A 56,617-nucleotide genomic window follows, 5' to 3' on the forward strand; every position below is an offset into this window, starting at 1 on the left:
ACCGTTTTTGGTGGTAGTGCTTGTAAGCATCGAAGGATGCCTCTTCTTGGCAAGTGAAGCACTCGTTTGCGTACGATTCAGCCTGTTCGTTGATGGTTTGGCCGCAAGCAGCGCAGCATTTTGCTTCGAGATTTCGGTAAAAAGAAGTGATTGGCGTCATAATTTTTAACCCCCTGTGTGTTGTTATCTGTATTGTATTACAACAGCACCTGTTTTATAAAAGTTTGTTATAATACATTATGACGCTTTATCTTCATCTCTCGCGCAAATGCTCCCGCTTGCTTCATTTTTCGCTGTATTCATACATTTTTGCAAATTCAGCTTCTGTTGTAACACAACCGCCTTAGATCAACAGATTGAACAAATACGGATCGTTGGTAATCTCCACATAGCGGATGCCGTGTTGTTTCATCCGGCTGATCAGAGGCTGGTAGTCCTCCTGGCACTTCATTTCAATCCCGACGAGCGCCGGAGCGTTATCCTTGTTGTTCTTCTTCGTGTACTCAAAGCGCGTGATGTCATCGTGCGGGCCGAGCACCTTTTCCATGAACTCGCGCAAAGCTCCGGCGCGCTGCGGGAAATTAATGACGAAATAATGCTTCAGCCCCTCATGCAGCAAAGAACGCTCTTTGATCTCCTGCATCCGGTCGATGTCGTTGTTTCCTCCGCTAATGATACAGACCACATTTTTCCCCCTGATTTGGTCCCGGTAGTAATCAAGGGCGGCAATCGACAAGGCACCGGCAGGCTCTACCACGATCGCACTGCTGTTATACAACTCCAAAATCGTCGTGCATACTTTGCCCTCCGGCACCAGCACAACATCATTCAACACATCGCGGCAAATGCTCATAGTCAGTTGTCCCACCTGCTTGACTGCGGCTCCATCCACGAACTTGTCGATTTCATCGAGCGTCACGACGTCATCTCGCTCCAACGCCGCTTTCATCGACGCCGCTCCCGCAGGCTCCACTCCGATGATTTGCGTATTCGGGCTGATTCCTTTTACATATGTGCCTACCCCGGCAGCCAGACCACCGCCACCGATGCTCATGAACACAAAATCCGCAGGCTCTTCCAAATCGTTCATGATCTCCAGCCCCACTGTTCCTTGTCCAGCCACTACCAGCGGATCGTCAAACGGATGGACAAACGTCCGGTCTTCCTGAATGCAATATTTCATCGCTTCTGCGAACGAGTCGTCAAATGTATCCCCGATCAGCACAACCTCCACGTAGGAGCCGCCGAACCGTTTGACCTGGGACACTTTTTGCCGCGGCGTTGTCGTCGGCATAAAAATCGTGCCGAGGATTTGCAGATGCTGGCAAGAGTAGGCTACCCCTTGCGCGTGGTTGCCCGCACTCGCGCATACAACGCCGCGCTCCCGCTCCTGCAAAGACAAGCTCCGCATAAAATGATAGGCTCCGCGAATTTTAAAAGAACGGACGACCTGCAAATCCTCCCGCTTCAAATACACGTTGCAGCCATAGCGCTCAGACAGGACATTATTTTTTTGCAGCGGCGTCTTCTCGACAACATCTTTTAACCCGTGGTTGGCAACCACAATCTCTTCCACTCTCACTATAGACATATCTCTCTTGCTCCTCCCAAACGTTGGTTGTCTCTTTTTTCACTTGCCCAGTCAAAAGAAAAGCCTTCACCTCGCCAGCGTCGCTTAAATGCGCACGGCTGGCTGAGGCGAAGGCATCGCGGTACCACTCAGCTTCTCTGTCTTCCTCACGAAAAACAGACTTAATAGAAGTTCCACGATGGGAACCCCCGTCCGGGTAACGGAGACGAATCCGTTGTCCTCTACTTGCAGCTTTTTGCGACTGCGTTCTAGGGCACTGCTCCAAGGTGATTTTCAAAACAGGCTGGGCGTCCGTTCTTTCAGCACGGGGAACGGCTCTCTGCACGCTGCTCTCTGCTCCTACTCTTCCTTTTCTACGCAACTGATAACAAACTATTCAAATTATTAGTTACAAATTATAATGCGAGTCTGTTTTCTTGTCAAACAAAACCGATATTCCATTTGGTCTGGTTGCATGCAAAAAGAAGGAGAAAGCCCGCTTGCGAGTGGCTCTCTCCTTCTTTTTGGTGCGTCGCAAATTTATACCGCTTCGTAAATCGCTTCGTAGCGCTTGCCGATTTCTTCATCAGTCAAGCCAGCTTCACGCAGGCGTCCAATCAGTGCATTTGCCCAGATTTCTGTGCGTTGCGCCATTTTTGCGTATTTTTTCGCTTCCTTCACTTTGCGCTTGGAGCGATCTTCACCGTTCGATTTGAGATTGTCCAAGATAAACAGCATGCGCATGCTATCTTCCTCGTTCAACTCTTTCCAGTTGTCGTTCAAAAACGCGACTACTTGTTTGTAGTACCCGTCAAACTCATCAAAGGAAATCTCGGTATCCATGTTGAGATACTCTTTCATTTTGTCGAATAGCTCTTGCATCTAGCGTCACAACTCCCTCAGTATTCTCCGCCCCATTATAACAAAAACAAGCCTGCACAGGAAGTTGCCATTATTTGTGAACATATCGGCAGATCCGATCTGCGCCCTCCCCATGCAACAAGTCCGGGAATGGACTATAATGAGGAGATACTGAAATGCTCTGAGGAGAACAAAATGACTACATCGAAAAAGGAACAAGAAACAAGCATACGCGTCGGTCAGCAAATGACGCTCACCATAAAAAGCCTGGGGATCAACGGCGAAGGAATCGGTTATTTCAAACGAAAGATCGTATTCGTAGAAGGAGCGCTCCCAGGAGAGGTCGTGCACGCAGAAGTGACGGAAGCGCGGGAAAAATTCGCGACAGCCCGGCTGCTTCGCGTGGTGGAAAAATCAAAAGATCGCGCCACTCCTCCCTGTCCGGTGTACAAGGAATGCGGCGGATGCAGCTTGCAGCATCTGGACTACGCGGCACAGCTTGCAAGCAAGCAGGAAATCGTCATCGAGTCGCTGCGCAAGTACGCCCGCCTGCCTGAGCCGCCTGTCGCCCCGACTATCGGGATGGACAATCCGTGGTCGTACCGCAACAAGGCACAATTCCAGGTCGGCAAGCAAAACGGGAAGCTCATCGCCGGACTGTACCAGACAGGCAGCCACAAGCTCGTCGATCTGGAAGGCTGTCAGGTGCAACATGAGGCGACGACGAAGATCGTGCAAGTCGCTAAAAAAATCATCGAAGAGCTGGGCATCCCTGTGTACGACGAAAGAAAGCGGACAGGCGTCATCCGCACGCTCGTGGCGAGGGTCGCTTTTGCCACAGGCGAGACGCAGTTGACGCTCGTAACGGCCACAAAAGAAATTCCCCGCGTCAAAGAGCTGCTCCTGGAGCTGCGCACCCGCCTGCCCGAGCTGGTCAGCATCGCGCAAAACGTGAACGCGCAAAAAACATCGCTTGTCTTCGGCGACCAGACGCTCTCCCTGTGGGGCAGACCTTCTATCGCGGAAAAGCTCGGGGAACTGTCGTTTGATTTGTCCGCCCGCGCCTTTTTCCAACTGAATCCGGAGCAGACGCAAAAGCTGTACGATCAGGTCAAAAAGGCGGCTGCCTTGACGGGCAAGGAACTGGTGCTCGATCTGTACTGCGGCACCGGAACGATCGGCCTCTGGCTCGCCCCGCACGCGCGCGAGGTGCGCGGCATCGAGCTGATCCCGGAAGCCGTAGAAGACGCCAACCGCAACGCCGTGCGCAACCAGGCCACGAACGCAAGCTTCCACGTAGGCCGCGCCGAGGTGCTCATGCCGAAATGGGCCAAGCAAGGCACGCGCCCGGACGTCGTCGTAGTCGACCCGCCCCGTACCGGGCTGGATGACGCGCTGATCCGCTCTTTGCTGGACGTGCGGCCGAAGAAGATCGTGTACGTGTCCTGCAACCCATCGACGCTGGCGAAGGACATTGCGAAGCTGATGCAGCGGTATGAGCTGAAAAGCGTGCAGCCGGTGGATATGTTTCCGCATACGGCGCATGTGGAGTCGGTGTCGCTGTTGACAATCAAAATGCAATGAAACCGGGCAAATCCGCTGCAGAAAGGGAGCGTCAGACAATGAATGCCGATATGGTGATGCAGGAGCTTGAGGCTCTCGGTAAAGAACGACTCAAGAAGATGTACATTTCCAACGGCGCGCATGAACCGCTTTTTGGCGTAGCGACAGGCGCGATGAAGCCCATCTTCAAGAAAACAAAAATCAATCAGCCTCTGGCCGAGGAGCTTTACGCAACAGGGAACTACGACGCTATGTACTTTGCCGGCATCATTGCAGACCCCCATGCGATGACGGAAGCAGATTATGAACGTTGGATGGATGCGGCTTATTTTTACATGCTGTCCGATTATGTGGTTGCCGTAACTTTAGCGGAATCAGATATTGCCCAAAAGGTTGCCGATAAATGGATCGCAAGCGGTGAAGAGTTGCGAATGTCGGCGGGTTGGAGCTGCTACTGCTGGCTGTTGGGGAATCGTCCGGATCGTGAGTTCTCCGTGGACAAAATTTCCAGTATGCTTGATCTGGTGCAACGCACGATTCACGCTGCTCCCGAACGAGCAAAATACGCGATGAACAACTTTATGTACACGGTGGCTGTATCTTATGTGCCGCTCCATGACAAGGCTGTCGAGACTGCCAAGGCAGTAGGCCCGGTAGAAGTCAAACGGGACAAAAACAAAAGCAAGCTCATACACGCTTTCGAAAATATTCAAAAAGCAGTAGATAAAGGACAGCTTGGTTTCAAGCGCAAGCATGTAAGGTGTTAAATGCTAGACTTGTCATGCGATACACGTGGAAGCTGCATGTTTGCAGGTTTGGAGTGGGGCAGGGATGAAATGATTTGATTTCATAAAGTGGTAATACGGTACAGTTTCTTTGAATTGGCTATAACAAAGGTCTGTTCGGCGGGTTCTCGTAATGTGTCGTAAAACTACAAGAAAAAGATTTTTTGCTCAGTGAAGATTAAGAATTTTGGTATCAATATCCTTCTATGAAGACATGGGCACGATGACTTTATAACGGTTCTCGTGCCCATGTTGATTTCAAGGAATAGTCCGAAGAACTTGTACCATTTCAGTTGTTGTTTTGAAACGCATTGATTTATCTGGATGCAGCCCCTTATTTACAAAATCCCGTAACTTCGAATTGGGTATTGCCTCGGTATTGGTTTTTCCTGTCATCACAAAATACACAATTCTTGTTAAAGCATATGTTTCATGAAGAATACTATAAGTATCAAATCCATCAACAACTAGAGAAGGGTCATTGAAGTAACCCTTAAATTCAGTACTAACAGTTGTAAGTGAGCTGTTTGGGACTTTGACTAAGCCGAAATCAGCGATTTTCACAACATGAATATCGTGGTATTTTTTTATCAAAATATTTTTCGGACTAATATCTCTGTGTAATCTATTCTTTGAGTGGATATATTCAAAAGCACGCAAAATTTGATTTACAATACTCTTTCGTAACCCTATTGCCATAGATGAATTGTTTTTTTTGGATGAAATTGTCAAGAGTATAGTCCATGTACTCCATTATATATTCATTTTTTGCTTTATTGTACTGATAGACTTCAAGGATATAGGGTGACGAAAATTCTTTCATCTCGTTAAATTCACGTCTAAATCTTTCAAGTTCTTTTTGTGTTAAGTCCTTTTTTGCCCGCTTTAGCGCAAAATTTTTATTGTAAAATGTATCCCGATACTTGTAAACATTGGCATATGAGCCGTTTCCAATAAGGTTTAATGGAAAGGAACTTGTTGTTTGAGGATGATCTATTGTTACAATACTGTTCGGATTAAAAAGCGGTATTGTATAGTATAAGTCTATTTTCTGCATATGCACAGGTAGAGTGCTTCCACCGCTTGAACTTAAAAAGTTGCGGCACTTATTTATTAGCTCAAAATAATAGCCAGTTATCTCAAAAGCAAACTTTGTGTTTTTGAGAGCAGTATATAAGCCTAATGTTATTTCGATAGTTTTTATTAGCTTCCGGCTTGGCTCTGCCCAAAAGTGTGCACCATTATCATTTGTAGGAAGTCGCTCGTTCATAGTTCTAAATAAAGAAATAAAATCATAATGAAGTGTTGCCAATAATTCACGTAATCGTGCATGCTCTACACTGGTGTACAATCCAGAAAATTCTGCGTTTGGCGTACTACTAGAAAGCAATTCTCTATATTGAGCTTCAATATAATTTTCTATGTTCATATTATTCTCTCTCCTCCCCTAATAATAAATGGATATACTCAAATAGCCACCATGTAAAACGTGAACTATCCTGTTAATCGCTTTACTAAACAAAAATATATCTATGCAATCATTCCTTAATCATATACAGAAAATTGTAGCAGATGGATAACGTTAGTGCCACAGAACAAGATAAAAGTATGCAGCAATTCCCCCCTGCTGAATGAGTTAAAATCCAGAGGAGGATTACAGATTCACATGCAGGCAGAAGTTATAATTGGAACCTTTAAACGTGAGACGACTTCATGGAAACTCTAGATGTTACAAAACTTAGGGTATTTTTTCGGGTTTGTACGTAACTAATGAAAGATAAGAAGGCTGCGATATTAAGCTATTATATAGATACCACAGCAGAGCGTTCACTTTGCCAAGCAGCGCATGTAGAGAGTGTGACGTTGTTGGCTTTGAAATAGTTGTAGGAAAAAGGGCTAGAACTCCTTGATTTCATAGGAGTCTAGTCTTCTACATTAACGGAAGAATAATGTTGTTTTAGGAAGATAGCAGATGTTGATGCTGTCAACATTTAAATGTCATAATGTACATTCTAAAATTGACGATTTTGCTGCAGCTATTTCCAACACAACATTCACCATTCTTTCATTTGTTTGGCAGATTTCAACATGATTTAATGTAGGTAATCAGCAATGAAAGAGGGTGGCCATTTTGTCATCGGTCTTGCTCGTAATCTTCTCCATCAATTTCTCTCTCCTGCTCTTGCACGAAATGGATGCAATCAGAGCCAAAGAGTGGAAAATGTTCGCCATCCTGAAAGATATGGACGATGGCCGCGCCTTCAAAGTATTTACCATCCTCCATCTTCCCCTGTATGCCATCTTATTGTATTCGTTTATCAGTCAACAAATCGTTTCCTTCATCATCATAGATGTGTTTCTCATTTTTCACTCGATCATCCACTATTTCTTTGAGAAGCATCCGAACAATAACTTTACGAACACGTATTCAAGATTGCTCATTTATCCAATGGGCGTATTGGGAGTCTTGCATCTGCTCGGGTTCATGCTGTTTTGACCTTACCGCGCCATCCGTCACGTCAAGTCGCGCATACGCCCTCAACACCTGCAGAGTCTGTCAGTTTGCGGTGAAAAATACAAAACAGAAAGGTGGCTAAACCTCTTGAAGCTTCTCGGGTTTAACCACCTTTTTCGTTACTTCATGAACATTCGCCAGCGCAGCAACATGATTTATTGCATCGGATTGGCAAGGTTATTCACGAGAATCTGAGCCTGGTCCCCCAGCTTGATCGTGCCGGGACATTCGACGGCACAAACAATCCCTCTACGCTTGAATGCCGCTTTTACAAAGCGTCCGGCCAATTTTGGGTGTGCCTCTGCATCGTAATTTTTTTGAATTTCTTCTCCGGGATGGACACAAGGAAGATTTTCTCCCATACAAATAAGACCCGCTCCACTCGGCAGCAGGATTCGCGAGCCCATCGTCAGGCTTGTCAAATCAGGAAATCCGCTTATCAAAAGATTAGCCCCCAGCCACTCGGGCAAAACAAACGGAACTTTCAAGTTTTCGGCGATGATGGCGCAATCTTCTTGGGACACCACCGTGATTTGGCGACGGTTCAAGATTTCGGTTCCGCGCGGATACATCGTCTGACGGGAGTCTGCTCCGAAAGTCACGCCAAAATGTCGGTCACCCGGTATGCCTCCGAACTCCAGTTTTGTCTCGGGGATACGGCGTGTGACGAAAGTCTCGGGATTGTCAGCGATAAGTATAGCTTCAACTGATGCTGCGTATGTTTTCATACAATTCTCCTCTCAGTGATCGGCGATTATGCTCCGAATGCTTGCCGCAAATGTTTGAATATTTCACCCACAGTCTTCTTGCTAACCCCTGCTTCGCCCCATTCCTCACAGTGTATCATGAATGGCTCCTTTTTTAGGAAGAAAAAGCATAATCGTGAAACGATACTCCTCCCTAAGACTGATACAAAATTACATCGGGTGCAGGATGTCCCTCCAACAAATTGGTATATTATGGATTCATATGCATTATTCATGGAGGGCACTCAATGAAACAGCTAATCCAATTCAAAGCCGTCACAAAAGAATACAAAATCGGCGAAGTCCCGATCAAGGCGCTAAACGGAGTTGATTTTTCCATCGCGGAAGGCGAATTTGTCGTGGTTCTGGGGGCAAGTGGCGCAGGAAAAAGCACGATTTTGAACATACTTGGCGGCATGGATACCGCTACTTCTGGCCAGGTGTTTGTCGGCAACCAAGAAATTACGAGATTCGACGAGACAAAACTAACGCAGTACCGGGCTGAAAAAGTTGGCTTTGTGTTTCAATTTTACAACCTGATCCCCAACTTAACTGCGTTGGAAAACGTTGAATTTGCCACGGAAGTATGCAAAAACCATCTGAAGGCCAAAGACATTTTGCAACTGGTCGGATTAGGTCATCGGCTCAAAAACTTCCCTTCCCAGCTCTCTGGCGGCGAACAGCAAAGAGTTGCCATTGCCAGGGCTGTTGCGAAAAACCCGCTGCTGCTGCTCTGCGATGAACCGACTGGAGCTTTGGACTATGAGACGGGCAAATCCGTCCTGAAACTCCTGCAAAATTTGAACCAGGAAACCAAAAAGTGCGTCGTGCTGGTCACGCATAATTCTGCAATCGCGCCGATGGCCGATAAAATCATCAAGGTAAAAAGCGGAATGATCGAGAGCGTGACCGTTAATCATCGCAAACAAAGCGTTGAAGGGATCGAGTGGTGATGATGAAATTATTTTGGAAGCTAACAAGGGATATCAGGCAATCCATCGGTCAATTTATCGCCTTGGTCTTGGTCGTAGCGGTTGGAGCTTTTTTCTATGCGGGGCTGACCACGTACAGCGATAATCTGAGCGCTTTTGTGAACAGCTATTTCAAAGAACATCATGTAAGCGATTTATATGTGTCGTACAAACAAATCTCCAAAGACGAGTTGGCCGATTTAAGCAGCATTGCCGGAATCAAGAAAATCGAAGGACGCTACACCTTTGACGCCACACAAGTGAGTGCAGGTCATAACACCTCGCTAAAAATTCACTCCATCCCTGTGCGAAATGAAATAAACACGCCCACTTTGATTGCAGGGCATATCCCGGACAAAAAGAATGAAATCATGCTAGACTCCCATTACGCCAAAGAAAATCAGCTGCAGATCGGTGAGCAAATCCATTTGCGTGCGAACGAAAAAAGTGTGAGCTTTACCATCAGCGGCTTGGGCGAGAACGTCGAGCATGCGAAAAAGAACGACATTCAAGATCACCAAGCGTACGGAATCGGCTATATTGCCGAAGCGACGATACCCGAAATCGCAGGCGGCTTTTCTTACAATGAGGTGATGATCGATGCGCAGGATGGCTACGATATCGACAGCTTGGGCAAATCTATCGAAGCGCAGTCCAGCCACCTTGCTTATGTGGATCAAATCAGTAAAGAACGGACTTTCAGTTACTCGAAAATTAATCAGACGATTCACAACAACAACTTGATGAGCAAAGTTATCCCTTTTGTGCTGTTTTTGATTGAAGCTATTATTCTTTTTCTGACCATGTCGAGACTGATTGATTCGCAAAGAAATCAAGTTGGCATTATGAAAGCCTTGGGTGTCCCGACAAGAACGATCATGCTTCATTACATGGGGTATCCCGTCCTGGTCGCTATCGCAGGTTCCATCATCGGTTGCGTCGTTGCCGCTATTGTTTTCGTTCCCTTAGTGACTGCTTCGAGCGCGCGAGCCTACTCTCTGCCTGGTATCACCTACTCCATGTCTGTTTTTTCTGTCCTCCCGCCCCTCCTCTTTTCCAGTGTTTTTGGCATGTTGTCCTGTTATTTGAGTGGCAGAAGCATTTTAAAAGAACGCGTAGCGGAAGCCATGCGTCCCAAACCGCCCAAAACGATGCAACAACTGTGGATAGAAAGATTCCCGGGTGTTTGGAATCGGCTGTCCTACAGCTACAAGCTCATTTTGCGTAATATATTTTTAAACAAGCAAAAGGCTTTGGCAAGCTCGATTGGCGTTGTGATCAGCACGGTGTTACTGATCGCTGCTTTCGGCACGCAGACAGCTTTGCTGCAAGTAGCAAGCCAAATCGAAAAGGTTTACACGTACGATTTGCGTGTCGATTTTGCAAAAGGCACATCTCTAGAACAGCTAAAGTTGCCTCCTGGCAGCAAAAGCGGCTATTTTTTAGCGACTTTTCCTGTTGCATTTAGAAAAGGCACTGAAACAGAAAATACCACTTTCGTTGTTACGGAAAAGAGCAACAGCCTGCTTCATTTCTTCGACGAAAACGGGAATAAAATTTCTCTGGAAGATCACGGCGTTCTCGTACCCAAATCGTATGCGGACAAATACCGTATTTCCGAAGGCGATACCATCCAAGTGCAATTCACCGCACCCGAGTTGAAAAATATGTGGGTAGATATGAAGGTTTTACATGTATCAACACAGTATTCGAATCCGGCGTTTTACAGCACGCCAGCCTATTTGCAGAGCTTTGGCATAGACTACAGCCCGAACACGCTTTTGGTGGAAGTAGCCAGCCCAACAAACCTGGCAACGGTTCGCACCTTTTTTGAGCAGGATCATCGGGTAGATGCGATTGCGGATAAAAACGATCTGAAGAAATCGGCACAATATATTTTGCAGCAAAACAGTTTTGTCTTTATCCTGTTTATCGTTTGCGCGATCATCCTGTCTTTTGGCGCCATTTACACCATATCCTCCATCAACATTTACGAACGGAACCGCGAGCTTGCGACCTTGAAAGTATTGGGCTATCCGAAACATAAAATAAATCGGCTGATCTTTTGGGAAAACATGATCCTGACCGCCTTTGCGGTCATTGTCGCTCTGCCGCTCAGCGGCTATGTTTATCGGATGATCGTGAAGGCACTGTCCAGCAGCCATCAACAGATTCCTGATCAATTGAATGTATTTGTGCTAGTCGCTTCTGTTGCGCTTGCGTTTTTGCTCACGCTTTTGTCTAACTTGCTGCTGAAACGGAAGGTTGGCAGGATTGATATGATCGGGTCGTTGAAGAGTGTGGAGTAAAAAAGAAAAGGGGGTCGTTGAGATGAAATTAGCAAGTTATTGTCTGATTTTATTACTCTTGATTGGATGCGAACCAAAAGAAAATACGAACCCCACCTCGCCTGTTCATATTGTAGATCGGGACCAGCTGGTCGAGCGGTTCCAGTTGATTCATGACTTTAATTCTGTCGAAGAATTTGACACAACCAAGCTGAAAAGCCTTGAAAACGATCCCGATCGCAAAGACTACAAAAAAGTATTGCGCACTTTTATCTCTGAGTATTTTCAAAAAGAAATGGAGTCATTTCAAACTATAAGCAAAAGCGAAAATCAGCGGCATATTTTAGTCATCACGAAAGACGGCTGGTTATATAGCGTCAGCTTAAAACAGTGGGCGGATCACAATGATATTTGGACAGTAGATATGTACGGCGATCTTTCGCTGGCTGGCCTGCAACAGTCCTAGAAGATACTTTGCCGGGAGCGTCCGAGTTTAACCAAGCTATTCCCAAACAGTCATAACCGTTTTTGGTTGACCGCAAGCCGTCACATCCAATTTCATGAAAAATACCAGATATTTCTCACAGAAAAAAGCCCAAGCATGATCCCCTGCTTGGGCTTCTCGATCCCGCATCACTTCCGATACTTCGCCACCAGCATATCCGCGATTTCTTCGGCTTGGGCAATCGTCGTGATCGGGTCCCAATAGGAGTAGCGCTCCGATTCGAACCAGTAGACCTTGCCTTCTTTGACCGCTTTCAACTGCTTCCACATCGGGTTCGATTCAAACTGGCGGTTGTCTTTGCCACTGACGATAAAAATGTGGTCGCCAGCGTATTTGTCCAGCACTTCCTCGGAGATGGACAGTTGCTGGGTGTCGCCCCACAGCTCCTGCTTCACGATCGGTGGCGGGTTCAGCTGCAAAATATCGTAGATCGCCTGTCCACCCCTGCCCCATCTGTTGCCGAGAATGCGGAAGTCGGATTCCCAGCGCATGAGCGCAAAAGTCTCTCCGGCGGGGAACAGCCCCTCGACTTTCTTTTTCGCTGCTTCTGCCCGGCGGTCGTATTCGGCCAGCCACGCTTCCGCCTCGGCTTCACGCCCCAACAGCTTGCCGTAATAGCGGACTTCCTCATGATCGTTTTTGAACGTCCCGAACGGAACGGCAACGGTAGGGGCAATTTTCGCGTACTTCTCGTATTCGCTCTTGTCGTTCGTATCAATAATAATCAGATCGGGAGACAAAGCAACGACTTTTTCCAGCGATACCGTCCATTCCTCACCGATGCTTTCGACACCAGCCACATCCTGGGAGATGAACGGGTTGTCAATGTAAGGCTTTAGTGCGCCGACTGGTGTTACTCCCACAGCTAAAATCGACGACAACAAATTGTTCGTGACAATTCGGTTCGCCTTGGCGGGAATCACTACGTCTCCGAAAATCGTGCTGACCGTTTTCGTTTGCGCCACCGCCTGCTCTGCCGATTTTGTCTGCGCCTCTGCACTGCTCGCGTTTTGACTGCTGACAGGCTGGGCATTCAGGCTTGCCCCGCCCGAGCACGCGGACAGGAACAGCAGCAGGCTCAACAGTCCGGTTAAAGGCAAGGAAGATCTCGTCATTTTGTACATGGAGGAAGGGTCCTTTCTTTTCACAAGATAATGATAATGATTCTCGTTATTAACATCATCAATATACCAGTGAGCCGAAAGTGGGACAATAGACGATTCTGACCTTGCAGATGGATTATGCTGACGTTGGGACATTTTAAATTCGATTGGCGACAGTCCTGTGCGTTTTTTGAACAAACGGCTGAAATAATACACATCCTCGTACCCGATCCGCGAGGAAATTTCTTGCAAGGAAGCGTCTGTTTGCGAAAGCCATGTTTTCGCTTGCTGAATGCGAATCTGAATCACGTATTCGATGACGCTTGTTCCTGTGCGACTTTTGAAGCGTCTTGCCATGTATCCAGGACTCAAACCGAACATGTCTGCCAGAAACTCGACTGTGATCGGTTGGGCAAAATGCGTTTTCATATACGTCATGGCTTGTGTGACGGGATCGGTTGTCGTGACTCGGTTGTGATCGTCCCGCAGTTGTCCGTATACTTCCAACAGAAATTGATAGAACAACGACTTGATGCGCAATTTTTCCCATTGGCCCTCTTGCCCGACAAGTCCCTGCATATTTTGAACGATATCAAGCAACGCGAGAGGGGAACGCGGCTCCATGGCAAATGGGGCATGAAAAGGCCGATGTTGTTCCAATGCCTGAAGCAGCTCGCTTTTGCAGGAGAGCGGCATTGTCGCCTTGTAGCAAATCAGATAGTATTCCAGTGCCTCAAGCGTCTGGACGATCTCCAGTTGTGTCCCTTTGCCACCGTGCACAACCTTGAACGGTGCAAACATTTGCAAAACCCCGTCCACGGCTGCATAGGCGCGTCCACGAGTGACCAGGAGAAAAAAGCTGGCGGGCAGCCTGTAGGCAGATCGCTTCTCGTGCGGGTCCAGCATCACCTGCCGGACATCCAGTATTTTGACAGTAGCGTGATCCCATAGCCGCAAATGCTCATCTATATCCACCAAGGCCCCTCCCCTCAAGTCCACTCGTGTTTCTGTCTGTTTTGCTTCTTAGTCTACTAGACCTTAGCCAGCGCTGTCCAATTGATTGTAGCAGCAGTTGATTGGCTGCTCGCATCGCCCAACACAAAGAACAGGCCAAGCACCGTTGGAAGCGGGGGCTTAGCCTTTTTCTGCATGCATACTTATAGCCTTACAGATTTTCACCAAAGAACGCCGTCAATTTCGTTACCGCTTGCGCCACATACTCAGGAATGTCGTACATCGCGATATGTGTTGCGCCTTCTACCCAAAAGAGTTCTTTCGGCCCATTCGACAAAGCGAAAAATTGCTCGCTGTAGCTGCGCGTATCTGCTTCGCTTCCTGCAATCAACAGGAGCGGCTGCGTCAAAAAGGTGCCGATATTGGTCGTTGCCGAGAACGCCATGAGCTTGTCGAGACTGCTGAACAGGAAGCGGTTTGTAGAATTTGGGTGTTGCGCACGAGGAGTCCGGTAGTAGTCGTAAGCTTCCTGCATGAGCACGGAAGTTGCTTGCGCTCTTTCTTCAAGCGAGTTCGGCGCCCAGTGCAAAAACATCGCTTCGGTGCCTGTTGCTTCTGCCGTGCGCTGTTTCCCTACTGCTTCGAGTGTTTGCAATGCCGCGGCACTGTCTTCCCCGCGGAACATCGCACCGATATCGACCGCACTGACCGTCGTCACCGCTTTGATCCGGCGTTCTGTTTGCGCCGCCGCTACGGCATAACCGCCGCCTGCGCAGATGCCAAGCGCCCCGATTTTTTCCGCATCGACAAACGGGAGCGTGGTCAAATAATCTACCGCGCTGCGAACATCCTCCACTCTGGCAAAAGGATCTTCCAACAGGCGCGGCTCGCCACCGCTTTCCCCTTGATAAGACGCATCAAATGCCAGTGCAACATATCCTTGCTCGGCAAGCTTTTGTGCATACAGGCCAGCCGTTTGTTCCTTGACGCCTCCGCCTGGATGCACAGTCACGACCGCAGCATACTTTTTCGCTTCGTCAAAATCGGTTGGCAAGTACAGATCGCCTGCCATATGCAAAAGACCATTTTTAAAAGTGATCGATGTTTTCATGTCGAAGTCTCCTTATCGTTCGTCTATTATAGAAGGTTTTTATTTGAATACAGTCAAGCTCTTCCAGCGCCCCTCCTTCCGTCAGTAACTTTCGTGCGGCAAAAGATAATAAACGTTGATATATTATTAAACATATGTCTATTATTATAAATATGTCTAGCAAATCTACAATTGTTAGATTCCTGCCGTTTGTTTAGTAATGAACAAATCGATATCATTTGTACATGATCGATAGAAAGATGGGTGACAACTCATGGCGAAGGTGGATAGACGCATCCTCAAAACACAAGAAGCCGTAAAAAAAGCAGTCATTGAGCTGATGGCGGAAAAAAGTTTCGACGCCATTACCATCCAGGACATTTCCGACAAAGCCAACGTAAGCCGGGGCACGATCTACCTGCACTACATGGACAAGTACGACTTGCTGGACAAGCTGATCGAGGCCCACATCGAACAGCTCCGGATACTGTGTGAATCTTCTTCCGAACTGGAGTTTATCGAAGCCACCGAAATCTGGAGCAGATACTTTGAAGAACATTACGCTTTCTTTTCGCTGATGCTCACCAGTAAAGGAGCACCTTATTTCCGCACGCGATTTCTGGACTATCTCATTGATGAAGTAAAAAAAGAAGTGAATGTAACCGAGGGGAAAAATCAGGGGTTTGATCAAGGAGTGATCATTCAGTTTGTAGCCTCCGCCCTGGTCGGGCTGGTGGAATGGTGGTTTGCAAATAATCGGCCTGTCTCGCAAAAGGTTTTGGCTGAACAAATGGGGAGATTGTTGGAGCGGAATTTGTGAGGAAGCGACTTGAAAATGTTGCTGCTGGCTCCTGCGCAGGTCGTCCGTATCCACTCTTGCCCTTTGCAGCTATAAGAAAAAGGGAAAAGCAGAAGCCCCCTCCTGCCTTTCCCTTTTTCTCTGCCAAACTCAATTGCGGCTGACGTGAAGCTCATCCAGCCATTTCTCAAATTTATTTCCGCTCCATATCTCGTGCGTAACAAACTCTCCGTTGTAGAACAAGCCGAAGGTCGTCCATATCGTAGGGGCTTGTTGCGCCTCTGCCCTGGTGGTAATCCGCTCAGCACGGAAAGGAACATTTTTTCGGCTCGCCACTTTCGCAAGCTCATCCAATACGCCCACAGCAAACGGACATTGCGCCGTGTAGAAAATGACCACGCCTTTCTGCTGTAAAAAAAGCGGTTCCCGCTTCGCAAAAGCTGGAGCGGCAGCCTGCTCGTTCCACTTCCAAGCCAACAATTGAAAATACGGCTCCGCTTCGTCGACGACCGCGAATCCCATATGTGTAAAGAAACGCTTCTCGCTTAAATACGGGTAATTTTTCCGCCCCGCGACATGCACGATGCCGTCCATCCCTCGGCTGACGGCATCCGCTCTGCAATGATCCAGCAACTGCTTGGCGTATCCTTTGCCTTTATACCTGCCTGAAACCCACAAACAGTTGATATACATGTAATTGGGCGCTTCAATCGGTGCCCAGGCCATTTCCGCAGGCAAGTATTCAATAAAAACCTTCGCCCGTTCGTTCAGGCGGTAAAAAACGAGCCCTTCTTCCATGCGCGCGGTCAGCCAGTCCTTTTTTTCCGCAACTGCCTGCTCGTATTGTTTGGCACCCAATGCACAGCAGATGTGTTCAGACTCTATGTTATGTTTCGTCAATGACAGAAACTCCACCGTAATCCGCCTCCCTTGTTTCGCTCCTCATCCATGAGTGGCTAGTCACGAAATGAAAGACTAGAACGAAAAGCGATATGGAAATACAGGGATATTTTAACATAGAGCGAAGCCATCTGAAATCTGCTGCGCAAAGACACGGGGCACCGCGAAATCAATCCATCCATGTATGCTGGAGGGGAACCATCTGCCCGCATTCCCCCAATGCCCTTTCGATACTTCGACAAGCTCAGAATGCTCCAGGTTGTACTTGTCCACTCCCGCCTGCTCTTCCACCAACACTCTCTTCTTCTTCGCCTCAACCTGCGGATCGGGAATCGGAATCACCGCCAACAAAGTCTTCGTATATTCATGCCGATGACGACGTGATTACGTCCAAAGGGTCGAGCCTTTCCCTCAAGTATTGAACTATTTGGCGCACCAATCGGGAGGCATCGTATCCAAGCAGCAAGTGGAGAAAACCAACACGTACGACGTGGCAACTTTTGATAAAAACAAAGACATCCCGTATGGCGATCAAAATACGGAAACGGAAGGCGACAAGTACAACAACACGCTGTACGCAAGTGAAAACAGGCAATGAGCTGAAAGCCGATCCGACAAAAGTGAAGGAGTACCTGACCAAGTATATTGAAAGCGTGAAAAAATAAACGGCGCGATAGACCGATCGTTTCCCTTTATACCTATATATAGAAGTAACCGACTCGCTAGACTTTGGCGGACGGTTACTTCTTGTTTTTTTGAGACACATGGAATGCCCCGCCCTCATTGCAGACGAAACATCCGCGTCCCGGCAGCCAGGCATTTTCAGCCTGTGGCAGCACTTCCCGCCATAATACACCGCTCCCCCTCTTTCCCCTCCTATGTTACTATGTGAGGTATACCTGCCTACTAACAAAGGACAACTGGAATGGAGACACGATCTTGAAAACATTTAAAAAAGTTTATATAGAGATCACGAGTATTTGCAATCTCGCCTGTACGTTCTGTCCGCCGACCGAGCGCAAGGCTACGTTTATCTCGGTGGAAAACTTCGTAAAACGGCTGGATGAGATCAAGCCGCATACCCGGCATATTTATTTGCATGTAAAAGGAGAGCCGCTCCTGCATCCCAAAATTGACGAGTTGCTCGACGTGAGCCACGAAAAAGGCTTCAAGGTCAACATCACGACCAACGGCACATTGATCGCGAAAAATCGGCATAAGCTGTTGGGGAAGCCTGCCCTGCGGCAAATGAACTTCTCCCTGCACAGCTTTGACGGCCATATCGGTTCCACCGACCGCGAAGGCTACTTGCGGGAAATTCTCTCTTTTGTCCGCGATGCTGCGGAACACAACGTCATCTTTTCCTTTCGCCTCTGGAATTTGACCCAGGACAACATCACGAACATTCAAAAGAGCAGAAACCGCCAGACGCTGGAGATGATTGAAAAAGAGTTTGGCCTGGACTACCAGATTGAAGAAAAAGTCGTGCCCGGCAGCGGCGTGAAAATCGCCGAGCGCGTATATTTGAATCAGGATCACGAGTTTCAGTGGCCAAGCATGACAGCTCCAAGCGACGAGGGCCGCGGCTTTTGCCACGCGCTGCGCAGTCAGGCTGCCATTCTTGTCGACGGGACAGTCGTTCCTTGCTGTCTGGACGGCGAAGGAGTCATCAAACTGGGCAACATTCAGCAGACAACGTTTACCGACATTGTGGAAGGCGAGCGGGCCAATGCCATCGTCGAAGGGTTTTCACGGAGGGAAGCTGTCGAGGAATTGTGCAAACGCTGTGGGTATCGCCAGCGTTTTGGCACATAAACACTTATCCTGATACGGATCAGAAGGGGCGATTCGATGAATTTCACAATGCGTGAGGCTACCCGGATGCTGGAGCGCACACCGCAGACGTTGCAGCATACTCTCGGAGGACTTTCGAGCGAATGGCTCAACTGCACGGAAGGCGAAAATACGTGGAGCCCGCTACAAGTTCTGGAGCACCTGATCGAAGCGGAACGAACGAATTGGATACCGAGACTGGAACATCTTTTGCTCGCGGGCGAGAGCGAGCCGTTCCCTCCGTTTGACCGTTTTGCCCATCTGAACAATCAGGCCGAGACATCCTTGGAAGAAAAATTGCAGGACTTCAAGACGATTCGCCTGCAAAATATCGCCAGACTGACCGAACTGATTGATCCCGACCAGCATCTGGAACTGACCGGCTTGCACCCGGCATTCGGTCCGGTAAAAGCGCGGGAGCTAATCTCCACCTGGGTCGTCCACGACTTGACGCACATCGCCCAAATCGTCCGCGCGATGGCAAAACGATACACGACAGACGTAGGCCCGTGGAAAGAGTACCTCGGTATTTTGCAGGACAAATAGCGGAAAACGTTTTCGTGAGGGGGAGCCGTTCCCCCTCTTTTTTCATGACTCACTCTCTGACCGGAATATTTTCCATTCTTTCACAACTGCTTCCGCTCTATATTAAAATGCTAGTTAGTTTCCAATACCCGATGACTTCAGACAACCTTGTACCAAGCATCATCGAGTCTGATCAAGGAGAACAAACCCATGAAAAAACAAGAGCAACTGCAATTGGAGCATTTTCGGCAGATGGAGCAGTTGGAGCTTGCCTACTATGACGCCGAGTTCATCACCCCGTACGAGGAAAGCTATAACTGGTATCGCTATCGGCCTGACAGCATCGTCGCCATGGAGGATGACGGACGGATTGTCGCTTTCATGAACCTGCTCCCTGTCAAGAAACACATCTACGAGCAGATCGCAGCGGGGCGTTTCAACGACAGCCTCATGACCACAGCGGATATCGACGATCCGAAGCTGCCTGGCGAGTCAGCCCATTACTTTTTGTCTTGCGTCGTTGTCGCCGATGCTTATCGGAAAAGTGGCGCCCTGCCTATCATGCTCCACCATTATCTCGACGTGCTGGATGAGGTCGAACGAAGCGGCACTCGCATCCACTCGATCATCATTGATACGTTAACGGCTGCCGGCAATCGGTTTGCCCGCCGTCTCGGGATGACTCTTCTGTGCGAAAGCGACCACGATTCCCATGTATACGAGTGCAGTTATGCGACCTTCAAGCAACATGTACGTAGCCACTATCCGCTGACGGAAACTCGTCTTCGGTAAAAAATGGCTGCCATTCCTTGGCCATCCGGCAAGGTCACGATGCCGTCGCTGAATTTTTACGAACAAAAGAAGCACAGTTATGGCAGTGAACATAACCAAAGAAGCCCTGCCCCGACTGGGAGTAGGCGCGGTCATCCGCAATGAGCGCAGCCTTACTCCGCTTGTCCAAGCAATTGAGCGATCTCTTTTTCCTCGCGTTCAAGGGCAATATCGAGCGGAGTCTGACCACGATCGTCCTTTTGCGTTTTATCCGCTCCGTGCGCAAGCAGCACCTCGATGACATCCAGCCGTTCCTCCCCGTCAGACACTTGTGTGTGCAGCGGGGCACTTCCGTCATGCGCCGCAGCGTTGACATTCGCCCCATGCCGAATCAGCAGGGTGGCAATCTCCGGGTACAAGACGATGTGCAGCGGCGTGATGCCCTCATCGTTTTTGGCGTGAACATCGGCACCTTTTGCGATCAACCATTCAAGCAGCTCTTCGTCTTCAGTCATCACCGCCGCATGCAAGATGGAAAACTCATACTCGTCCTTGCCATGAATCAAATCGGGCTGCTTTTGCAAGATCCGTTTGACCTCATCGAAATCGTCTATTTCTGTTGCTTCGTACAAATCTTCGAATGTATATGCCATTGCGCTCTCTTCCTTTTCCTTTGGACTTCTTCTGCAAAACGCTTCGGCAAAAAAATGCAATATCCTGTTTTTTCCACAAAAAAACCGACTCCCATTACAAGAGTCGGCCTTCCTGTTTGATTTCCAGCAATTCTTCGCTCGGTTCTACCTGGCCAAAGCCGATGCTGTCCATGACATCTGCCAGCGTATACCGCCCGAGGAACAAGATTAGCTGCTGCTCAGCCTGATTCATCAATGACTCCAAATGCCGATCGAGCTGCACGCCAACCTCGCCGCAATCCAGCTCTTCCTGGCTGTCTTCCTCACGTTCTTCCGGGAGAGAGCGGTAAATATCGGCCAGCGTCAACTCTTTCGGGCACTTCGTCATGTAGTAGCCGCCGACGCGCCCCTCTTTTGCCTCCACAATACCGGCACGGGTCAACTGGGCCATGACACGCCGCAAAAAAGTGGCATGTGTCTTGACTTGGGCCGCAATCGTCGCGCTCGATAGCACTCCGCCACTCTGGGCGAGCCAGACCAGTACGTGAACAGCAATCCGAAAGCGCGGCTTGGCTATCTGATCAATTCGATTCAGCTTCATGCTCACACAACCTGTCGTTTACAGCTTGCAGGAACCGTCCGCGCAATTGTCCCCGGCTGTCTTTTCTTTTTCATCCTGGCCGACAAACTGGAGAGGGGCAGCAGCCTGTTCTTCCTCCCATACTTTGTTCAGCGCTCCCAGGAACACTTCTCCAGGCTGCGCGCCGGATACCGCGTATTTGTTGTTGAAAACGAAGAACGGCACGCCGTTGATGCCAAGATCGGCACCTCTTTGCTTGTCTTCCTGCACCTTGTCTTTGTATTCGTCACCGGCCAGCATGGCGAGCGTCTCCTCTTTGTCCAGTCCAACCTCGGAAGCGAGCTGCGCCAATACTTCGTGATCTCCCAAGTGCAGCGATTCCGTGAAGTACGCTTTCAGCAGTCTTTCCTTCATCTCCGTCATTTTGCCGTGAGTAGCCGCATAGTGAGCGAGACGGTGGGCATCAAACGTATTCGTCGGAATCATCGTGTCAAAGTAATAGTCCAGACCGACGCCTTTTGCCTGTTGAGCTACACGGTCATTCATGCCTTTTGCTTGCTCAAGCGACATGCCGTATTTGGACGCCAGCACCTGATGCATGTCCATGTTCGTATCGCGCTCCATGGTTGGATCGAGCTGGAAGCTGCGGTAAACGACCTCGACCTGATCCTTGTTCGGGAACTGCGACAAAGCTCCTTCCAGTTGACGCTTGCCAATATAGCAAAACGGGCAGGCAAAATCAGACCAAACTTCTACTTTCATCGTACATCCTCCTCTTATTCAACGGCTCTTGCCAACGGGCCAACCGTAAACTGCAATCGTTACAAGCACATTATACACCATCTATTTGCTGTATGCTGCACTTTTGAGGAGAAAGCGACACTTTGCCCGTCACCGAGCCAGTCGGATGATCCGATCACAAATCGTTTCCGCATCCTCCTTGTCATGGGTCACCAATATCGTCGTGATGTGCGCGTGGCGAAGCAGCTGCTTCAAATCTTCCCGTATTTTCTTTTTCAAATCCGCGTCCAGGTTGCTGAATGGCTCATCCATCAATAAAATCGCGGGACGCGGCGCCAAGGCCCGGGCAAAAGCTACCCGCTGCTGCTGCCCGCCGCTCAGCTCGTGCGGATACCGCTTTCCGTAGCCCTCCATCTGTACGAGAGACAGCATTTCCCCCAGACGTTGTTCCCGTTCCCTTTTGGTCAGCCGATGCAGTCCAAACAAAATATTTTGTTCGACGGTCAGATGAGGGAACAGAGCGTAATCTTGAAAAATCATCCCGACCCCACGATGCTCAGGCTCGACAAACTGCCGCGGATCGACCAGCACTTTTCCAGCGATCAAAATCCGCCCTCCCGCAGGAGCTTCCAGCCCGGCGATCAAGCGCAGCAACGTGCTTTTTCCACAGCCGCTGCTTCCCAGTATCCCGACGATCTCCCCTTGCTCCATGCGCAGCGAAAAATCGCGCACGACAGGCCCGCTCCCCGTATCATAGCCAAATGTGACATTCTCCAATTGAAAAAAGCTCATTTTGCCTGCCTCTCCCCCAGCCAGTGATAAAAGTAAACCGAAACGATGCCGACACCGATGATGAGCAGCGAAGGAATCGACGCCTGATGAATCTGCTCATCGCTGGCGTATTGGTACGCTTTCGTCGCCAAAGTTTCGAAGTTGTAAGGACGAAGCAGCAAAGTAAGCGGCAGCTCCTTGACGATCTCCATGAACACGAGGATGAACCCGGTAATTACTGCGCCCTTGATCAACGGCAAATCCACTTTGAAAAAAGTGCGCGTCATTCCCATGCCGAGCAAGCGGGACGCCTCCGCATAACGGTTTCCCGTCTTTTCAAATCCCGCTTCCACTGCGTTGTAGCCGACCGCGAGAAAGCGGATGATGTACGCGAAAATGAGCATGAACAGCGACATGCTGATGACCAGCTTGCCTTCCGCGAAGCCCAGCCAGGCGTACAACGGCGCAAGCTCTTTGTCGAGTGAAATCACGACGGCAAGCACGCCGATGGACAATACCGCTCCCGGGATCGAATAGCCCATGGAGATCAGCCTAGTCATGACCAGCGAAAATACGGAAGTTCGCGAGTAGCGAATGACATTTGCCACTGTGACCGCCAAAATCATCAAGAGCGTGATGGAGATGCAGGAAATCAGCAATGTATTGGTCAAAAGCTGCACAAATACGTCGTTCAGCACTTCCTTGTACGTCCACGTCGCCCAAACTGCCAATTGCGCGACCGGAATGAAAAAAGACAAAGCTGCGACCGCGACACAAAAGCACAGCACCGCGTACTGGGGCAGCCCCTTCAGCTTTCTCCTGCGCAATGGCGTCATGCGGTTGGTCGGGGAACTGAACTTTTTGCGTCTGCGCACCAGCCGTTCGACCACAAAAATCCCGATAATCAAGCTCATGAGCCAGGCCGCCAGACGAATTGCAGAATCGACGTCATACATGCCGAACCACGTCTTGAAAATGGCAGCCGTAAACGATTGAATGCCAAAATGCTTCGTGACGCCAAAATCGTTCAGCACTTCAAACGCAACGAGACTTGCCCCGCCGGCAATCGCAGCCTGCGAGAGTGGCAGCACGATGCGCCAAAAGATGTGCAACGAATTTTTCCCCAGCAAGCGGGCGTTCTCGATGAAAGCCGCGCTCTGCTTTTCCATGAATGTTTTCGCAATCAAATACACGTACGGGAACAAAAACAGCGTGAAAATAAAAATAGCGCCCTTCATGGACATGATGTCAAAATAGCGCTGATCGGGAGCCAGCCCCCATTCATTTCGCAAAAAAGTTTGAATACTCCCCGTATAGCTCAGCATGTTGCCGTACGTATACGCGGCAATATACGGCGGGATCGCCAGCGGCAGTACGAAAGCGAACGAAAAAAAACGCCGCAGCGGAAAGTCGTAGGCAGCTACCAGCCAAGCCAGCGAAACGCCTACGACGATCGTACAGGCCACAGTTCCCAGCACAAGCAAGAGCGATTGCAGCGCGTAGTCCAGCAGCATGTATTCCTGAATATGCTGCCAGTTCTCGGTCGTTCGCGCAAACAGTCCGAGCAAAATATAAAGAGACGGGAGAAGGGCCAAAACGGCCCCTGTCACGCTCAGCGCTACCCACCCGTTCCACTTTCGTTTCAGGCTTCTTCGCAACGCAGCTCCCGTCATCTTTTATTTCCACCCTGCCTTGTTCATCAGTTCAACGGCTTTTTTGTTGTTCTCGCCGAGCTTTGCAAAGTTCAGTTCTTGTGTTTTAAACTCTCCCCACTCTTTCAACAGCGCAGGCTGCTCTGCCTCGGCGTTGACAGGAAATTCAAAGCTGCCTTGTGTCAACATCGTTTGGCCTTCTTTGCCCGTGATGTATTCCACCAGCTTGATGGCATTGTCTTTGTTTTTGGCGTGCTTGGTCAGGCCGATGCCGCTGATGTTCATATGTGTGCCAGTCGTAGTTTGGTTCGGGAAAAATACGCCGATATTTTCTGCGACCTTCACTTCTTCGGCGTCTTTGGAGTTCAGCATTTGCCCGACGTAGTACGTGTTCATGATCGCAACATCGCCGATCTTGGCAGCGATGGCTTTTGCCTGATCACGGTCGCCGCCCTCCGGCTTGCGAGCCAGATTGTTGACGAGGCCAGTTGACCAGTCCTGGGCAGCCTGTTCGCCGTTCAGCTCAATGAAAGAAGCGACCAGCGATTGGTTGTACAAGTTGGAAGAAGAACGCACCAGCACTTTGCCCTTCCATTTGTCGCTCGCCAAATCTTCATAAGTAGACAGCTGCTCCGGCTTCACGCGGTCTTTTGCATACACGATGACGCGAGCGCGGGTCGCCATGCCGATCCACTCATTGTCGGAATCGCGCCATTTGCTCGGCACGTTTTTATCCACCTCGGCGGAAGTGATTGGTTGAAGAACGCCATTTTGTTTGGCATAGTTCAGCACGCCGCCATCCACGGTGATGAACAAATCCGCTTCCGAGCTTTCCCCTTCGCGCTTCAGGCGTTCAACCAGCTCCTCGGCAGTTCCTTTTACTTCGTTGACCTTGATCCCGGTTTGCTTGGTAAACTCGCTGAACAACTTGCTGTCGATCTCGTAGTGTCTGGCCGTAAATACGTTGACAACCTGATCCTTGCTTGCCTTCTCGTCCGCTTTTGGCGCTTCCGTGCTGGCTTGCGGCTGATTCGCGCTGCCTTCGCCTTGCCCTTGTCCGGCACCGCAGCCTGCCATGAACGGCACGGTCAGCATCGTAAAAAGCATGAGACCGAGCATGCTTGTTTTTCTCATCTTGATTCGTCCCCTTTACTCCGGTTGTTTTGATAATGAATATCATTTCCAATCGACAAGGCTTATTCTAGCGAAACAAAATGAGAAAACGATGAGAAAATCAAAAAAACATTTTTGTCCTCATTGCACGCCCGCGCGAATCGGCAAGAAGACGTTTACAGTCGTCCCTTCCTGCTCGATGCTCTCGATGGACAAAGCCCCGTTGTACCGCTCGACCAGCCGCTTCGCGATCGACAAACCAAGCCCGTTCCCTTCTGCGCTGCCGCTTTTGCGGTTTCGTGCCTTGTCTACCCGATACAGGCGATCTGTGACAAAAGGCAAGTCTTTTGCCGGAATGCCAATCCCTGCATCCTTGATGGCCAGACACACTCTTTCTTTTTGCACCGTCGCCTGCACAGCGATCCGTTTTCGTTCCCGCGAATACTTGACGGCGTTGTCGAGCAGGATCAGCAAAATCTGCTCCAGGTGCTCCACCGATATCGCAAGCCTCACTCCTGACAGCTCTCGCAAATCACGCTCCATGGTGAAAGCCGGATGCAGCACATTCACTTTTTTGATCGTCTGCAAAATGACTTGCTCCGGCTCGCACACAGCCGTTGCTTCATCCATTTGCAAGTTTTCCGCCCGCGTCAGTGCCAGCAGTTCTTCTACCAGCGCTTTTAACCTCGCCAGCTCCTGAATCGAGATTTGCAAAGATTCCTCCAGAACAGCGGGGTCATGCTTGCCCCAGCGATGCAGCATGCCCAAATGCCCTTCGACGATCGCGATTGGCGTCCGCAATTCATGCGAGGCATCCTCGACGAATTGCCGCTGCTGTTGAAAAGAACGTTCGACCTTGTCCATCATGACGTTAAACATGTTCATCGTCGTAGCGATCTCATCGTGGTTATCGTAAAAGGCGATCCGCTCAGCCAGCCCTTTTTGCTTCACATTTTTCATCGTCTGATTCATCGCCTGCAGCGGCTTCACCAGCTGGCGAGCCAGCATCCGCCCCCCGAGGCCGCTGATGATAACCGCAACGAGACAGCCGATCGCCATAAATTGAAACAGCGCTCCGCTCAGTTGCTCAAATTCGTTGATGTTTTTTACAATCTCCACCGTGCCGTCAAACTGAAAAATCGTGATCGGGCGCTCCATCAACAGCAGATTGCCTTTGACGTGCATGCTCCGCCACTGTTCGTGCGGGGAGCCAGTGATCGTAGCTGCCAGGCTGTCCTCGATGCCATTGGACACGACAGCGACCGGGTTTCCTTGTTCGTCGAGGATGCGGATTCGCTGGTCTTGCTGGTTGATTTTTTGCAGGAAGCCGCGCATTTCGTCGAGATCGGCCCCCTCAAAGGAAATCTCCCTTTCCAGAGCAAAATTGAGAATCTCGCGCATCGTTTTTTCGGTGGCTTGTTCCTCCTGATGGATCATCCATTTTTCCACAAAAAAGTATTGGACGGTATTGTAGACGATGAACACACAAAACAGCAGCACGGACGACCAAAGGGTCAGCTTCCATTTGATCGGAAGTCTGGACAGGCGCGACGGGGTGTATTTTTTCATTTGCGCATCACGTATCCGATTCCGCGAACGGACTGAATGTAGCTGCCTTCCTGTGCCGAGTCGATTTTGTTGCGCAAGTAGCGCACGTACACGTCGACCACGTTCGTTTCCACCGCCGACTCGTATCCCCATACCGTGTCCAGCAGCACATCGCGGGGCAATACGCGGTTGATGTTTTTCATGAACACCACCAGCAGATCATACTCTCTTTTCGTCAGCTCGATGGTTTGGCCGGCTTTTGCTACCGTGCGGGCTTCCAAATCTGCGACAAGCTCGCGAAAAGCAAGCTTCGTCCGCGTCAGGTCGGTCTGTTCCTCCTGTCTGCGGAACACGACCCGCATTCGCGCAAGCAGCTCCTCAATGGCAAACGGCTTCGGGATGTAGTCGTCTGCGCCGCTGTCCAGACCCGAGACGCGATCATCGATACTGTCCCTGGCCGTCAGCATGATGATCGGCGTTTTTTTGCGTTCGCGAATGGCGCGGCACACTTCGATCCCATCGATTTCCGGCAGCATCAAGTCGAGCAGTACGAGATCCCACTCTTCCTTTAGCGCAAGCTCCAGTCCTGTTTTTCCGTCATCAGCGACAACGACGGAAAACGATTCGTGGCGCAATTCAAGCTCGATAAATCTTGCCATGTTTTTTTCATCTTCAATCAAAAGCACTCTTTTCATCGTTTACTCACCTTTTGTCCCTCATGGGGAAGTCCATCTGATTGTAGATGATAATAATTATCAGCGTCAACATAAGCGACTCGTTCGTCGATGAACCATCCGCCCATTTGCTACATAGGATGATCATCGTAACCATTCCATCATGAGGGGGATGTGGAAATGAACGGGTATTCGCCTTATTTTTACGACGCGAGAATGATTTCTTCCTCATACCCGGCTGCGCCGACACAAGCCTATGCGCAAATTCAGGGCGGGCCGCTGGCTCCGAACCTGAACGGCTATGTCGTCTTCACGGACGTTCCGTACGGGACAGAGGTGTATGTGGAAGCGATCGGTTTACCGCCCTACAAGCCTGCATCCGGCAATCAACAGCCGATCGGTCCTTTTGGCTTTCACCTGCACGACCACGGCGTGTGCACAGTCGGCAATGCCGACGATCCTTTTACCGCAGCGGGAAGCCACTGGAACCCGACCAACCAGCCGCACGGCAACCATGCCGGCGACTTCCCCGTACTCTTTTCCAATGACGGGTACACGCGAATGAGCTTTTTTACCAACAAGTTCAGGGCAGCAGATGTCGTCGGAAGATCAGTGATCATTCACCAAAATCCCGACGACTACCGGACACAGCCATCCGGGAATAGCGGCAAAAGACTCGCCTGCGGCATCATCATGCCCGCCTAGCCCCATCACAGCTCAACTCCATGACAAATGCAGCGCTTCTCCGCAATCTCTCCCCCGCTCTTCCTGCCATGGACGCCAAAAAGCACAGAGACGCAGCCCCTGTGCTTTTCGTTTTCTTTTTTCCATACCTGTCTATCCGCGCAGCAGCGACAGATCGAAGCGCGGGACAAGCCCTTCCTCCGCTGCACGACCGAGCAAGGCAGTAATCGCCGCATAGCCATCTTCGCCCAAGTCTCGGGTAAATTCGTTTACGTACAAGTCAATATGTGCCTTGGCAACCTCAACAGACAACTCTTGCGCATGGCACATGACATACTCCTCGGATGCTGTCGGGTTCGCCCAGGCGTACTCAACCGATGCCCGCGTCCAGTTCGCCAGCGACTCCAAATCCATCGATCTGCGCGCGATGATCGCTCCCAAAGGAATAGGCAGATTCGTATCCGCCTCCCACCAGTTGCCGAGATCGGTCATGAGTGAAAGACCGTAATTTTGATAAGTAAAGCGCGCTTCGTGGATGACCAGCCCCGCGTCGATTTTGCCGTCTCGTACAGCTGGCATGATTTCATGGAACGGCATCACGACGATTTCTCCGACGCCTCCCGGGACGTTTTGCGCTGCCCATAAGCGGAACAACAAGTAAGCTGTGGAACGCTCGCTCGGTACCGCCACCCGTTTGCCGGACAGCCGGGCCGGATCGTTGGCACTCGCGCCGGAATCGCCTTGCGTCAGGACAAGCGGGCCGCACCCTCTGCCCAAAGCCCCTCCGCACGGAAGCAGCGCGTACTTGTCCAGCACCCACGGCAAGGCGGCGTAAGAAATTTTCATCACTTCCGGGCCTTCCGCCCGCGTCGCAAGCGTATTCGTAATGTCAATGTCTGCGTACATGATGTCCAGTTCCGGTGCGCCAGGGATCAAGCCATGCACCCAGGCGTGAAAGACAAACGTATCGTTCGGACACGGTGAAAATGCAATCTTCATCTACAGCACCTCCCGCAATACTGCGCTTCCTTTTTGCAAAGCTTCCAGAGCGTCTTTGATCCGCCAAGCCGACTTGTCGCGCGGACCAATCGCATTGGAAACTGTTCTGATCTCCAGTACAGGCACTCCGCTTGCTTGCGCGGCGATGGCAACGCCGTAGCCTTCCATTGCCTCCGCGAGCGCCCCCGGCATTCTTTCTGCCAGTGCCTGCGCCGTTTGCGCCGTTCCCGTCACCGTGGACAGCGTCAAAATTTGCCCGCGATAAATAGGCAAGCCCGCCTGCAACATCGCTTGCTCCACCTGCTCTGCCAGTTCATCCGCGACTGGTACGCGCGCAGAACCAAACCCTAGCTCGTCCACACTGTGAAAACCATCCGGTGTCTCGGCCCCCAAATCGGCGCACACAATCTCGCTGGCAACCACGAGCGAACCGACATCTGCACGTCCGACGAATCCGCCGCATATTCCGGCACATACGACCAGATCGTAGCGAGCTTCGGTCAAAGCCCGTGCTGTGCTGGCAGCCGCAGCTGCTGGCCCCACGCCTCCGATCAAAAAGGTGAACCGCTCATCTTCACCAATACCTGCGATGACCGCATCCCGTTCAACCGCTACCGATGTAACGATCAGGATGCGCTGCTTTTTTTGCTGATCAAGCATCTTTTCGCCTGCCCTCCTTCCGCTCTCCCTGCTTGTTTTCATCCTGTTTGAAAAAACTTTTTCCTCCTCCACGTTATCGCTACTTTTCTTTGCTGTAAAGTGTTTGACTTGTTTGTATAGCGAAAGGAAATTACTTACACTGAGATTGGGAATACTGATAGTGAAACTGCACCTTCCTTGCCGGAAAGGTATTGACAATGTGCTTCTAATAAAATATATTAGGTTACGAAACGTAAGTTAATTATGTTGAATAAGTTCAACTTTTTTCATCCACTATGTAAATAAAACACAATCTCCTGGAGGTAAATGATCATGAGCAAAGACTTTTTTACAGCCGTTAAAGACAGAAGAACTTATTATGGAATCAGCAAGGAAGCCGTTGCTTCTGACGAGCGCATCCGCGAGCTTGTTGAAGAAGCCGTAAAGCATACTCCATCTTCCTTTAACTCGCAAAGCGCCCGCGTTGTTGTGCTTTTGGGCGAACAACACGATAAACTGTGGAACCTCACAAAAGAAACATTGCGCAAAATCGTTCCAGCCGAAAACTTCGCTCCTACGGAAGAAAAAATGAACGCATTTGGCAATGGCTACGGCACGGTTCTGTTCTTCGAAGACCAAAGCGTAGTGAAAGGTCTGCAAGAAAAATTCACAGCCTACAAAGACAACTTCCCGGTTTGGTCCGAGCAATCCTCCGGCATGCTGCAATTCGTCGTGTGGACTGCCCTGGAAACAGAAGGATTCGGTGCATCCCTGCAACACTACAACCCGCTGATCAATGAAGAAGTGCAACAAACATGGAACCTCCCAAGCGAGTGGAAGCTGATCGCGCAAATGCCGTTCGGCAAGCCAACCGCGCAGCCTGGCGAGAAACAGTTCCAGCCAATCGAAGAGCGCGTGAAGTTCTTCGCCTAATTTTTTCACGGCTCATGACAAGACGGCGCGAAGCCATTTCAGCTTTTCGCCGTCTTTGTCTATATTTTACCGGGAAGATATTAAAGTAAGCGATTGATTTCCGCATTTGTCTGTGGTAGTATTAACTTAAACAAAAGATGTTTCAAAAAAGCGTTCACATATTGTAAAGGGTTTACAGTTATGTTTGAACCTTTCACAATGTGTGAATTTTATTTTATCCACAAATAAAAGTTGCATATTCATTTTAATATTGTTGGAGGTAACACCCATGCAAACAGGTACAGTAAAATGGTTCAACGCTGAAAAAGGTTATGGTTTCATCGCAGTTGAAGGCGGAAACGACGTATTCGTTCACTTCAGCGCAATCACTGGCGACGGCTTCAAAACTCTTGAAGAAGGCCAACGCGTTGAGTTCAACGTAGTAGAAGGCAACCGCGGCCCACAAGCTGAGAACGTTGTAAAACTGTAATTGACTCACGAAGCTGCCCTTGCTGCATAGCGGGGCGGCTTTTTTTATTGCCTTTTTCAGGCGGAAAAAGGCGGTTTTTGTCGATCAGCGTTATAAAATTCGGACTTTGTCCCTAAAGAGCTGTTGACAATAGTCAACGCTCCCCATATAATCACGTTATAATGCAGCGAAAAGCAATGGCGCTTTCCAGCATGAAGTTTTCAAAATTTTACGCAATGATAGTGATTCCTTCGCTTATTTTCTAACTCTGTTTGAAAGCGGTTCCAGATGGTTAGCAATCATAAAGCTGTTTAAACAAGTCCATACAAAATAAGCAAAGGCGCTTAGGTACATCCTGTTTTCAGGGATTCCTAAGCGCTTTTATTGTTTACATCTTTCAAAAAGGTGGGGTTGTCCATGGAGCACATTGGAAGTGTCATTATTTACATCATCATGCTATGCGCAGTCATCGGTGCGATCGCAGCAATCCGCAACAGCGATGAAGGGCTTGGCAAGGAGTTCATGGAAGGGATTCACTCAACCGGTTACATCTTCGTACCTGCTGCCGGTATCATGGCCTCTCTCCCTTATATTTCCTGGTTTGTAGAAAAAGCCGTATCGCCGATTTTCCACAAAATTGGCGCCGATCCTGCGCTGGCAGCGACCGCGATTTTGGCCTCTGACATGGGTGGATACCAACTGGCGAACATTTTGAAAAGCTCGACCGAGGGTTGGGTAATGGCAATGGTAGTCGGTCTGATGGCTGGTGCCACGATCGTATTCTCCATTCCGATGGGACTTGCCATGCTGGACAAGCGCGACCACAAATACATGGCGCTTGGCGTCATGTCCGGGATTTTGACTGTTCCGATCGGCGCTTTTATCACCAGTGCCATTCTCTCTTTGACAAATGCGCAAGTGCGTGCTGAAATCTCTACGAATGCTGACTCCACCTACGCTTTTGCAATCGGAATCGGCCAGGTTTTGCTGAACTTGTCTCCTATCCTCATTTTCGTAATAGCGATTGCCGCTGGTCTGCGCTTCATGCCTGACCTGATGATTCGCGGATTCATGATCTTCGGTAAAACAATGGACGCTGGTATCAAACTCGTACTCGTGTTCTCGATCGTGCAATACTTTACTGGCATCTTTACTACCCTCTTTGGCGCTTGGGGCTTCGATCCGATCATCGCCGACCCGAAAGACCAGTACCGCGCCCTGGAAACAGCCGGTTATATCGGTATCATGCTCTGCGGTGCGTTCCCGATGGTATACTTGCTGCGTAAATACGCGGCGAAGCCACTGGAAGCACTCGGTAACAAACTGGGTCTTAGCCCAACAGGCAGTGCGGGGCTTCTGGCAACTGTCGCAAACATTTTGGCGATGTTCCGTCTCGTGCGTTCCATGCCGCCAAAAGACAAAGTGGTAAACATCTCGTTTGCCGTATGTGCAGCGTTCTTGCTGGGTGACCACTTGTCCTTCTCTGCGAACTTCCAGCCTAACATCATCTTGCCTGTCATGCTCGGCAAGCTCGGCGCAGGTGTCATTGCAATCGCGCTCTCTTACTGGCTGTCTGTGCCAAAAGCACTGGAGCTGGAGAAACAAGATCGCGCAGCTGGCATCATCGGCCCTGATGAATACAAGGATCACCATGCATCCAATAAAGCTGCTTCTGAAGTAGCTGCTACGAAAGAATAAAAAGCAAGGCCGTCCATCAAGGGCGGCCTTTTTGCTGTTTGTATGCAGTATATATGTCAAGTCATCGTCACGGCGCCCGCAAAATGATGCTCACACCGCCAAGACAGCCTCATGACACCGAGCCAGTCGGACAAATCCGCTGCTTTTTTGCGCCATGCCTTGCGCAAAAAAGCAACACGTCTCAGAACGTCCTGCTGTACATACGCTGTACTGTATTGGCAAAAATGCGACAAGGAGCTGATTTCTGGATGCATTCCCCTGTCTATTTGGGAAACAATCGGCTTTTGCTCACGACTTGCTATGGCAAAAAGCTGCTTAGTCCCTCGGAAGACTTGAGTGTGGGCGTTGAGCTTGCGGCAAACGGAACCCATGAGAGCCCGCTGACCCGCTATTTTTGCCAGCAGGTGAAGCCTCGTCAGGTCGTTGTAGAGCTGGGTGCCCACATCGGCTATTTTACCATTTTGCTCGGTCAATTGATCGGACCGACCGGAAAGCTGTTTGCGCTAGAGCCGCACCCGCGCTGCCATGCCTTTCTGCTGGACAATCTCTCTATCAACTATTTTCACGACCGCGTACAGAGCTATCGGCTGGCGGCCTTTTCCCGGAAGTCGCGCATTTCGTTCTACGCCTCCCGTCGCTTCCTCGGCAACAGCTCGCTGCAACAACACAATGAAGCTTACCACAAGCACTATCTGGATGAATTTGACCAGCTCGAAGTGGACGCTGTCGCCGTCGACGATCTGCTTCCGCCAGACCAGAGCATTGATTTCGTCAAAGTCGATATTGAAGGCGGCGAATACCAAGCTTTTCTCGGCATGGAACGGGTACTCTCCACCCAAGCGAAAAACGTCGTCTTTGAGCTGAACCGCAACATGCTGCAAGCGGATTGGGAGCCGTTCGCCCAACTGCTTTGCCACTATCGCCAGACGTTCTCCAAGCGCTTCTTCGTCCTCAATAGCGAAGGCTCAACGGTAGAAATCGACCTCGATATCGTGCTGGCGACCGGAGAGTGCCCTTATTTGATTATGACCGATTGATCTGCGGCCAAAATTCAATTATACATATCAGAATTTGCTTATTTTTTTTGTGTAATGTGCAATTGAGCAGTAGTCAAGCAAAAATGAATGTTATAATAAAAAGGTACAAAATTTCACAATGGGGAGAGAAACGATGGAACAACTCAATGCACAATCGACTCATCAAAAATTACCCATTGGAAAGTTGCTGAAGAGAATCTTCTTTATTCTCGTCGGTGCTTCCCTTGTATCTGTGGCTCTGGAGATTTTTCTGGTGCCGAACAAGATCATCGACGGAGGAATCGTAGGTATCTCCATCATTGCCTCGCATCTCACATCTCTGTCTCTTGGCATCTTCCTATTCTTGCTTAACTTGCCTTTTCTCATAATCGGCTATAAGCAAATCGGAAAGACCTTTGCAATCTCTACGCTTTTCGGGGTAAGTATCATGTCCCTCGGAACCACTCTGCTGCATCCCGTTCCCGGACTGACGGATGATCCGCTGCTTGCTGCGGTGTTCGGCGGTATTATCATGGGGATTGGAGTGGGACTTGTTCTGCGCTACGGCGGCTCTCTGGATGGTACGGAAATTATCGCAGTACTGTTTAACAAAAAGTCTCCGTTCTCCGTTGGTGAGATCGTCATGTTTATCAACCTATTCATTTTGAGCAGTGCCGGATTCGTATTCGGTTGGGATCGCGCGATGTACTCGCTGATTGCCTATTACATTGCTTTCAAAATGATCGATCTGACCATCGAAGGCTTCCAGGAATCCAAATCCGTTTGGATCATTAGCGAAAACCACAAGTTGTTGGGAGACGCCATCGTTGCCCGTTTGGGACGCGGTATCACCTACTTGAAAGGGGAGGGTGGTTATACCGGAGATGACAAGAAAGTCATTTTCTGCATCATCACCCGTCTGGAAGAAGCCAAGCTGAAGCTGATCGTCGAGGAGCTTGATCCGAATGCCTTCCTGGCAGTCGGCAACATCCACGATGTACGCGGCGGGCAGTTCAAGAAAAACGCCATTCACTAAGAAGCTCTGCAAAAAAAAGTGCCGCCTGACTATCAGCGGCACCTTTTTTTATGTCTTTGTCGGCTGGCTGCCATGACTTGCTGTCTGCGTCTGGCAAGGAAACGTCATCACTACCTCTGTTCCCTTCCCCGGCTCGCTTTTGACCTCGATGTTCCCGGCGTGGGCGAGAACAAGCTGTTTGGCGATAGCCATCCCCAGTCCGGTTCCGCTCGTATCCTCTTTGGTGTGCCCCCCGCGATAATAGCGTTCAAACAAGCTCGCTTTTGTTTTTTCGTCCATCCCCGGACCATTGTCCGCGATGCGAACTGCAAAGCTGTCAGGGGCAGCAAGACTGACCTCTACGCGCACAAGCGTCCCTTTGGGAGTATGCCGGATCGCATTGGTCAAAATGTTGATGACGATCCGCGAAAACCATTTCGGATCGAGCAGCGCCACGATTTTTTCCTCTTGAGCCTCAAACTCGATCTCGTGCCCAGACGCGCTCGGCTCGTTTACCAGGTCAGCTGTTATTCTGCGGATCGCCTCCACGACAGACACTGGCTCTTTCATCAGCGGCAGCGCGTGGTTTTTTAAGCGGTACGTCAAATTCAAGTCTTCGATCAGGCCATTCATGTAATCGGCTTTCTCCCGGATCGTTCGGCCAAACTGGTTTACTTCCGCCCTGCCCCACTCGTACTGCTCCGACTCCAGCATGGTCGCATAGCCAAAAATCGAGCTGAGCGGCGTCTTCAAATCATGGGAAAGCCCGGATATCCATTCTTCGCGCGTTTTCTCGATGTCTTTTTGCCGTTCTTCATTGGTCTGTAAAGTATGGCTCAGCTTCGCCAACGCATCAAAAATGTCCTGAAAGACGGCGAACGACTTTTTCCGCTTGCCTTTTCGCGTCGTTCCGATGCGCCGACCGTTTTTGCCAATCGGCTCTGCATAGCGTCCTTGCGCCAGGTTGCCCAGCCAGTTCACCATATGCAAAAGCGGTTTCCCGACCCGCAGCGCATACCAGCTGCCCGCCAGCAGCACAGACACAATCAGGACGGCGCCCACCTGCAAAAACGAATAGGCAATCATGTTGTCGACGGACTCAGCCGCAGCTCCCGGGCGATACCACGGGTTGGCAACACCCACGATATACGTAAAACCGCTCGCCTTGTCGTAGCGGCTAGTGGTGATGACAGGGACGTTTCGACTTTCTTTGCCGTTCTGTAAAATCGGGATCAGATCGAGCTGCTTGGCTGCATCTGCTGCGTTGTACTCCGCGACGAGCTTGCCTTGCCGATCATAAATGGCGTACCAGCCCTTTTCCCGGGAGAAGCTGTTCGCAAGCTCGGCAGGAACCGGGGAGCCAACTGTCGGTTTTGCTGCCAAAAGCTGCGCCATCAAGGCGTTTTCCGGAGCTGGCGTCCCGTACAGCACGATTACTTTTTGCTCCGACAGCTCCTGTTCTACCACCCAATGCTTCACGTAGTAAGCCGAAGCCTGGTCGTTTTGCGTCTGCGTGATCCACTCTCCCGGCTCATACGCTTGCGGGATAGTCGCCGGGGTGCGATACGCATACAAAAGCTTCCCTTTCGGATCGATAATCTGCAGCCAGCCGTTGTGGCTATCGACGCTTTTTTTCACTCGGTCGTTGACACTTATCTTGTCTTGCTCCCATTCGAGCTGCATGCGCAAATCGGAAGCGACCAGGCGGGACAGATCCGTTTCCAGCTCCTCGTTCATGAGGCGATAGCCCAAAACGATGAGCGAGCCGATCAGGCACAGAAGCAAAACCAGCAAAAAGCCGAAAAACTGGCGAACGTATTGGATGATCAGCTTTTTGCGCAGATTCATGCCTGTCTCCCTGGCGTCACCAGCTTGTATCCCAATCCTCTGACGGTAAGCAAATACTTCGGTTGTCCCGGATTTTCCTCGATTCGCTGGCGCAGCTTGTGGATGTGCACCATCACCGTATTTTCATCGAACAGCCCGTACTCGTCCTTCCAGACGTGATCGTAAATTTGTTCTTTGGTGAACACGCGATTCGGATTTTGGCAAAAAAACACCAGCAAAGAAAAGACTTGCGCCGGACAGTCAACCCGCTCGTTGTTCACGGTTAACTCGGCTGCCTCCGCATTGACCTGAAAACGGCCGAAGTCGTAAATTTTCGCTTCCGGCGCAGGTGCTGGCCCGCCCAGCGTTCGGCGCAAGTGCGCCTTCATCCGGGCGACGACTTCCAATGGATGAAAAGGCTTGGTGATATAATCGTCTGCCCCGTGAGCAAAGCCGCTCAATTTGTCAAAGTCGGTTCCTTTCGCCGTCAGGAAAAAAATCGGCGCTTTCGTGCGCTGGCGAACAGCGGAGCAAAGCTCAAAGCCGTTTTTGTCCGGCAGCATGACGTCGAGAATCAGCAAGTCATAATGGCGTTCCTCGACCATCCGCAGCGCCTGTTCGGCTCTTGTGCATGTATCTATATGTACGAAGCCTTCTTTTTGCAAAACGGTTTTTAGCATGTGCAAAATCGCTTCCTCGTCATCTACCAGCAAAATTCTCGCTTCTTGTTCCACATTCTCACTCCCTTTTCCCCCTCATCATATCACGAGCGGGGGCGGCCATTATAAAAGATAAGGTAATGGTAAGGTTGCGTTTTCGTAGAGGAAAGATTCATCCTCTATGCTGTAGGAGAAAGGAGCGAATAACACTATGTGGGCTATTTGCAGGCATGAATATTTTCGTTTGTTCAAAAGTATCAAGTCACTGATTACGATCGCCTTTATCGTCGGCGTGTCGTATTGGGTTTCCGATCTGGTCAATCAAGCGGCAACTTTGATCCCCCAACAAGAACTGGCGAAGGGACACGCCTTGGGCGTTTTTGTATTGATTATGCTTTTGGGACCGCTCTTCGTCTTTAGTCTGTCGCATGACGTCATCAACCGTGAGTTGGCAGGCCGGACGATTCGCTTTCTCGTCACCCGCACTTCCCGGAACAAGATCATCCTGGGGAAATTTCTCGGAATCCTCTGCTTCTGGCTGAGCTGTCTCGTGATTACTTTTGGCGTCGTACTCGCTACTGTGCATACGTTTGACGCCAAAACCTTTTTGCACTGCTTGTCGCTGCTCGTCTATTGCATTTCGCTGGCTCTCTTGCTGTCTCTCGTAGTTCCGCGCCCGAGCTACACGATGTTTCTCGGAATTGTCGTGGCGATGCTGCTCCCGGGTCTTGGATTGTGGAGCACGTTTTCCGAGCAGCCTGCTGCACAGTGGATCGCTTACTTGACTCCGTTTACTTACCTGGAAAAAGGCGGCGCGTGGGTCGGAGTCATCTGGGGCTATGTCGTCCTGTTTCTCGGCGCTTCCATGTATTTGTTCCAAAGGAGGGATTGTTAATGGCCGTCTTTCAAACGATGAAATTGAGCAAACGTTTCGGTGACCGCACCGTCGTCGATCAAGTAAGCCTGTCTGTACAAGGCGGGGAAATCTTCGGGTTTCTCGGGCGAAACGGAGCCGGGAAGTCTACTTTTATCAACATGCTGACAGGGATTATTCGCCCGACTTCCGGACAAATCGAGATGTTTGGCCAGGACGTCCGCGATGAACAATGGAAACGGCGCATTGGCGTCTTGCCGGACTATTCCACTTTTTACGACTCTCTGTCGGCTGCCGATCATCTGCGCTATTTTGCCCGTGTCAAAGGAGTTGCCTTGACGAATGAGGAGTGCATGCGCATCCTCGGAGCGGTAGAGCTTGCTGAACATGCTTCGCGCAAAGCAAAAACTTTTTCTTTCGGGATGAAAAAGAAACTCGGAATTGCCCAGGCAATGATCGGCGATCCGGAAATTTTGTTCCTCGATGAACCTACCTCTGGCGTTGACGTCGAATCCGCCCTGCACATTCAGGAGCTGCTGCGCCGTCTGCACGAGAAGGGCAAAACGATTTTTATGACCTCGCACAACTTGCATGAGGTAGAAAAGATTTGCACCCGCATCGCCATCATGAAAAGCGGAAAAATCGCTTCGCTCGGCAGCCTCGACGAGTTGCAGGCAGCGCAACAGACATGGCGGCAGGTACAAGTTCGCCACTCCGCTTTTGCCACTGACGAGCACCCTGCATTGCACGCATTTATCGCATCGCTCGGTCGCAACCTCAGTTGGGGGGATGGTCGCTTTTCGCTTCAAGTGGATGAGGAACAAAAAGTCGCCGCGCTGGTACGCGCGCTCGTACAGGAACGCGTGGATATTTACGGTGTGAATGTGGAAGTTCCCTCTCTGGAAAAAATCTTTATGCAGGATGATGATACCTATGTCTAGCAAAATGATTTTATTGATTTTGTCCACTGTCTTTGTCTATCGGATTATCTTCAAAAATGACGACTTGTGGACTCCCTCCACATGGCTCCTGATCGGAGTGATTACCGTGAACTTGATCATCATCGTCCGGAAGAAATGGACAGAACGCGGTACAGGCGAGTAAACGAAAAAGACAGCTTTTATCCCGACATTTTGCCGGGACGAAGCTGTCTTTTTCGGCGCAACAGATCACATGAATGATAAGTAAGACGGCAGTTGATCAAGGCGTTCGATCACGGCCAGCGGCTTGTGGTCTGTGGTCGCCGTCTTTCCTTTCGGGTTGAGCCAGATCGCGCTAAAGCCGGCATCGATGGCTCCGGCGACATCTGCTTCCCACGTATCGCCGACAAACAAAACTTCGCCGCTCGCTGCTTCCAGCCGTTCCCGTGCCGTGGCATAAATGCGCGGGTCTGGCTTGTGATAGCCCAAAAGCTCGGAAATAATCACCCGATCTTGCGGAAAATAGGAGGACAACCCTAAACGTTCGAGTTTGATAAACGCCATATCAACCGGGCCGTTGGTGACGATGCCAAGCTTGTGCTGCTCCGCCAGCTGCGCAACGATTTGTTGCACGGATGGATCAGGCTGTACGGCATCGAGACACGCCGCCTGGTACGCACGCTGAAAATCGTCCACGTCCCGGGCTTCGATGATCCGGTTGAAATCAGCCATTGCCCTTTGCATCCGCAGTTGGCGATACTGCGTGAAATCGTATTTTTTCGCAATGACGTCGATCCACAGATCGTCACCGTGGCGACGCAGCGCCGAAAGCAGTCCGGCAGCATCCATGCCTGCTGTTAATGCATGAGTGGCAATCGTTTGCTGCATCCCCTGCTCCCAGCAAGCGGAAAAGTCAAACAGCGTATCGTCGAGATCAAACAGGATCGTACTGAATCGAGACAATGTAGGTCACTTCCTCTTCCATTTTTCCTCTAAATAATACCTGCGCAAGGCTCTGTCTTTTGCTAAGATCATTGTAACGGATTATGAGAGCCGCCATCACGTTTTTGGCATCATTTGCGAAAAAGGAGGAGGATTGACATGTCAGAAGAGAAGCTTGACCAGTTGCTGGAAGGAATGAATGAGCTTCGTTTGGTTACTCGCGCTCTTTTGGATCGAAAGGATAAAACAAACGCCAAACTGGATGCTTTGATAAAGGAAGTGCTGGAGCTAAGGGCACTGTTTCGGAGTTGAAACAAGATATCCCTGTGCTCAAGCAGGATTAGCCTAGCTGATCGGCTTTTTCATCGCCGATTGCCGTACGATTTACTTCGCAGCCAATTCTTTTTCCAGAGCTTCTTTCAATTCCTCCGGCAGCAATATGGACCGCCTCGTGTTGGCATCGATCATCACCATCGTGACATCCGCATCGGCCACCAGCTCGTCATGTATGTTGAACAGCTCATGGCGAATCACGAAGCTTTTTTCTTTCACCCGCAGCGCTGTCGTAATCGCATAAACCTCTTCTCTCATCCGCAACTCTTTGCGATAGTTGATATTAATATTCACGACCACAGGCATAATGGCCCGCCGCTTCAATTCATCGAGTGTAAATCCGAGCTGCCAGATCCAGTCAAAACGCGCCCACTCCATATACTCCAAATACTTGGCATTATTCACATGACCGATTACATCAATATCCGTAGACTGCACGGTAAACGCAAAGCGATGGGCCATTTTCTCTCACTCCTTGGCTGTTGTTTTCTTTAGTATAACGAAAATCGGCAACTGAGTGAATATTCATTCAAAATTTTCCGAATGATCACACTGTTCTTTCCCGTTGATTCTCCTATAATAAAAGAAAGGACAAGCGCCTATTACGGTACGTGAAAGGATGGTTCCATGTTCGAGCAAGAATTGCTGCCTTCTCTGCAAACAGCCCGTTCCCGCTATTTGAACACACTTTCGAACCTTAAGGCTGACGAGCTGCCATTGAAGCTCGCTCCCGAATCAAACTCCATTGGCTTTTTGATTCGCCATATCGCCGAGGTCGAATTTCGCTTCTGTACCATGTTTTTTGCGCGTCCGCTTCCTGATTATATCTCCTCTCTGGCCACGATTGGTCCAGTCAAGGACGAAGGCAATTTTACTGATATGAATGAGCTTTTAGCTATTTGCGAGGCGTCTTACGATTATCTCGTCGATGCTTTGACCACTCTGCCACAGGATGCCTGGGATGTGGCATGCGAAGCTCCCATCGGCACGCTGACTCCCCGTCAGGCTCTCGGTCGCCTGATTTATCATATGGGGTATCATGGCGGACAAATCGGCCTGATTCGCAAATACGGCGGCGCAAGATGACCTTGTCCTTTTCCGGAAAACAACTCGTCATCCGCGAGATGCAGCGTGCTGAGCTGCCGTACGTGCTCGATATGTACAACAGCAATCCACAGTACAACTTGCTGCGCTCCCGTACCGACACCATGAACCTTTCCGAGTTGGAAGCGGAGTACCATTCTGCGCTGGCGATCCCCCATGGCTATTGGCTCCTGCTGACGGTAAAGGAAGCTCCCGTCGGTGTGATGCACGTCGTCCTCTCCAGCGAGCACGATGCGAAAAGCTGGGTCAGTTTGCTCGTTCTGCATGCGTCCTGGCAACGAAAAGGGCTGGGAACAGAAGCGGTGAAGCTGTTTGAAGACTTTTGCCTATTGCGCGGCACCAAACACATTCACCATGGTATTATCGCGTACAATGAACCAGCGCTGCTTTTTTGGGGCAAGCTTGGCTACGAGCAGTATCGTCAAGTAGAAGCACCTGTCGGGCAGTTGACACAGCCTGTCCTGCTGGTCGCCAAATGGCTTGAAGCTTGAACCCTCATCCCGCTAACAAGGAGGTGAATCACAATGAAGCGCCACCTGTATGAATGTGATGTGCCTGTCCTCGCCTAGTCGGTGAGGAAGCGTCTTTTTTCCTGCCTCCCGGCTATACAAGCCTATTTGTACGGATCAGATCATTCCGGGAGGGATTGTTGTTATGTCGTATTCACCATGGAAACAGTCATTGCTTGGCGCCATCTGCCTGACACTTGCGGCAGCGATTTGGGGCGGCGTGTATGTCGTGAGCAAAGTCGTACTGGAAGTCATTCCGCCGTTTACTTTGTTGATCCTGCGATTCGGCATCGCTTTGCTCGTGTTGGGGGCATTCGCTTTGGCCCGCAAGGAAGTCGTTCAGAAAAGAGATTATCCGTTGCTCATGGGCATTGCTTTTGTCGGGGTCACGATCTCGATTGCAGCCCAATTTCTCGGCACCAAGCTCTCTACGGCGCATATGGGCGCCCTGATTACTTCCGCATCTCCAGCTTTTATTGCGATTTTTGCCGTCTGGCTGCTGAAAGAAAGCATTCACTTCAAGCAAGCCGCCGGAATCGTGCTTGCAACGGTTGGCGTGATTATCGTAATCGGTGTGCCGGATCAGGCGGATGCCCAATCGTCATTGACGGGAAACCTGATTCTGTTGGTCGCAGCAGTAAGCTGGGGACTGTACACCGTCCTTAGCAAAAAAGCGACGCAGCGTTATTCCTCGCTGCTTGTCACAACGTATGTCGCTTTGTTCGGGCTCATCTTCACAAGTCCTGTCATGCTCTGGGAGCTATCTGTCACCCCGATATCGTGGCAATTTGGCTGGGAGATTTGGGCGGGCGTCCTGTATATCGGGCTAATCTCGACTGCCGGAGCGTTTTATTTGTGGAACAAGGGCTTTGAGCTTATGCAAGCTGGCAGTGGCGCAGGCTTCTTTTTCGTCCAGCCGATTGTCGGAGCTTTTCTCGGCTGGCTGTTGCTCCACGAACACCTGGGCACCAGCTTTTTCGTTGGAGCTGCCTTCATTTTTCTCGGCGTAGCCTTGTCCAATCTGCGCAAGCGCACTGCCACTGAAACCGCCGATTCAGCGAAAAGATCATAAACAAACGCGAAAAAGGACAGCTGGCAACTCGCTCGCTGTCCTTTTTTCCATGCCGCTACGGACAAAAATGTTGCGTAACCTTCGCTCTTCCCTCAGCCATATCGACCGTGGCTCTCGCTCCATTGACAAACGTCATTTGCGGAGGCATATGTCCGCAATCAATATCGTACAAAATCGGGATTCGCAGCTCATCCGCCAGCTCCTGGTACACGTCCTCTGCTGTATAGCCCTGAACAGCGTGATTCGCTGCACTGCGTCCAAACATGATCCCGGCACAGTGAGCGAACCAGCCTGCCAGCTTCATCTGGACAAGCGATCTGCGCAAGTCGGCAGCCGACAATTCACAGTTTTCCAAATACCACAGCAGTTGTTCATTTTGAATCATCGTTTGTTGAAACCGCGCTACATCCCCGTAGGGTGTTCCGATCACATGCCGGATCGTGTCTATGCAACCGCCAAGCAGCCGTCCCGTTATATGTACTGGCTCTGATTCGGTCGTTTTCCAACGAGTCGGCTCAGTAAGGTGAAACACATAAGGTGATGGGTTGTCGTGCTGCCACTCTGCCTGGTAGTATTCGGACGCCTCTTGTACAACCTGCTCGCCTGTTTTGGTCGAAAGTACAGCCTCCCATTGGGCTGTCGTCGCATCCATGCTCTCCCCGCGCAAGTCGATCAGATTGGTGCCATGAGCCGTGGCTACACCCGTTTTCAATGTAATCGCAAGCAACAACAGACTGATATCGGAATAGCCAAGCACCCATTTGGCGGGAAAGGCTTCAAAATCGAGCTGATCGAGAATTTCAATCAACAGTTCGCCACCCCATGGAGGGATGATCAGATCGATGTTTTCGTCGCGAAGCATGGCATTAAATTCTGCTGCGCGGATGGCTGCATCAGCCGATCTTGCTTTTTGCTGCGTCCATGCTGTGTCTTTGCAAACGGTTGAATAGCCCCGTTCCTCCGCTCGTTTGCAGGCAAGTGTAAGCAGTTCATGCAATTCAGCCGGCACCCCGGACGATGGAGCCGTTACGCCGATTGTGCTGCCTTTTTTCAAGACCGGATATGTAATCACAATGTTCCCCCCTCGCCTTTTTTCCATTTTATCGTAAAATCAGACAAAAAGCAGATGGATATGGATGACGCGCTTTGCTCCCTGACCATTTGAAAAGCCGACTGCTATCCATGTTGGAACAACACCCAGTGAAAGAAAAACGATCTCGAAAAACGGATTTTCTCCAATACATATGCGTGTATCGAAACCAGCTAGGCTGTGCAGAAAAAAGGGTTACTCCACTTTTGATGGAGTAGCCCTTTACGCGTGCGCTATAGTGACCCATGCTGGACGCTCTTTCTCCGCCGGATGATTCCCGTTCAGCCAGATCAGATGCCACAGCAAAAAAAATAGCTGCCGAGACTTTCTCGACAGCCGGGACAGCACGGAGCCGTCAACCATTTATATAAAACGGGAGGGAAGTAGAGGAGTTTCAACAAACATTACAAACGTGATTCCAGTTGGCGAATCGAATCGTTACTGCTTGCTCGTATCAGTTGATGTAGACTGATCGGCTGATCCGCTGTTTTCCGTTCCTGTCGTTCCAGCAGCGCCTGCGTCAGACTTGCTGTCTGAGCTGTTGCTGTCAGCCGCTGGTGCGTCAGATGACGTGCTTGTGCTATCCGAGCCGCCTGTTGTCGCATCAGAGCTGTTGCTCGATGCATCAGACGTCGATTTGTCCTCCGAAACCGAGTTGTCACTCGATTGTCCATCACCTGTAGCTGGTGTCGTTTGACTGGTGCCTTCTTGTTGTGTCGCTGGTTCAGGCGTCCCTGTTGTGCTGGAGCAGGCAACCAGGCTTCCAGACAGGAGTAATGCGACAGCTGCAATGGAAATCCATTTTTTATTCATGCTCATTCTCCTTTCATCCTTGGCTTCGTGACCTTCTCGCCGTCACAAGAACATCGTAACGGGCAAAGATAACCATTCTGTAAGGAGAATAGGAAAAAACCATGATCTAATTATGAAAAAAGTATGACCATGACCGCAAGCAGCGTCATGGTCACTGTTTGACGAGCGATACGGGCGATACCGGCATGATCGGCAACAAAATAGTAAAGGTGCTGCCTTCCCCCGGCACACTTTCCACGCGACACACGCCATCGTGCAGCTCTACCAGCTCTTTGACGATGGCAAGTCCAAGCCCTGTACCTTTATTGTTTTTGGAGCGACCGCGATCCACCTTGAAAAATCGCTCCCAAATCCGGTCGAGATCGTCCGCAGCAATCCCCATCCCCGTATCCTGCACCTGGATGCGCATCCATTGCTCCTGCAGCCCGGCGGTCATCCGGATTTCGCCAGCCGTAGTGAATTTCAGCGCATTTTTCACGAGGTTCTTCAAAATTTGCGCGACCCGATCCTTGTCCGCGTAGATGCGCGGCAGCTCCGCTTCGGCCTCGACTACCAGTTGAAGCCCTTTTTCTTCCGCCTCTTGCCGGAATGAAAAAGCTACGCGGTTCATGACCTCTGCCACATCGACCGGGAACTTGGCGAGATTGACCTCGTTGTTCTCCAGCTTCATCAAATCCATCAAGTCGTCGACCAGACGATTCACCTGCATCGTCTCCGAGTACATGACGGCGTAATACTTTTGCCGCGCTTCCTCATCTTCTACCAGTCCGTCCTGCAATGCCTCCAAAAATCCTTGCATCGCCGTCAGCGGCGTGCGCAGCTCATGCGACACATTGGCGAGAAAGTCGTTGCGCACCTGTTCCAGATGGTGCCGCTCCTGTTCGACCTTTTCCAGCTTTTCCGCCATCGTGTTGATCGTGTGAGCCAAATCGCCGATTTCATCGTGCGTATCGACCTGGACGCGCTCTGCGTAATTGCCCCTGCCGATCTCCGCAGCCGTCCGCTCAATCGTGCGCAACGGGCGGGAAATCGACCAGGACAAGTAGGAAACCATCGCCGTAGACAGCACAACGCCGAACAGCGTAGCCCATAAAATCGACTCGCGCATTTGCCCGAACGTTTTCTCGATCCCTTCGATTGGAGCATGCAGGATGATTCCCCCGTACACCTGCTCCCCCTCGCCCCACGGCACAGAGACTGAGAGCATCGGGTCCTCCAGTCCTTCGATTTTCAATTCCGTGACCGCATTTTTGCCTTTCAGCACGTTATCTGCGATCGAGACAGCGACCGACTTTCCGGTGAAAACTTCGTCCTTCATCGAAGTCGCGACAATTTTCCCCTCTTTGTTGAACAGCCATATCCGGGTGTCAAACGATTCGTCGAGCATCGCCAGCTTGTCCAGCAACTCCTTGTTCACCCGATTGCTGTCGTGAATCGCGACGTTGACCTTTTTCGCCATCCGCAGCAATTCTTCTTCCTTGGAATTGTAAATGTACTCCCTCGCAAAAAAGGAGAGCAGGATGCCGGAAATGCCCAGTCCGACAAGCACAGTAGCCAAAAAGCTGAACAGCAGACGGCGGAAAATGCTTTTGGAAGTGCCCAGCATCAGCTCTCCACCCCAAACTTGTAGCCGATCCCCCAGACTGTGTGGATGCACTCATACGGGAGATTTTCCAGCCGTTGTCTGATCTTTTTGATATGAACGTCGATGGTGCGGACGTCTCCGAAATAATCGAAGCCCCACACTTGTTCGAGAAGTTGCTCGCGCGACCATACGCTGCCTGGCGATTTGACCAGCTGCACGAGCAAATCAAATTCTTTCGGGCGAAAGCTGACCTTTTCTCCCGCGACGATGACCTCCCGCTTGTCCAGGTCAATCGTCAACTGCTCAAAGCTGAAAATGCGCGGCGCATCCTCCTCGACCTTCGGCTTTGGCTGCAGGCGGCGCATGATCGCCCTGATTCGCGCCACCAGTTCGCGCGGGCTGAACGGCTTGGTCACATAGTCGTCCGCTCCCAGCTCCAGACCGAGCACACGGTCAAATTCCTCATCTTTTGCCGTCAGCATAATAATCGGCGTATCCCATTTTTTGCGAATTTCCCGACACGCCTCAAAACCGTCCATTTGCGGCATCATGACATCCAGAATCAAAACATCGGGTTGTTCCGTCTCTACAAGGGCAAGAGCTTCCCGTCCATCCTTGGCGACGACAAGCTCGAACTGTTGTTTTTCAAAATAAAGGCGAATGATTTCGCGTACATTTGGATCGTCATCAGCTACGAGGACCTTCATTTGGGCCATGGCTAACAACCTCCTTTCCTTTGAACGGCATAGGAAAAAAGTGCCGTTGCAGACGCTACAGCTTTTTCCCATGGTAACACAGATCATCCTCGTTGTGGACGGATAGAAGTCCTAACTGTCCGGGAATAGCAGGAAGTGAACAAGCGACAAAAAACGCGCCAGACCCTTTTGCAAGGCGGCGCGTCGTCTTTTCTTCATCTGATCGATCGGCAAAGCAAAGCCTACACCTTGCCCAGTTTTTGCTCCAACACTTTTTGTCCGTCTTTGCGGCCGGGACGCAAGCTGCCCCATAGATAGCCGATCAGCCCTCCGGCGATGGCAGGAAGCAGCCAGCCGATCCCTTCCTTGTGCAGCGGCAAATGCTCCAAAATCGGCGCGAGCGCCGCGATCTTGATGCCAGCCTGCGCAAATCCATCCAACAAACTGACCACCGTTGTGGCAATAATCGCCCCCTGGTAAACAGCGGCGTAGCCTTTGAATGATTTGTGGAAAAACGATACGAGCATCAAGACAATCGCCAGCGGATAAATCGCCATGAGCACCGGAACGGATATCGCGATCAGCTGCGTCAGCCCTACATTGGCAACAGCCGCGCTGAACACACTCAAAATGATTGCCATTGTCTTGTAGGAAACACCCGGGATATGCTGGGAGAAAAAGCGGCTGCATGCCGTCACCAGCCCGACAGAAGTTGTCAGGCAAGCGAGTGATACCGCGCCGCCGAGCAACAGATTGCCGAGTGGACCAAACAGATGCTGGACAGCGCCCGTCAAAATTTGTCCGCCATTATCGGACTGTCCCAATGAATAGCTGGTCGCCCCCATGTATCCCAGCGCCAGGTAGACAAGCCCCAAGCCGATCGCTGCAATGACAGCCGCCTTGATCGTCGACCATGTCAGCTTTTTCGGGTCAGTGATGCCCTTTTCCCTTACCGCAGCAGTGACGACGATACCGAATACCATCGCGGCCAACGCATCCAGCGTAAGATAACCTTCGACAAACCCTTTGAAAAAGGCGGTATGCTGGTAATCTCCCGTCGCCACTCCTACCTCGCCCATCGGCTGAAGGAGCGATTTGACAAACATGATGCCAATAATGATCAGCAAAGCAGGAGTCAGAACTTTCCCAATTCGGTCTACAAGCTTGCTCGGATTCAATGCCAGCCAAAACGTGATCGCAAAATAAACAATCGTGGTCACAAGCAGCGGAAGCGGGCTTCCTTTTGCCGATTCAGACAAAAACGGCAGAACGCCCATTTCGTAAGTAACCGTACCTGTTCGCGGGATGGCCATGAATGGCCCGATCGACAAATACACAATAAACGTAAAGACGGTTGCAAACAGAGGATGAACTCTCCCTGCCAACGCTTGCAGATTGCCGCCGCCCAATCCTACGGCGATCACCCCGAGGAGCGGCAAGCCCACTCCGGTCACAATAAAGCCGAGCATGGCAATCCATACATTTTCACCCGCTGCCTGTCCAAGCGCTGGCGGGAAAATCATGTTTCCGGCTCCAAAAAACAAAGCAAACAGCATAAGTCCTACAGTAATGGTTTCTCTCTTTGTTAAATCTCTCATGTTACTCCCCACCATATTGTTGGTTTTTATAAAATTTTTATTAGTATAACTTAATTTTTCTTCATTTATCAACTGTAATTTGTTGAAAAGTAAAGAATTTTTCGTCAAAGGTGACAACTATTCCTCCCAGACCTCTTTGCGCTTGACGGCGCCTACCGCTTCCCAAATGTATAGAGAATATATGCTTCGCCACGGTTCCCAGCGTTCTCCCATGCGACGAATTTCTTTCTCGTCCGGCTTTGTATCTAGTTTATATACAAGCGAAATCCCATTGCGCAGTCCGATATCGGCGGCGGGCAGCAAATTGGGACGGCCCATTCCGAACATCAAGAGACACTCCACTGTCCAGCGGCCAATTCCGCGCAAGGCAGTCAGATGAGCCACAACTTCCTCGTCTTCCATCGCCCACAGCCGCTCCAGCTCCACGGTTCCATCGACAATCGCACGCGCGTAGTCGATGATATACTCCGCTTTGCGCTGGCTGAACTGCAAGGGACGCAAATCTTCCACAGCGAGCCTGGCGACTGCTTCCGCGGTAGGAAAAGCGAGAAACTTCACCCCGCGCTCGTCCACGACCTCATCGCCTGCCAATGTCAGCAACCGTTGCGTCAAATTCGCCGCGAAGGTCAGATTGATTTGTTGACCGATAATCGTTTTGACCATCGACTGGAACAGATCGGAGTCGTGCATCAAGCGCAGGCCGCGAAACCGTTTGACCAAAACAGCCAGTTCAGCTTCTTCCTGCATTTGTTCATAAATCGGCAAAAGGTCGAGGTCAGCGCAAAAAACGTGACGGATCGTGCGCACCAGCTCGTCTCGTTCCTCTGCTGACAAAGCCGAAGTCGTCCCGACCTGCAAGACCGGCTGATCGATACTTCCCACAAATTGCAAGCTGGTCAAAACCGGGCGTGACCCGACCCGAAAAACGCGCCTGAGCAGATTGTTTTCTGCTTGTACTTCCAGTTGGGGATCAGGATGAGTTTGCAGCCGTTGAAAAAGTCGTTCGAAGGAGTACGGAGGCATAAGCGGGATCTGGAATGCGTGCACGAAAATAACCCCTTTCACTCAAAGGCAGATTCTTGGCTCCATCCTAACACAAAACACCCCTGAAAAGCTCCAGGGGTGTGGTTCACGCGTTGTATGCGGTTTACTTCGAGAACATTCCTTTGAGCACGAACTTCACGTTTGCCGGGCTTTCTGCCAGACGACGCATGAAGTAGCCGTACCAGTCATTTCCGTATGGCACGTATACGCGCATTTTGTAGCCTTCGCGAGCCAGATCGATCTGGGATTGCGTGCGGATACCGTACAGCATTTGGAACTCAAACTGTGTACGCGGAATGTTGTATTCTTTTTCCAGTTGTTTGACATAAGCGATAATGTTGTCGTCGTGTGTGGCTACGGCAGCATATCCGCCATTCAGCAGGTGTTGTTTGATGATTTTTTTGTAGTTCTCATCTACATCCGGCTTGTTCGGGTAAGCGACTTCCGCGGACTCTTTGTAAGCGCCTTTTACCAGACGGAAGTTCACCTTTTTGTCTTTCAGGCTGTCGATATCATCGGAAGCCTTGTACAGGTAAGCTTGAATAACCGTTCCGACATTGTCGTATTCTTCCAGCAGCTCATTCAGGATTTCCATCGTCACATGGTTGTGTGCGTAGTCTTCCATGTCGATCCGCACGAACAAGTTGCCGTTTTTCTTCGCTGCATCGAGGATGCGTCTCATGTTTGTCATGCACAGCTCGCGGCTGATATCCAGACCGAGCGAAGTCATTTTCAGCGACAGGTTGCAATCGACACCGGATTGGTGAATCGCTTCCAATGTTTTGATGCAGTAGTCAGCTGACTCGTTTGCTTCTTCCAGGCTGAAAACAAATTCACCCAAGTGGTCGAGTGTGCAAACAAGACCTTGCTGGTTCAACTTGCGTACGGCAGCGATTGCTTCTGCAATCGTGACACCGGATACAAAACGGCTGGCCCCGAAGCGCAGCCCCCATTTTTTCGCAGCCGCATTCATCGCTTTATTTTTGGATAAGAATAAGAAAAAATCCTTCATAGCTTGTTCCATCGTTGACTGTCTCCTCCTCAACGTACTCTGCATCATTTGTACTAGCATAAACCGTGCCAACACAGCCTGGTTCGTGATATCTTGACTTTGCCAATCATGATGGAGCACGACTGCTGTACATACGCTTCAACACATATGTACATTTCGTGTCTATTCTTGTACACTTCTGATTAGTTACAATTACTGACGGGTAAGGGCTAAGCAGATGACCAGTCCCTTTTACCTGTTAGTGTGGATAGGAAGTGACGATTTGAAACCTCTATTCTCACTGGATAGTGTTGTCTCGGACTTGGCAATTCCAGTCAATCCTCTTGATATTAAATTACGCGACGGCGAAAAGGAGGGTGTATGGCGCAACGGCGAGCGTGATGTAGCGGTGATTTGTGTTCCCGCGACCGCGACGCTTGCCCAGTGTCTGGAACATATCCGCCTGGCACTCGCCACTACTCCCACGCCCACACTGGTCACGGTCGATAGGGAACAACGGGCAACAGGCATTGTTTTGCCGAATCAATTGCTGGCCGCCTTTGTCAATTTGACGCAAAACCAGTCTGTCCTGCTCAGCACCTTGATGGACACGATGAGCGAAGCCATTACGATCGTCGACTCCAACAATATCGTCCAGTATTGGAACCGGGCCGCTGAAACCATTTACGAGATCGACCGGGATCAAGTGCTTGGCACCTCGCTTGACGAGCACTTTGCCAGCGAGTCCATCCGCCTTTTGGACGCCTTGCGCCAGGGCACGTCTGTTCAACGGGTGTACCATATTCCTCGCCCGGACAGCCACGTCCTGATCAATGCCGCACCGATTCGCCAGGATGGGCAGATCATCGGGGCGATTTCGATTGAACAGGATATTACCGAGCTTGTCCGGCTGAATGAGGAGCTGGCGCACACGACTGCCCACCTGCACAACTTGCAGCAGGAAATGAGCCGATTTCAGGCGGCGGATGATCCTTTTTACGTGATTAAAGGGCATTCCGCTTCCATTCAGGCCGCCATCAGCTCTGCGAAAAAGGTCGCCCAAACCGACGCCACCGTGCTGATTTACGGCGAAAGCGGCGTGGGCAAAGAGCTGTTTGCCAAAGCGATTCACCAAGCCAGCAGACGGCGGGAGAAGCCTTTTGTCGCCATCAACTGCGGAGCGATTCCGGCAGCGCTGTTTGAAAGCGAGCTGTTCGGCTACCAGGGGGGCGCTTTTACCGGAGCGGAGAAAAAAGGCAAGCCAGGCAAGCTGGAGCTGGCTCATGGCGGCACGCTTTTCCTCGACGAAATCGGGGAGCTTCCGCTGGAGCTGCAAGTCAAGCTGCTCCGCGCCCTGCAGGAGCGGCAATTTTACCGCGTAGGGGGAACCGAGCCGATCACCGTCAACACCCGCATCGTAGCAGCAACCAACCGCCAACTGGAACAGATGGTGTCAGACGGCCGTTTTCGCGAAGACTTGTATTATCGGCTCAACGTCTTTTCGCTGGAAATTCCCCCGCTGCGCGCCAGACGCGAAGATTTGCCGGAGCTTGTCCAAATCTTCATCCACGAGTATTCTGTCGTGCATGAGCAAGCCGTGCCGCGCATCGCGTCAGAGGTGATGCAGGCTTTGTTCGACTATAGCTGGCCAGGCAATATTCGGCAGTTGCGGAATGTCATTGAACGCCTGTCGATCCTGCAAGAAAACGGCGTCATCTCCCCGGAGCATTTGCCAAGCGCGATTCGCTCCCAGCATGAAGAGATTCCTCCCGCTGCTTTTGCGTCCATAAACAGTACGTACAGCGCCCCGGCAGCAACGCGTCCTGTGCACGTCCCGGCAAATCCGTTGGCGATGCATCATCCCCCCGGACAGACGGAAAAAGAGCGCGTGATCGCGGCTCTGGAACGCACGTACGGAAACAAAAAGGCGGCAGCCGAGCTGCTCGGCATCTCACGGGGCACCCTTTACAATAAGATGAAGAAATACGGTCTTGATGAGGAGTCGTTCAGATGGAATTGATCTCATGGCAGGATGACCAGCTTGCAGTTCGTTACGGTGGGGAAAGCGTTGTTCTTTTGCCAAAAGAATACACCTTGCTGAAATACATGTACAGCTGGAAAAACCGGACCTTCAGCCGGGAAAATTTGCTCGACGCCGTATGGCCGCTGGAAAATCCGACAGACCGGACGATTGACGACCACATTTATCGGCTGCGCAAAAAGCTGCAAAAATGGTCCCATCTATTCACCATCGACACAGTGCGAGGGGTAGGCTACCGCCTGACATGGAAGCAGCATCAGCCGCCGCCCCAGCTCCATGCTTTGAACGAAAACTTTTCCGATCACATCCGGCAAATGCTGTCCACCTACCACGGAATGGGGATGGGTGCAGCCCTACAGACTCTCGCAGCCAATCAAGAAATTCTCGGATTTCAGCTGGACCCTTTTTACGCCATGTACATCCGCTTTGTCGTCGGGGATTTTGCCTGGTTTATCGAGGACACGGATTCACCGATGAGCGAAAAGCTATTTTATTTGTTCCACCTCTACCACATGACGGAAATGGATGGGCGCAAAACGATCCATGTGTTTCAGGAGGTAGTGAAAAGACAAGCGGAGATGCCGGAAATATTTCGCGACGAAATACAAATCAACGCCGTCGCCCTCTACATCCAGGCGGGTGAAGAACAGCTTGCCAGAGAGCAGACGGTCCGCGCGCGAAAAATCGTGGAACAAATGGATTCGGAAAGCTTCACGCTTTTTTTGTTGGCAGAGGAAGCGTGGATGGAGCTTTTGTCCGATTCAGTTGAGATAGCCGAGAGCAAGCTGGCGAGAGCTTCTGTCATTTTGCAAAAGGTTCCGATGCAACGGGAGCTGGGCAGCTTTAAAGTGCTGCAAGGCTTCTGCCAATATCACCGTCAAGAGACAGCTCAAGCGAGGCGGCTGGTCGATGAAGGTATCGAAGTCATCCGGTCCACCCAATTTGTCCCGCACCTGATTTACGCCGTACACAACATTCTGCTGTTTTTCCGCCGCTTCCCCTGCGATGCCAAATGGGAGAGCCGCTATCAGAAAATGTGGGACGATTTATCCTCGCAATACCAATTCGAGCAGTTGAAAAAGTCGATCATCCACAAACTGTCCGTCCGCTTTTGATAATCCTCTGACAAATCCCTTTTATCATCAAATCAGCACGATGCGATGGAGGGATTTTTTTGTTACAGAAAAACAAGGCGTTTCGGACACTGCTTACTGCGTACGGTCTTTCCACGCTGGGAGACTGGTTCGATTTTATTGCTGTCGCCATTTTTTTGGGCTACGTCTGGGAGGCCGATCCGATGACGATGGCTCTCTTGCCGATTGCGTATGCTGCTCCCGGTATTGTGCTCGGACAATTTGCTGGGGTGCTGGCTGATCGGGTGCACAAAGTCCGGATGATCATGACAGCCAACATGGTTCAGGCCAGCCTCACCTTGCTTTTGCTCGCCATGCCTGACCCGCTGTCGTTTCTGCTCGTCATCGCCCTGCGCTCCTGCGCTTCCGTCTTCAACGATCCTGCCCACCAGACATTGACGCGGCAAATTGTTTCTCCTGAACATCTGCTGCGGGCAGCTTCCTTGAACGGAGGCATTTATCAAACCGCCAAGCTGATCGGGCCGTTGATCGGCGGGACGATCGCCGCAATCCTGACACCCGCGATTTGTCTCATGATCAACGCCTCGAGCTATGTCGTCTCTACCTTGCTCATGCTGACGATTCGCAATGTGGAGAGACGCCTTCCCAAATCCGCCTCGGACTCGGGAGAAAAAGCCGTTTCGCTTCGCGTCGCCTGGCAGGAAGGCTGGGCTGTCTTTTTGCAAAATCGGGTCTTGCTCGTAAGCGCGCTTTTTTCGCTGCTCGCCATGATGGCGATTCAATTGGCAGACGCGCAGCTTCCTGTCATCTTCCGCGAAAAGGTGCCGAATCGTCCGGAGATCGTCGGCTACTCGGTCAGTGTCATCGGACTCGGTGCGCTTTTGACGATCACATGGCTGCATCGGCGGGGCCAGATTCGCTCGTACGGCTGGGTGCTTGGCGGCGGCGTTCTGCTGATTGGCATCTGCTTTTCCTGGATCGGCCTCTTCCAGCCAGGGTCGGCCATCTACTGGCTGCTGCTGGCTTCGTTGCTCGCCGGCATCGGGACAGGGTTGACTTCCGTAGGGCTGAACTACCTCATTCAAAAAGAAACGCCCATACACGCACTCGGACGCGTACGGGGCATTATTGATTCGCTTTCCAGCGTGACATTTATCGTCGCACCGCTCATGGGCGGCGGTTTGATGACCTGGCTCGGTCCGGCGAAAAGCTTTTTATGGATAGGCTTGCTCGTCGCAGCTGTCGGGGGAATTGCCATTGTGCTGCAACGCTGGATTTGGGGAAATCGGGCAGCAAATTCTTCTCCTGCCTCTTCTCGACAAGCGGGATAACTTCGTTTAGGCCCTGACCGTCTAGCTTTCGCTGGCAGCCCGGGCCGTTCTTTTTTGCCGGAAACAGCCATGTCCCGGCGTAAACGGACTAATGACCGTCGTCAGCAAAATAATCATCGCAAACCCGTTCGTATCTTGCCGTTGATCCTTTGCCAACAACAACAGGTTCAAAGAGGTCGGCATCCCGAACATCAGGATCATCACCGCTCTCTCTACTGGATTCTCGCTCATCCACATGGCGAGCGGCCAGGCGATCAGGACAGGCAAGACCAGCCAAACCGAAGTAACCGACATTCGCCAAAGTAGCAGCGAGCACATTCCATTTTAACGCGTCATCCCGCCAGCCCAGTCGTCCGGCCACCAGCCTCAACAGCCCGTATACGAGCAGCGTTGTCAAGAAAAAATGCAGAACAATGACAGCCAGCGATTGCACTGACACTTCCGAGTGAACAAATGACTGAAAGATCAGGGATCGGAATGAGGTAGTAACGAATGGAAAGCCGTTGTCAATTGCAAAAAAAAAATTGGTCCCGCTGACCAATTCACGAAATGAGTTATTCGATTTTCACTTTTCGGCGCTCCTCAATCTGCCTGTGCAAAATGTATTTGCGCAAATTGTGGAAATGTCGCGCGTTGATCCCTTTGATCGTGCAGCCGTAAAAATAATGCGGCGCTTCAATCCGCTCATGAATAATTTGCAACTCGGAGATTACGACCCCATCCGGTCTGTTGCGCCCGTACAACTCAAAGGAAAAGACAAGCGCCTGCTCGACGGGAACAGGTTTGTCCGCCCGAAATGCCAGTCCGCCCAGGCTCAGGTTCACCAAATACACCATTTGGCTGTATACGGAAAAAAACGAATCCGGCTCTTGGGTCGGATATTGAATCCAGCCCTTCACTTCCATATCGAAGCGGGGATAGCGCCTGCGTTGCTCGCGAAACTCGCTGGCCGTTGGCGAATGGAACAAAAACAGCCGATTTTTGTCCCGCGCCACGACGACTGCTTCAAAGTTGCTGATGGTTTCATAATCAGCGGTCAACAGACATGGAATCTGATCACCGACCGTCACATCCAAGTGTTGGGGGAAGACCGCTTCGATTAAATCTCCTTCTTCGTATGTCACGTGGCCTTCCACCAATTGATTCCCTTTTCTAATTTGTATAATGCTTTCC

At 50.6% G+C, this 56,617-nt stretch carries 59 protein-coding genes and 1 pseudogene (2 of these 60 only partly in view); 27 read left to right on the forward strand and 33 right to left on the reverse strand.

Annotated elements, in window-relative coordinates; translation table 11 throughout:
* The 3 genes from yhfH to M2298_RS21400 form a co-directional block, all read right to left on the reverse strand.
* Positions 1 to 160 carry the 5' portion of a protein YhfH gene (yhfH, locus tag M2298_RS21390; RefSeq protein WP_083955695.1) on the reverse strand. It extends 2 nt beyond the left edge of the window, so only the first 160 of its 162 coding nucleotides appear in the window; its start codon is at positions 158 to 160; its stop codon straddles the left edge of the window (only 1 of its three bases is visible, at position 1).
* A gap of 183 nt (positions 161 to 343) precedes the next feature.
* Positions 344 to 1,591 (reverse strand): threonine ammonia-lyase IlvA, encoded by a 1,248-nt coding sequence (ilvA, locus tag M2298_RS21395; protein ID WP_280649069.1) that lies wholly within the window; start codon positions 1,589 to 1,591, stop codon positions 344 to 346.
* Positions 1,592 to 2,110: 519 nt separating this feature from the next.
* Positions 2,111 to 2,452 (reverse strand): hypothetical protein, encoded by a 342-nt coding sequence (locus M2298_RS21400; protein WP_063228784.1) that lies wholly within the window; start codon positions 2,450 to 2,452, stop codon positions 2,111 to 2,113.
* 174 nt (positions 2,453 to 2,626) lie between these two features.
* Here M2298_RS21400 and rlmD point away from each other — a divergent pair, with 174 nt between their 5' ends.
* The gene (gene rlmD / locus M2298_RS21405; RefSeq protein WP_242772557.1) at positions 2,627 to 4,015 is read left to right on the forward strand and encodes a 23S rRNA (uracil(1939)-C(5))-methyltransferase RlmD; all 1,389 of its coding nucleotides are present in this window, start codon (positions 2,627 to 2,629) and stop codon (positions 4,013 to 4,015) included.
* Positions 4,016 to 4,053: 38 nt separating this feature from the next.
* Positions 4,054 to 4,761, forward strand: coding sequence for a DNA alkylation repair protein (locus M2298_RS21410; protein WP_280649070.1), 708 nt, complete (start codon positions 4,054 to 4,056; stop codon positions 4,759 to 4,761).
* Between the two features lie 276 nt (positions 4,762 to 5,037).
* Here M2298_RS21410 and M2298_RS21415 read toward each other — a convergent pair whose 3' ends face one another.
* On the reverse strand, positions 5,038 to 5,478 hold the full coding sequence (locus M2298_RS21415; protein ID WP_217365172.1) for a protein kinase domain-containing protein: 441 nt from the start codon (positions 5,476 to 5,478) through the stop codon (positions 5,038 to 5,040).
* Positions 5,426 to 6,208 (reverse strand): protein kinase domain-containing protein, encoded by a 783-nt coding sequence (locus M2298_RS21420; protein ID WP_217365173.1) that lies wholly within the window; start codon positions 6,206 to 6,208, stop codon positions 5,426 to 5,428. The genes M2298_RS21415 and M2298_RS21420 overlap by 53 nt, the downstream gene beginning before the upstream one ends.
* Positions 6,209 to 6,910: 702 nt before the next feature.
* Here M2298_RS21420 and M2298_RS21425 point away from each other — a divergent pair.
* Positions 6,911 to 7,276: a DUF6713 family protein gene (locus M2298_RS21425; RefSeq protein WP_348521719.1), complete on the forward strand. Its 366-nt coding sequence runs from the start codon at positions 6,911 to 6,913 to the stop codon at positions 7,274 to 7,276.
* A 173-nt stretch (positions 7,277 to 7,449) separates the two neighbouring features.
* Here the strand turns inward: M2298_RS21425 and M2298_RS21430 are convergent, their stop codons facing one another.
* Positions 7,450 to 8,022: an MOSC domain-containing protein gene (locus M2298_RS21430; RefSeq protein ID WP_122966185.1), complete on the reverse strand. Its 573-nt coding sequence runs from the start codon at positions 8,020 to 8,022 to the stop codon at positions 7,450 to 7,452.
* Positions 8,023 to 8,288: 266 nt separating this feature from the next.
* Here M2298_RS21430 and M2298_RS21435 point away from each other — a divergent pair, with 266 nt between their 5' ends.
* Genes M2298_RS21435 through M2298_RS21445 form a run of 3 tightly spaced genes read left to right on the forward strand, consistent with a single transcriptional unit; the run spans position 8,289 to position 11,765 of the window.
* On the forward strand, positions 8,289 to 8,993 hold the full coding sequence (locus tag M2298_RS21435; RefSeq protein ID WP_122966186.1) for an ABC transporter ATP-binding protein: 705 nt from the start codon (positions 8,289 to 8,291) through the stop codon (positions 8,991 to 8,993).
* Entirely contained in the window at positions 8,993 to 11,320 is a 2,328-nt protein-coding gene (locus tag M2298_RS21440) for an ABC transporter permease (protein ID WP_481752858.1), read from the forward strand. The genes M2298_RS21435 and M2298_RS21440 overlap by 1 nt, the downstream gene beginning before the upstream one ends.
* A gap of 22 nt (positions 11,321 to 11,342) precedes the next feature.
* Positions 11,343 to 11,765 carry a hypothetical protein gene (locus M2298_RS21445; protein WP_280649072.1) on the forward strand — a complete coding sequence of 141 codons (423 nt, stop codon included), beginning with the start codon at positions 11,343 to 11,345 and terminating at the stop codon, positions 11,763 to 11,765.
* Between the two features lie 167 nt (positions 11,766 to 11,932).
* Here M2298_RS21445 and M2298_RS21450 read toward each other — a convergent pair whose 3' ends face one another.
* Together M2298_RS21450 and M2298_RS21455 are read right to left on the reverse strand one after the other, a co-directional pair.
* The gene (locus M2298_RS21450; protein WP_122966187.1) at positions 11,933 to 13,882 is read right to left on the reverse strand and encodes an AraC family transcriptional regulator; all 1,950 of its coding nucleotides are present in this window, start codon (positions 13,880 to 13,882) and stop codon (positions 11,933 to 11,935) included.
* Positions 13,883 to 14,072: 190 nt separating this feature from the next.
* Complete coding sequence (locus M2298_RS21455) at positions 14,073 to 14,972, reverse strand: alpha/beta hydrolase (protein ID WP_280649073.1); 900 nt, start codon at positions 14,970 to 14,972, stop codon at positions 14,073 to 14,075.
* Positions 14,973 to 15,225: 253 nt separating this feature from the next.
* Here M2298_RS21455 and M2298_RS21460 point away from each other — a divergent pair, with 253 nt between their 5' ends.
* Positions 15,226 to 15,771, forward strand: a complete 546-nt coding sequence (locus M2298_RS21460) for a TetR/AcrR family transcriptional regulator (protein ID WP_280649074.1) — start codon at positions 15,226 to 15,228, stop codon at positions 15,769 to 15,771.
* A 129-nt stretch (positions 15,772 to 15,900) separates the two neighbouring features.
* Here M2298_RS21460 and M2298_RS21465 read toward each other — a convergent pair whose 3' ends face one another.
* Entirely contained in the window at positions 15,901 to 16,665 is a 765-nt protein-coding gene (locus tag M2298_RS21465; RefSeq protein ID WP_280649075.1) for a GNAT family N-acetyltransferase, read from the reverse strand.
* A 96-nt stretch (positions 16,666 to 16,761) separates the two neighbouring features.
* Positions 16,762 to 16,998, reverse strand: a complete 237-nt coding sequence (locus M2298_RS21470) for a hypothetical protein (protein WP_229049829.1) — start codon at positions 16,996 to 16,998, stop codon at positions 16,762 to 16,764.
* Between the two features lie 52 nt (positions 16,999 to 17,050).
* Here M2298_RS21470 and M2298_RS21475 point away from each other — a divergent pair.
* The 4 genes and pseudogenes from M2298_RS21475 to M2298_RS21490 all read left to right on the forward strand — a co-directional run.
* Positions 17,051 to 17,233, forward strand: a pseudogene (locus M2298_RS21475) (ABC transporter substrate-binding protein); the annotation flags it as partial.
* Positions 17,234 to 17,589: 356 nt separating this feature from the next.
* On the forward strand, positions 17,590 to 18,465 hold the full coding sequence (locus tag M2298_RS21480; protein ID WP_280649076.1) for a radical SAM/SPASM domain-containing protein: 876 nt from the start codon (positions 17,590 to 17,592) through the stop codon (positions 18,463 to 18,465).
* Between the two features lie 36 nt (positions 18,466 to 18,501).
* Positions 18,502 to 19,029, forward strand: coding sequence for a DinB family protein (locus M2298_RS21485; protein WP_280649077.1), 528 nt, complete (start codon positions 18,502 to 18,504; stop codon positions 19,027 to 19,029).
* Between the two features lie 189 nt (positions 19,030 to 19,218).
* Positions 19,219 to 19,800, forward strand: coding sequence for a GNAT family N-acetyltransferase (locus M2298_RS21490; RefSeq protein WP_280649078.1), 582 nt, complete (start codon positions 19,219 to 19,221; stop codon positions 19,798 to 19,800).
* 152 nt (positions 19,801 to 19,952) lie between these two features.
* Here M2298_RS21490 and M2298_RS21495 read toward each other — a convergent pair whose 3' ends face one another.
* The 8 genes from M2298_RS21495 to M2298_RS21530 all read right to left on the reverse strand — a co-directional run bounded on the left by M2298_RS21495 (position 19,953) and on the right by M2298_RS21530 (position 27,511).
* Positions 19,953 to 20,432, reverse strand: coding sequence for an ankyrin repeat domain-containing protein (locus M2298_RS21495; RefSeq protein ID WP_280649079.1), 480 nt, complete (start codon positions 20,430 to 20,432; stop codon positions 19,953 to 19,955).
* A gap of 94 nt (positions 20,433 to 20,526) precedes the next feature.
* Entirely contained in the window at positions 20,527 to 21,012 is a 486-nt protein-coding gene (locus tag M2298_RS21500; protein WP_280649080.1) for an Rrf2 family transcriptional regulator, read from the reverse strand.
* Positions 21,013 to 21,030: 18 nt separating this feature from the next.
* Complete coding sequence (locus M2298_RS21505; RefSeq protein WP_173597098.1) at positions 21,031 to 21,753, reverse strand: DsbA family oxidoreductase; 723 nt, start codon at positions 21,751 to 21,753, stop codon at positions 21,031 to 21,033.
* Between the two features lie 129 nt (positions 21,754 to 21,882).
* Entirely contained in the window at positions 21,883 to 22,524 is a 642-nt protein-coding gene (locus M2298_RS21510; RefSeq protein WP_122966197.1) for an ABC transporter ATP-binding protein, read from the reverse strand.
* Positions 22,521 to 24,176 (reverse strand): ABC transporter permease, encoded by a 1,656-nt coding sequence (locus M2298_RS21515; RefSeq protein ID WP_280649081.1) that lies wholly within the window; start codon positions 24,174 to 24,176, stop codon positions 22,521 to 22,523. Before M2298_RS21515 ends, M2298_RS21510 begins: the two co-directional genes overlap by 4 nt.
* A 3-nt stretch (positions 24,177 to 24,179) precedes the next feature.
* Positions 24,180 to 25,289, reverse strand: coding sequence for a Fe(3+) ABC transporter substrate-binding protein (locus M2298_RS21520; RefSeq protein ID WP_122966199.1), 1,110 nt, complete (start codon positions 25,287 to 25,289; stop codon positions 24,180 to 24,182).
* Between the two features lie 120 nt (positions 25,290 to 25,409).
* Positions 25,410 to 26,837, reverse strand: a complete 1,428-nt coding sequence (locus M2298_RS21525) for a HAMP domain-containing sensor histidine kinase (RefSeq protein ID WP_280649082.1) — start codon at positions 26,835 to 26,837, stop codon at positions 25,410 to 25,412.
* Positions 26,834 to 27,511, reverse strand: coding sequence for a response regulator transcription factor (locus M2298_RS21530; RefSeq protein WP_173597101.1), 678 nt, complete (start codon positions 27,509 to 27,511; stop codon positions 26,834 to 26,836). The genes M2298_RS21525 and M2298_RS21530 overlap by 4 nt, the downstream gene beginning before the upstream one ends.
* A 159-nt stretch (positions 27,512 to 27,670) precedes the next feature.
* Between M2298_RS21530 and M2298_RS21535 the strand changes: the two genes are divergently transcribed.
* Positions 27,671 to 28,195: a superoxide dismutase family protein gene (locus M2298_RS21535; protein ID WP_122966202.1), complete on the forward strand. Its 525-nt coding sequence runs from the start codon at positions 27,671 to 27,673 to the stop codon at positions 28,193 to 28,195.
* 132 nt (positions 28,196 to 28,327) lie between these two features.
* On the opposite strand, the gene M2298_RS21540 is transcribed toward M2298_RS21535, so the two are convergent.
* Both M2298_RS21540 and M2298_RS21545 read right to left on the reverse strand, forming a co-directional pair.
* Positions 28,328 to 29,173, reverse strand: coding sequence for a 1,4-dihydroxy-6-naphtoate synthase (locus tag M2298_RS21540; protein WP_280649083.1), 846 nt, complete (start codon positions 29,171 to 29,173; stop codon positions 28,328 to 28,330).
* Positions 29,174 to 29,833, reverse strand: coding sequence for a futalosine hydrolase (locus M2298_RS21545; RefSeq protein WP_173597103.1), 660 nt, complete (start codon positions 29,831 to 29,833; stop codon positions 29,174 to 29,176). It lies immediately after the preceding gene.
* A 312-nt stretch (positions 29,834 to 30,145) separates the two neighbouring features.
* Here M2298_RS21545 and M2298_RS21550 point away from each other — a divergent pair, with 312 nt between their 5' ends.
* From M2298_RS21550 to M2298_RS21570, 5 genes are all read left to right on the forward strand, one after another.
* Positions 30,146 to 30,745 carry a nitroreductase family protein gene (locus tag M2298_RS21550; protein ID WP_280649084.1) on the forward strand — a complete coding sequence of 200 codons (600 nt, stop codon included), beginning with the start codon at positions 30,146 to 30,148 and terminating at the stop codon, positions 30,743 to 30,745.
* A 268-nt stretch (positions 30,746 to 31,013) separates the two neighbouring features.
* Positions 31,014 to 31,214, forward strand: a complete 201-nt coding sequence (locus M2298_RS21555; protein ID WP_063230452.1) for a cold-shock protein — start codon at positions 31,014 to 31,016, stop codon at positions 31,212 to 31,214.
* A 396-nt stretch (positions 31,215 to 31,610) separates the two neighbouring features.
* A complete protein-coding gene (eutH, locus tag M2298_RS21560; RefSeq protein ID WP_063230453.1) occupies positions 31,611 to 32,891 on the forward strand; it encodes an ethanolamine utilization protein EutH in 1,281 nt (426 codons plus the stop codon).
* Between the two features lie 248 nt (positions 32,892 to 33,139).
* Entirely contained in the window at positions 33,140 to 33,928 is a 789-nt protein-coding gene (locus M2298_RS21565; protein ID WP_122966207.1) for an FkbM family methyltransferase, read from the forward strand.
* 133 nt (positions 33,929 to 34,061) lie between these two features.
* Positions 34,062 to 34,943, forward strand: a complete 882-nt coding sequence (locus M2298_RS21570) for a YitT family protein (protein WP_173597104.1) — start codon at positions 34,062 to 34,064, stop codon at positions 34,941 to 34,943.
* Positions 34,944 to 34,991: 48 nt separating this feature from the next.
* Here the strand turns inward: M2298_RS21570 and M2298_RS21575 are convergent, their stop codons facing one another.
* The gene (locus tag M2298_RS21575) at positions 34,992 to 36,770 is read right to left on the reverse strand and encodes a sensor histidine kinase (RefSeq protein ID WP_280649085.1); all 1,779 of its coding nucleotides are present in this window, start codon (positions 36,768 to 36,770) and stop codon (positions 34,992 to 34,994) included.
* Positions 36,767 to 37,483 carry a response regulator transcription factor gene (locus M2298_RS21580; RefSeq protein ID WP_280649086.1) on the reverse strand — a complete coding sequence of 239 codons (717 nt, stop codon included), beginning with the start codon at positions 37,481 to 37,483 and terminating at the stop codon, positions 36,767 to 36,769. The genes M2298_RS21575 and M2298_RS21580 overlap by 4 nt, the downstream gene beginning before the upstream one ends.
* Before the next feature lie 136 nt (positions 37,484 to 37,619).
* Here M2298_RS21580 and M2298_RS21585 point away from each other — a divergent pair, with 136 nt between their 5' ends.
* Genes M2298_RS21585 through M2298_RS21595 form a run of 3 tightly spaced genes read left to right on the forward strand, consistent with a single transcriptional unit; the run spans position 37,620 to position 39,386 of the window.
* The gene (locus tag M2298_RS21585; RefSeq protein ID WP_122966211.1) at positions 37,620 to 38,303 is read left to right on the forward strand and encodes an ABC transporter permease; all 684 of its coding nucleotides are present in this window, start codon (positions 37,620 to 37,622) and stop codon (positions 38,301 to 38,303) included.
* The gene (locus tag M2298_RS21590; RefSeq protein ID WP_280649087.1) at positions 38,303 to 39,223 is read left to right on the forward strand and encodes an ABC transporter ATP-binding protein; all 921 of its coding nucleotides are present in this window, start codon (positions 38,303 to 38,305) and stop codon (positions 39,221 to 39,223) included. Before M2298_RS21585 ends, M2298_RS21590 begins: the two co-directional genes overlap by 1 nt.
* Complete coding sequence (locus M2298_RS21595) at positions 39,216 to 39,386, forward strand: hypothetical protein (protein WP_167470373.1); 171 nt, start codon at positions 39,216 to 39,218, stop codon at positions 39,384 to 39,386. Before M2298_RS21590 ends, M2298_RS21595 begins: the two co-directional genes overlap by 8 nt.
* Before the next feature lie 65 nt (positions 39,387 to 39,451).
* Here the strand turns inward: M2298_RS21595 and M2298_RS21600 are convergent, their stop codons facing one another.
* Positions 39,452 to 40,165 (reverse strand): HAD family hydrolase, encoded by a 714-nt coding sequence (locus tag M2298_RS21600; RefSeq protein ID WP_173597108.1) that lies wholly within the window; start codon positions 40,163 to 40,165, stop codon positions 39,452 to 39,454.
* Positions 40,166 to 40,303: 138 nt separating this feature from the next.
* On the opposite strand from M2298_RS21600, the gene M2298_RS21605 reads away from it, so the two are divergent.
* Positions 40,304 to 40,456, forward strand: coding sequence for a hypothetical protein (locus tag M2298_RS21605; RefSeq protein ID WP_229049827.1), 153 nt, complete (start codon positions 40,304 to 40,306; stop codon positions 40,454 to 40,456).
* A 72-nt stretch (positions 40,457 to 40,528) separates the two neighbouring features.
* Here the strand turns inward: M2298_RS21605 and M2298_RS21610 are convergent, their stop codons facing one another.
* Positions 40,529 to 40,939: an acyl-CoA thioesterase gene (locus M2298_RS21610; protein WP_280649088.1), complete on the reverse strand. Its 411-nt coding sequence runs from the start codon at positions 40,937 to 40,939 to the stop codon at positions 40,529 to 40,531.
* Between the two features lie 165 nt (positions 40,940 to 41,104).
* On the opposite strand from M2298_RS21610, the gene M2298_RS21615 reads away from it, so the two are divergent.
* The 3 genes from M2298_RS21615 to M2298_RS21625 all read left to right on the forward strand — a co-directional run bounded on the left by M2298_RS21615 (position 41,105) and on the right by M2298_RS21625 (position 43,162).
* Positions 41,105 to 41,563 carry a DinB family protein gene (locus M2298_RS21615; RefSeq protein ID WP_122966214.1) on the forward strand — a complete coding sequence of 153 codons (459 nt, stop codon included), beginning with the start codon at positions 41,105 to 41,107 and terminating at the stop codon, positions 41,561 to 41,563.
* Positions 41,560 to 42,072: a GNAT family N-acetyltransferase gene (locus M2298_RS21620; RefSeq protein WP_122966215.1), complete on the forward strand. Its 513-nt coding sequence runs from the start codon at positions 41,560 to 41,562 to the stop codon at positions 42,070 to 42,072. The genes M2298_RS21615 and M2298_RS21620 overlap by 4 nt, the downstream gene beginning before the upstream one ends.
* Before the next feature lie 163 nt (positions 42,073 to 42,235).
* Positions 42,236 to 43,162, forward strand: coding sequence for a DMT family transporter (locus tag M2298_RS21625; protein WP_280649089.1), 927 nt, complete (start codon positions 42,236 to 42,238; stop codon positions 43,160 to 43,162).
* 55 nt (positions 43,163 to 43,217) lie between these two features.
* Here the strand turns inward: M2298_RS21625 and M2298_RS21630 are convergent, their stop codons facing one another.
* The 7 genes from M2298_RS21630 to M2298_RS21660 form a co-directional block, all read right to left on the reverse strand.
* The gene (locus tag M2298_RS21630) at positions 43,218 to 44,234 is read right to left on the reverse strand and encodes a S66 family peptidase (RefSeq protein ID WP_280649090.1); all 1,017 of its coding nucleotides are present in this window, start codon (positions 44,232 to 44,234) and stop codon (positions 43,218 to 43,220) included.
* A gap of 456 nt (positions 44,235 to 44,690) precedes the next feature.
* The gene (locus tag M2298_RS21635; protein ID WP_122966218.1) at positions 44,691 to 45,065 is read right to left on the reverse strand and encodes a hypothetical protein; all 375 of its coding nucleotides are present in this window, start codon (positions 45,063 to 45,065) and stop codon (positions 44,691 to 44,693) included.
* 151 nt (positions 45,066 to 45,216) lie between these two features.
* Positions 45,217 to 46,671 (reverse strand): sensor histidine kinase, encoded by a 1,455-nt coding sequence (locus tag M2298_RS21640; RefSeq protein WP_280649091.1) that lies wholly within the window; start codon positions 46,669 to 46,671, stop codon positions 45,217 to 45,219.
* Positions 46,671 to 47,366, reverse strand: a complete 696-nt coding sequence (locus tag M2298_RS21645; protein ID WP_063230467.1) for a response regulator transcription factor — start codon at positions 47,364 to 47,366, stop codon at positions 46,671 to 46,673. Before M2298_RS21645 ends, M2298_RS21640 begins: the two co-directional genes overlap by 1 nt.
* A 221-nt stretch (positions 47,367 to 47,587) precedes the next feature.
* Positions 47,588 to 48,943, reverse strand: a complete 1,356-nt coding sequence (gene brnQ, locus M2298_RS21650; RefSeq protein ID WP_217022469.1) for a branched-chain amino acid transport system II carrier protein — start codon at positions 48,941 to 48,943, stop codon at positions 47,588 to 47,590.
* Positions 48,944 to 49,060: 117 nt separating this feature from the next.
* The gene (locus M2298_RS21655; RefSeq protein ID WP_274874899.1) at positions 49,061 to 49,990 is read right to left on the reverse strand and encodes a DNA-3-methyladenine glycosylase family protein; all 930 of its coding nucleotides are present in this window, start codon (positions 49,988 to 49,990) and stop codon (positions 49,061 to 49,063) included.
* 100 nt (positions 49,991 to 50,090) lie between these two features.
* Positions 50,091 to 51,011: a proline dehydrogenase family protein gene (locus M2298_RS21660; RefSeq protein WP_063230470.1), complete on the reverse strand. Its 921-nt coding sequence runs from the start codon at positions 51,009 to 51,011 to the stop codon at positions 50,091 to 50,093.
* Positions 51,012 to 51,261: 250 nt separating this feature from the next.
* Here M2298_RS21660 and M2298_RS21665 point away from each other — a divergent pair, with 250 nt between their 5' ends.
* The 3 genes from M2298_RS21665 to M2298_RS21675 are packed head-to-tail and all read left to right on the forward strand — an operon-like array spanning position 51,262 to position 55,444.
* The gene (locus tag M2298_RS21665) at positions 51,262 to 52,998 is read left to right on the forward strand and encodes a sigma-54 interaction domain-containing protein (protein WP_217022470.1); all 1,737 of its coding nucleotides are present in this window, start codon (positions 51,262 to 51,264) and stop codon (positions 52,996 to 52,998) included.
* Entirely contained in the window at positions 52,989 to 54,134 is a 1,146-nt protein-coding gene (locus M2298_RS21670) for a winged helix-turn-helix domain-containing protein (protein ID WP_217022471.1), read from the forward strand. Before M2298_RS21665 ends, M2298_RS21670 begins: the two co-directional genes overlap by 10 nt.
* Positions 54,135 to 54,193: 59 nt before the next feature.
* On the forward strand, positions 54,194 to 55,444 hold the full coding sequence (locus M2298_RS21675; RefSeq protein ID WP_280649093.1) for an MFS transporter: 1,251 nt from the start codon (positions 54,194 to 54,196) through the stop codon (positions 55,442 to 55,444).
* 21 nt (positions 55,445 to 55,465) lie between these two features.
* Here the strand turns inward: M2298_RS21675 and M2298_RS21680 are convergent, their stop codons facing one another.
* Both M2298_RS21680 and M2298_RS21685 read right to left on the reverse strand, forming a co-directional pair.
* Positions 55,466 to 55,738 carry an AEC family transporter gene (locus M2298_RS21680; protein WP_280649094.1) on the reverse strand — a complete coding sequence of 91 codons (273 nt, stop codon included), beginning with the start codon at positions 55,736 to 55,738 and terminating at the stop codon, positions 55,466 to 55,468.
* Between the two features lie 260 nt (positions 55,739 to 55,998).
* Positions 55,999 to 56,617, reverse strand: partial view of a PilZ domain-containing protein gene (locus tag M2298_RS21685; protein WP_063230480.1) — the 3' portion only. It continues 2 nt past the right edge of the window; the window shows 619 of its 621 coding nt (coding positions 3–621); the start codon is cut by the window's right edge — 1 of its three bases falls inside, at position 56,617; the stop codon is at positions 55,999 to 56,001.

The organism is Brevibacillus sp. 1238 (assembly GCF_029892995.1).
In the GTDB taxonomy this organism is placed as follows: Bacteria; Bacillota; Bacilli; order Brevibacillales; family Brevibacillaceae; genus Brevibacillus; species Brevibacillus parabrevis.

Coding starts and splice junctions, on each gene's coding strand:
- ilvA (WP_280649069.1), bottom strand. CDS start 1,591: ATGTCTATAGTGAGAGTGGAAGAGATTGTGGTTGCCAACCACGGGTTA.
- M2298_RS21400 (WP_063228784.1), bottom strand. CDS start 2,452: ATGCAAGAGCTATTCGACAAAATGAAAGAGTATCTCAACATGGATACC.
- rlmD (WP_242772557.1), top strand. CDS start 2,627: ATGACTACATCGAAAAAGGAACAAGAAACAAGCATACGCGTCGGTCAG.
- M2298_RS21410 (WP_280649070.1), top strand. CDS start 4,054: ATGAATGCCGATATGGTGATGCAGGAGCTTGAGGCTCTCGGTAAAGAA.
- M2298_RS21415 (WP_217365172.1), bottom strand. CDS start 5,478: ATGGCAATAGGGTTACGAAAGAGTATTGTAAATCAAATTTTGCGTGCT.
- M2298_RS21420 (WP_217365173.1), bottom strand. CDS start 6,208: ATGAACATAGAAAATTATATTGAAGCTCAATATAGAGAATTGCTTTCT.
- M2298_RS21430 (WP_122966185.1), bottom strand. CDS start 8,022: ATGAAAACATACGCAGCATCAGTTGAAGCTATACTTATCGCTGACAAT.
- M2298_RS21435 (WP_122966186.1), top strand. CDS start 8,289: ATGAAACAGCTAATCCAATTCAAAGCCGTCACAAAAGAATACAAAATC.
- M2298_RS21440 (WP_481752858.1), top strand. CDS start 8,993: ATGATGAAATTATTTTGGAAGCTAACAAGGGATATCAGGCAATCCATC.
- M2298_RS21445 (WP_280649072.1), top strand. CDS start 11,343: ATGAAATTAGCAAGTTATTGTCTGATTTTATTACTCTTGATTGGATGC.
- M2298_RS21455 (WP_280649073.1), bottom strand. CDS start 14,972: ATGAAAACATCGATCACTTTTAAAAATGGTCTTTTGCATATGGCAGGC.
- M2298_RS21460 (WP_280649074.1), top strand. CDS start 15,226: ATGGCGAAGGTGGATAGACGCATCCTCAAAACACAAGAAGCCGTAAAA.
- M2298_RS21485 (WP_280649077.1), top strand. CDS start 18,502: ATGAATTTCACAATGCGTGAGGCTACCCGGATGCTGGAGCGCACACCG.
- M2298_RS21490 (WP_280649078.1), top strand. CDS start 19,219: ATGAAAAAACAAGAGCAACTGCAATTGGAGCATTTTCGGCAGATGGAG.
- M2298_RS21495 (WP_280649079.1), bottom strand. CDS start 20,432: ATGGCATATACATTCGAAGATTTGTACGAAGCAACAGAAATAGACGAT.
- M2298_RS21500 (WP_280649080.1), bottom strand. CDS start 21,012: ATGAAGCTGAATCGAATTGATCAGATAGCCAAGCCGCGCTTTCGGATT.
- M2298_RS21505 (WP_173597098.1), bottom strand. CDS start 21,753: ATGAAAGTAGAAGTTTGGTCTGATTTTGCCTGCCCGTTTTGCTATATT.
- M2298_RS21510 (WP_122966197.1), bottom strand. CDS start 22,524: ATGAGCTTTTTTCAATTGGAGAATGTCACATTTGGCTATGATACGGGG.
- M2298_RS21515 (WP_280649081.1), bottom strand. CDS start 24,176: ATGACGGGAGCTGCGTTGCGAAGAAGCCTGAAACGAAAGTGGAACGGG.
- M2298_RS21520 (WP_122966199.1), bottom strand. CDS start 25,289: ATGAGAAAAACAAGCATGCTCGGTCTCATGCTTTTTACGATGCTGACC.
- M2298_RS21525 (WP_280649082.1), bottom strand. CDS start 26,837: ATGAAAAAATACACCCCGTCGCGCCTGTCCAGACTTCCGATCAAATGG.
- M2298_RS21530 (WP_173597101.1), bottom strand. CDS start 27,511: ATGAAAAGAGTGCTTTTGATTGAAGATGAAAAAAACATGGCAAGATTT.
- M2298_RS21535 (WP_122966202.1), top strand. CDS start 27,671: ATGAACGGGTATTCGCCTTATTTTTACGACGCGAGAATGATTTCTTCC.
- M2298_RS21540 (WP_280649083.1), bottom strand. CDS start 29,173: ATGAAGATTGCATTTTCACCGTGTCCGAACGATACGTTTGTCTTTCAC.
- M2298_RS21545 (WP_173597103.1), bottom strand. CDS start 29,833: ATGCTTGATCAGCAAAAAAAGCAGCGCATCCTGATCGTTACATCGGTA.
- M2298_RS21550 (WP_280649084.1), top strand. CDS start 30,146: ATGAGCAAAGACTTTTTTACAGCCGTTAAAGACAGAAGAACTTATTAT.
- M2298_RS21555 (WP_063230452.1), top strand. CDS start 31,014: ATGCAAACAGGTACAGTAAAATGGTTCAACGCTGAAAAAGGTTATGGT.
- eutH (WP_063230453.1), top strand. CDS start 31,611: ATGGAGCACATTGGAAGTGTCATTATTTACATCATCATGCTATGCGCA.
- M2298_RS21565 (WP_122966207.1), top strand. CDS start 33,140: ATGCATTCCCCTGTCTATTTGGGAAACAATCGGCTTTTGCTCACGACT.
- M2298_RS21570 (WP_173597104.1), top strand. CDS start 34,062: ATGGAACAACTCAATGCACAATCGACTCATCAAAAATTACCCATTGGA.
- M2298_RS21575 (WP_280649085.1), bottom strand. CDS start 36,770: ATGAATCTGCGCAAAAAGCTGATCATCCAATACGTTCGCCAGTTTTTC.
- M2298_RS21585 (WP_122966211.1), top strand. CDS start 37,620: ATGTGGGCTATTTGCAGGCATGAATATTTTCGTTTGTTCAAAAGTATC.
- M2298_RS21590 (WP_280649087.1), top strand. CDS start 38,303: ATGGCCGTCTTTCAAACGATGAAATTGAGCAAACGTTTCGGTGACCGC.
- M2298_RS21595 (WP_167470373.1), top strand. CDS start 39,216: ATGTCTAGCAAAATGATTTTATTGATTTTGTCCACTGTCTTTGTCTAT.
- M2298_RS21605 (WP_229049827.1), top strand. CDS start 40,304: ATGTCAGAAGAGAAGCTTGACCAGTTGCTGGAAGGAATGAATGAGCTT.
- M2298_RS21610 (WP_280649088.1), bottom strand. CDS start 40,939: ATGGCCCATCGCTTTGCGTTTACCGTGCAGTCTACGGATATTGATGTA.
- M2298_RS21615 (WP_122966214.1), top strand. CDS start 41,105: ATGTTCGAGCAAGAATTGCTGCCTTCTCTGCAAACAGCCCGTTCCCGC.
- M2298_RS21620 (WP_122966215.1), top strand. CDS start 41,560: ATGACCTTGTCCTTTTCCGGAAAACAACTCGTCATCCGCGAGATGCAG.
- M2298_RS21625 (WP_280649089.1), top strand. CDS start 42,236: ATGTCGTATTCACCATGGAAACAGTCATTGCTTGGCGCCATCTGCCTG.
- M2298_RS21635 (WP_122966218.1), bottom strand. CDS start 45,065: ATGAATAAAAAATGGATTTCCATTGCAGCTGTCGCATTACTCCTGTCT.
- M2298_RS21640 (WP_280649091.1), bottom strand. CDS start 46,671: ATGCTGGGCACTTCCAAAAGCATTTTCCGCCGTCTGCTGTTCAGCTTT.
- M2298_RS21645 (WP_063230467.1), bottom strand. CDS start 47,366: ATGGCCCAAATGAAGGTCCTCGTAGCTGATGACGATCCAAATGTACGC.
- brnQ (WP_217022469.1), bottom strand. CDS start 48,943: ATGAGAGATTTAACAAAGAGAGAAACCATTACTGTAGGACTTATGCTG.
- M2298_RS21660 (WP_063230470.1), bottom strand. CDS start 51,011: ATGGAACAAGCTATGAAGGATTTTTTCTTATTCTTATCCAAAAATAAA.
- M2298_RS21670 (WP_217022471.1), top strand. CDS start 52,989: ATGGAATTGATCTCATGGCAGGATGACCAGCTTGCAGTTCGTTACGGT.
- M2298_RS21680 (WP_280649094.1), bottom strand. CDS start 55,738: ATGTCGGTTACTTCGGTTTGGCTGGTCTTGCCTGTCCTGATCGCCTGG.